Source organism: Paenalcaligenes hominis (assembly GCF_041359055.1).
Taxonomy (GTDB): domain Bacteria; phylum Pseudomonadota; class Gammaproteobacteria; order Burkholderiales; family Burkholderiaceae_B; genus Paenalcaligenes; species Paenalcaligenes hominis_A.
In genome coordinates, this window is the sequence record NZ_JBGJKZ010000003.1 from 56282 (window position 1) to 113952 (window position 57671).

At 46.4% G+C, this 57671-nt stretch carries 51 protein-coding genes and 1 tRNA gene (2 of these 52 running past the window's edge); 25 read left to right on the forward strand and 27 right to left on the reverse strand.

Features of this window, described 5'->3' with window-relative positions:
* The 3 genes in view from ggt to ACBP46_RS07480 are tightly spaced (each overlapping or abutting the next) and all read right to left on the reverse strand, a layout consistent with a single transcriptional unit that may run on beyond the window.
* A protein-coding gene (gene ggt, locus ACBP46_RS07470) for a gamma-glutamyltransferase (protein WP_371016117.1) crosses the window boundary here: on the reverse strand, positions 1 to 1678 show its 5' portion. Its footprint begins 98 nt before the window's first position; the window shows 1678 of its 1776 coding nt (coding positions 1-1678); its start codon is at positions 1676 to 1678; the stop codon falls past the left edge of the window.
* Positions 1668 to 3302, reverse strand: coding sequence for an acyl-CoA synthetase (locus tag ACBP46_RS07475; RefSeq protein WP_371016118.1), 1635 nt, complete (start codon positions 3300 to 3302; stop codon positions 1668 to 1670). The genes ggt and ACBP46_RS07475 overlap by 11 nt, the downstream gene beginning before the upstream one ends.
* On the reverse strand, positions 3303 to 4109 hold the full coding sequence (locus ACBP46_RS07480; RefSeq protein ID WP_371016119.1) for an enoyl-CoA hydratase: 807 nt from the start codon (positions 4107 to 4109) through the stop codon (positions 3303 to 3305). It lies immediately after the preceding gene.
* Positions 4110 to 4233: 124 nt separating this feature from the next.
* Here ACBP46_RS07480 and acuI point away from each other — a divergent pair, with 124 nt between their 5' ends.
* Together acuI and ACBP46_RS07490 are read left to right on the forward strand one after the other, a co-directional pair.
* A complete protein-coding gene (acuI, locus tag ACBP46_RS07485; protein ID WP_371016120.1) occupies positions 4234 to 5217 on the forward strand; it encodes an acrylyl-CoA reductase (NADPH) in 984 nt (327 codons plus the stop codon).
* 21 nt (positions 5218 to 5238) lie between these two features.
* On the forward strand, positions 5239 to 5811 hold the full coding sequence (locus ACBP46_RS07490; RefSeq protein WP_371016121.1) for a peroxidase-related enzyme: 573 nt from the start codon (positions 5239 to 5241) through the stop codon (positions 5809 to 5811).
* On the opposite strand, the gene ACBP46_RS07495 is transcribed toward ACBP46_RS07490, so the two are convergent.
* From ACBP46_RS07495 to ACBP46_RS07515, 5 genes are all read right to left on the reverse strand, one after another.
* On the reverse strand, positions 5808 to 5930 hold the full coding sequence (locus tag ACBP46_RS07495) for a hypothetical protein (RefSeq protein ID WP_371016122.1): 123 nt from the start codon (positions 5928 to 5930) through the stop codon (positions 5808 to 5810). The genes ACBP46_RS07490 and ACBP46_RS07495 overlap by 4 nt on opposite strands.
* A 2-nt stretch (positions 5931 to 5932) precedes the next feature.
* On the reverse strand, positions 5933 to 7132 hold the full coding sequence (locus ACBP46_RS07500) for an MFS transporter (protein WP_371016123.1): 1200 nt from the start codon (positions 7130 to 7132) through the stop codon (positions 5933 to 5935).
* A 74-nt stretch (positions 7133 to 7206) separates the two neighbouring features.
* Positions 7207 to 7827, reverse strand: a complete 621-nt coding sequence (locus ACBP46_RS07505; protein WP_371016124.1) for a transglycosylase SLT domain-containing protein — start codon at positions 7825 to 7827, stop codon at positions 7207 to 7209.
* Between the two features lie 33 nt (positions 7828 to 7860).
* A complete protein-coding gene (locus ACBP46_RS07510; protein ID WP_371016125.1) occupies positions 7861 to 8469 on the reverse strand; it encodes a hypothetical protein in 609 nt (202 codons plus the stop codon).
* Between the two features lie 144 nt (positions 8470 to 8613).
* Positions 8614 to 8689: transfer RNA gene (locus ACBP46_RS07515), tRNA-Gly, on the reverse strand.
* Positions 8690 to 9002: 313 nt separating this feature from the next.
* Between ACBP46_RS07515 and murB the strand changes: the two genes are divergently transcribed.
* Positions 9003 to 10016 carry a UDP-N-acetylmuramate dehydrogenase gene (gene murB, locus ACBP46_RS07520; RefSeq protein WP_371016126.1) on the forward strand — a complete coding sequence of 338 codons (1014 nt, stop codon included), beginning with the start codon at positions 9003 to 9005 and terminating at the stop codon, positions 10014 to 10016.
* A gap of 38 nt (positions 10017 to 10054) precedes the next feature.
* Here the strand turns inward: murB and dapB are convergent, their stop codons facing one another.
* Both dapB and ACBP46_RS07530 read right to left on the reverse strand, forming a co-directional pair.
* A complete protein-coding gene (gene dapB / locus ACBP46_RS07525; protein ID WP_371016127.1) occupies positions 10055 to 10846 on the reverse strand; it encodes a 4-hydroxy-tetrahydrodipicolinate reductase in 792 nt (263 codons plus the stop codon).
* Positions 10847 to 10898: 52 nt separating this feature from the next.
* Positions 10899 to 11390, reverse strand: coding sequence for an outer membrane protein assembly factor BamE (locus tag ACBP46_RS07530; RefSeq protein ID WP_371016128.1), 492 nt, complete (start codon positions 11388 to 11390; stop codon positions 10899 to 10901).
* A gap of 153 nt (positions 11391 to 11543) precedes the next feature.
* Between ACBP46_RS07530 and fur the strand changes: the two genes are divergently transcribed.
* A complete protein-coding gene (gene fur, locus ACBP46_RS07535; RefSeq protein ID WP_371016129.1) occupies positions 11544 to 11996 on the forward strand; it encodes a ferric iron uptake transcriptional regulator in 453 nt (150 codons plus the stop codon).
* A 47-nt stretch (positions 11997 to 12043) separates the two neighbouring features.
* Here the strand turns inward: fur and recN are convergent, their stop codons facing one another.
* The gene (recN, locus tag ACBP46_RS07540; protein WP_371016130.1) at positions 12044 to 13690 is read right to left on the reverse strand and encodes a DNA repair protein RecN; all 1647 of its coding nucleotides are present in this window, start codon (positions 13688 to 13690) and stop codon (positions 12044 to 12046) included.
* Positions 13691 to 13696: 6 nt separating this feature from the next.
* Positions 13697 to 14590 (reverse strand): NAD kinase, encoded by an 894-nt coding sequence (locus ACBP46_RS07545; RefSeq protein WP_371016131.1) that lies wholly within the window; start codon positions 14588 to 14590, stop codon positions 13697 to 13699.
* A 114-nt stretch (positions 14591 to 14704) separates the two neighbouring features.
* Here ACBP46_RS07545 and hrcA point away from each other — a divergent pair, with 114 nt between their 5' ends.
* The 14 genes from hrcA (at position 14705) to ACBP46_RS07615 (ending at position 30447) form a co-directional block, all read left to right on the forward strand.
* A complete protein-coding gene (hrcA, locus tag ACBP46_RS07550) occupies positions 14705 to 15712 on the forward strand; it encodes a heat-inducible transcriptional repressor HrcA (RefSeq protein WP_371016132.1) in 1008 nt (335 codons plus the stop codon).
* 12 nt (positions 15713 to 15724) lie between these two features.
* Positions 15725 to 16798 (forward strand): ferrochelatase, encoded by a 1074-nt coding sequence (gene hemH / locus ACBP46_RS07555; protein ID WP_371016133.1) that lies wholly within the window; start codon positions 15725 to 15727, stop codon positions 16796 to 16798.
* A gap of 226 nt (positions 16799 to 17024) precedes the next feature.
* The gene (gene grpE, locus ACBP46_RS07560) at positions 17025 to 17612 is read left to right on the forward strand and encodes a nucleotide exchange factor GrpE (RefSeq protein ID WP_371016134.1); all 588 of its coding nucleotides are present in this window, start codon (positions 17025 to 17027) and stop codon (positions 17610 to 17612) included.
* Positions 17613 to 17719: 107 nt separating this feature from the next.
* Positions 17720 to 19630 carry a molecular chaperone DnaK gene (dnaK, locus tag ACBP46_RS07565; protein WP_371016135.1) on the forward strand — a complete coding sequence of 637 codons (1911 nt, stop codon included), beginning with the start codon at positions 17720 to 17722 and terminating at the stop codon, positions 19628 to 19630.
* Between the two features lie 98 nt (positions 19631 to 19728).
* Entirely contained in the window at positions 19729 to 20862 is a 1134-nt protein-coding gene (gene dnaJ / locus ACBP46_RS07570; protein ID WP_371016136.1) for a molecular chaperone DnaJ, read from the forward strand.
* Positions 20863 to 21097: 235 nt separating this feature from the next.
* The gene (locus ACBP46_RS07575) at positions 21098 to 22546 is read left to right on the forward strand and encodes an NAD(P)-binding domain-containing protein (RefSeq protein ID WP_371016137.1); all 1449 of its coding nucleotides are present in this window, start codon (positions 21098 to 21100) and stop codon (positions 22544 to 22546) included.
* On the forward strand, positions 22543 to 23517 hold the full coding sequence (locus ACBP46_RS07580) for an ABC transporter permease (protein ID WP_371016138.1): 975 nt from the start codon (positions 22543 to 22545) through the stop codon (positions 23515 to 23517). The genes ACBP46_RS07575 and ACBP46_RS07580 overlap by 4 nt, the downstream gene beginning before the upstream one ends.
* Positions 23514 to 24434: an ABC transporter permease gene (locus ACBP46_RS07585; protein ID WP_371016139.1), complete on the forward strand. Its 921-nt coding sequence runs from the start codon at positions 23514 to 23516 to the stop codon at positions 24432 to 24434. Before ACBP46_RS07580 ends, ACBP46_RS07585 begins: the two co-directional genes overlap by 4 nt.
* The gene (locus ACBP46_RS07590; RefSeq protein ID WP_371016140.1) at positions 24434 to 25432 is read left to right on the forward strand and encodes an ABC transporter ATP-binding protein; all 999 of its coding nucleotides are present in this window, start codon (positions 24434 to 24436) and stop codon (positions 25430 to 25432) included. Before ACBP46_RS07585 ends, ACBP46_RS07590 begins: the two co-directional genes overlap by 1 nt.
* On the forward strand, positions 25429 to 26433 hold the full coding sequence (locus tag ACBP46_RS07595; protein ID WP_371016141.1) for an ABC transporter ATP-binding protein: 1005 nt from the start codon (positions 25429 to 25431) through the stop codon (positions 26431 to 26433). Before ACBP46_RS07590 ends, ACBP46_RS07595 begins: the two co-directional genes overlap by 4 nt.
* 52 nt (positions 26434 to 26485) lie before the next feature.
* Positions 26486 to 28048, forward strand: a complete 1563-nt coding sequence (locus tag ACBP46_RS07600; RefSeq protein ID WP_371016142.1) for an ABC transporter substrate-binding protein — start codon at positions 26486 to 26488, stop codon at positions 28046 to 28048.
* Between the two features lie 11 nt (positions 28049 to 28059).
* The gene (locus tag ACBP46_RS07605) at positions 28060 to 29358 is read left to right on the forward strand and encodes an acyl-CoA thioesterase/bile acid-CoA:amino acid N-acyltransferase family protein (RefSeq protein WP_371016143.1); all 1299 of its coding nucleotides are present in this window, start codon (positions 28060 to 28062) and stop codon (positions 29356 to 29358) included.
* Positions 29355 to 29870 carry a CMD domain-containing protein gene (locus tag ACBP46_RS07610; RefSeq protein WP_371016144.1) on the forward strand — a complete coding sequence of 172 codons (516 nt, stop codon included), beginning with the start codon at positions 29355 to 29357 and terminating at the stop codon, positions 29868 to 29870. The genes ACBP46_RS07605 and ACBP46_RS07610 overlap by 4 nt, the downstream gene beginning before the upstream one ends.
* The gene (locus tag ACBP46_RS07615; RefSeq protein ID WP_371016145.1) at positions 29863 to 30447 is read left to right on the forward strand and encodes a peroxidase-related enzyme; all 585 of its coding nucleotides are present in this window, start codon (positions 29863 to 29865) and stop codon (positions 30445 to 30447) included. Before ACBP46_RS07610 ends, ACBP46_RS07615 begins: the two co-directional genes overlap by 8 nt.
* Positions 30448 to 30517: 70 nt before the next feature.
* Here the strand turns inward: ACBP46_RS07615 and ACBP46_RS07620 are convergent, their stop codons facing one another.
* Genes ACBP46_RS07620 through ACBP46_RS07640 form a run of 5 tightly spaced genes read right to left on the reverse strand, consistent with a single transcriptional unit; the run spans position 30518 to position 35504 of the window.
* Positions 30518 to 31804, reverse strand: a complete 1287-nt coding sequence (locus tag ACBP46_RS07620; RefSeq protein ID WP_371016146.1) for a TRAP transporter large permease — start codon at positions 31802 to 31804, stop codon at positions 30518 to 30520.
* A gap of 3 nt (positions 31805 to 31807) precedes the next feature.
* Positions 31808 to 32359, reverse strand: coding sequence for a TRAP transporter small permease (locus ACBP46_RS07625; protein WP_371016147.1), 552 nt, complete (start codon positions 32357 to 32359; stop codon positions 31808 to 31810).
* Between the two features lie 5 nt (positions 32360 to 32364).
* Positions 32365 to 33357, reverse strand: a complete 993-nt coding sequence (gene dctP / locus ACBP46_RS07630; protein WP_371016148.1) for a TRAP transporter substrate-binding protein DctP — start codon at positions 33355 to 33357, stop codon at positions 32365 to 32367.
* Between the two features lie 39 nt (positions 33358 to 33396).
* Positions 33397 to 34323, reverse strand: a complete 927-nt coding sequence (locus ACBP46_RS07635) for a hydroxymethylglutaryl-CoA lyase (RefSeq protein ID WP_371016149.1) — start codon at positions 34321 to 34323, stop codon at positions 33397 to 33399.
* Positions 34320 to 35504, reverse strand: coding sequence for a CaiB/BaiF CoA transferase family protein (locus ACBP46_RS07640; protein ID WP_371016150.1), 1185 nt, complete (start codon positions 35502 to 35504; stop codon positions 34320 to 34322). Before ACBP46_RS07640 ends, ACBP46_RS07635 begins: the two co-directional genes overlap by 4 nt.
* Positions 35505 to 35595: 91 nt before the next feature.
* Here ACBP46_RS07640 and ACBP46_RS07645 point away from each other — a divergent pair, with 91 nt between their 5' ends.
* Positions 35596 to 36525, forward strand: coding sequence for a LysR family transcriptional regulator (locus tag ACBP46_RS07645; protein ID WP_371016151.1), 930 nt, complete (start codon positions 35596 to 35598; stop codon positions 36523 to 36525).
* A gap of 33 nt (positions 36526 to 36558) precedes the next feature.
* On the opposite strand, the gene ACBP46_RS07650 is transcribed toward ACBP46_RS07645, so the two are convergent.
* From ACBP46_RS07650 to ACBP46_RS07665, 4 genes are read right to left on the reverse strand one after another with little or no spacing between them, the layout of a single operon-like run.
* Positions 36559 to 39309, reverse strand: coding sequence for a M16 family metallopeptidase (locus ACBP46_RS07650; protein WP_442512688.1), 2751 nt, complete (start codon positions 39307 to 39309; stop codon positions 36559 to 36561).
* 21 nt (positions 39310 to 39330) lie between these two features.
* Positions 39331 to 40503 (reverse strand): vWA domain-containing protein, encoded by a 1173-nt coding sequence (locus tag ACBP46_RS07655; protein ID WP_371016153.1) that lies wholly within the window; start codon positions 40501 to 40503, stop codon positions 39331 to 39333.
* Between the two features lie 9 nt (positions 40504 to 40512).
* Complete coding sequence (locus tag ACBP46_RS07660; RefSeq protein ID WP_371016154.1) at positions 40513 to 41352, reverse strand: AAA family ATPase; 840 nt, start codon at positions 41350 to 41352, stop codon at positions 40513 to 40515.
* Between the two features lie 14 nt (positions 41353 to 41366).
* A complete protein-coding gene (locus tag ACBP46_RS07665; protein ID WP_371016155.1) occupies positions 41367 to 41792 on the reverse strand; it encodes a DUF1841 family protein in 426 nt (141 codons plus the stop codon).
* Between the two features lie 240 nt (positions 41793 to 42032).
* On the opposite strand from ACBP46_RS07665, the gene icd reads away from it, so the two are divergent.
* Complete coding sequence (gene icd, locus ACBP46_RS07670; protein WP_371016156.1) at positions 42033 to 43289, forward strand: NADP-dependent isocitrate dehydrogenase; 1257 nt, start codon at positions 42033 to 42035, stop codon at positions 43287 to 43289.
* Between the two features lie 11 nt (positions 43290 to 43300).
* On the opposite strand, the gene ACBP46_RS07675 is transcribed toward icd, so the two are convergent.
* On the reverse strand, positions 43301 to 44296 hold the full coding sequence (locus ACBP46_RS07675) for a glycosyltransferase family 9 protein (protein WP_371016157.1): 996 nt from the start codon (positions 44294 to 44296) through the stop codon (positions 43301 to 43303).
* A gap of 169 nt (positions 44297 to 44465) precedes the next feature.
* Positions 44466 to 45980, reverse strand: a complete 1515-nt coding sequence (locus tag ACBP46_RS07680) for an acetyl-CoA hydrolase/transferase family protein (protein ID WP_371016158.1) — start codon at positions 45978 to 45980, stop codon at positions 44466 to 44468.
* Positions 45981 to 46075: 95 nt separating this feature from the next.
* Between ACBP46_RS07680 and ACBP46_RS07685 the strand changes: the two genes are divergently transcribed.
* A complete protein-coding gene (locus ACBP46_RS07685) occupies positions 46076 to 47005 on the forward strand; it encodes a LysR substrate-binding domain-containing protein (RefSeq protein ID WP_371016159.1) in 930 nt (309 codons plus the stop codon).
* A gap of 122 nt (positions 47006 to 47127) precedes the next feature.
* Positions 47128 to 47478 (forward strand): RidA family protein, encoded by a 351-nt coding sequence (locus tag ACBP46_RS07690; protein WP_371016160.1) that lies wholly within the window; start codon positions 47128 to 47130, stop codon positions 47476 to 47478.
* A 29-nt stretch (positions 47479 to 47507) separates the two neighbouring features.
* Here the strand turns inward: ACBP46_RS07690 and ACBP46_RS07695 are convergent, their stop codons facing one another.
* Entirely contained in the window at positions 47508 to 48449 is a 942-nt protein-coding gene (locus tag ACBP46_RS07695; RefSeq protein ID WP_371016161.1) for a LysR family transcriptional regulator, read from the reverse strand.
* 135 nt (positions 48450 to 48584) lie between these two features.
* Between ACBP46_RS07695 and ACBP46_RS07700 the strand changes: the two genes are divergently transcribed.
* Together ACBP46_RS07700 and ACBP46_RS07705 are read left to right on the forward strand one after the other, a co-directional pair.
* Positions 48585 to 49202 (forward strand): isochorismatase family protein, encoded by a 618-nt coding sequence (locus ACBP46_RS07700; protein ID WP_371016162.1) that lies wholly within the window; start codon positions 48585 to 48587, stop codon positions 49200 to 49202.
* Positions 49203 to 49222: 20 nt separating this feature from the next.
* Positions 49223 to 50482, forward strand: coding sequence for an MFS transporter (locus tag ACBP46_RS07705; protein WP_371016163.1), 1260 nt, complete (start codon positions 49223 to 49225; stop codon positions 50480 to 50482).
* 101 nt (positions 50483 to 50583) lie between these two features.
* On the opposite strand, the gene ACBP46_RS07710 is transcribed toward ACBP46_RS07705, so the two are convergent.
* Positions 50584 to 52293: a sulfate adenylyltransferase gene (locus ACBP46_RS07710; RefSeq protein ID WP_371016164.1), complete on the reverse strand. Its 1710-nt coding sequence runs from the start codon at positions 52291 to 52293 to the stop codon at positions 50584 to 50586.
* Between the two features lie 136 nt (positions 52294 to 52429).
* Between ACBP46_RS07710 and ACBP46_RS07715 the strand changes: the two genes are divergently transcribed.
* Positions 52430 to 55870: a hybrid sensor histidine kinase/response regulator gene (locus ACBP46_RS07715; protein WP_371016165.1), complete on the forward strand. Its 3441-nt coding sequence runs from the start codon at positions 52430 to 52432 to the stop codon at positions 55868 to 55870.
* Between the two features lie 39 nt (positions 55871 to 55909).
* Here the strand turns inward: ACBP46_RS07715 and ACBP46_RS07720 are convergent, their stop codons facing one another.
* Entirely contained in the window at positions 55910 to 56572 is a 663-nt protein-coding gene (locus ACBP46_RS07720) for a response regulator (protein WP_371016166.1), read from the reverse strand.
* Between the two features lie 71 nt (positions 56573 to 56643).
* On the reverse strand, positions 56644 to 57671 hold the 3' portion of the coding sequence (gene actP, locus ACBP46_RS07725) for a cation/acetate symporter ActP (protein ID WP_371016167.1). The gene runs 634 nt beyond the window's last position; only the last 1028 of its 1662 coding nucleotides appear in the window; its start codon lies off the right edge, out of view; the stop codon is at positions 56644 to 56646.

Here is a 57671-nt window from a genome sequence, read left to right on the forward strand (position 1 = left end):
CTTTAACACTAACTTTGTGACCACGCTCTTCAAGTAAGCGTGTGGTGTCTAGATTTAAACCTTGCTCAACGCGTAGCTCGTCGGGGGTCCATTGGTGATGAACACGTAATGCCGAGGCAGACTCAGCGGGATTCATATCGTAATCCACTAGGTTCGTGACGGTTTGTAAAACGGTCGTGATAATGCGAGCACCGCCTGGGCTGCCTGTAACAAGCACAGGTTGTCCATCTTTAAGAAGTAAGGTGGGCGTCATTGAGGAAAGAGGACGCTTGCCAGCGGCTACAGCATTGGCTTCACCACCTACTAAACCATAAGCATTTGCCACGCCAGGTTTAGCTGAAAAGTCATCCATTTCGTTGTTAAGCAAAATGCCTGTACCGGCTGCTACGATGCCTGTGCCAAAGTTGGTATTTAGGGTGTAGGTGACAGCGACCGCATTGCCTTGCTTATCCATAATGGAGTAATGAGTGGTTTGATCACTTTCATAGGGGTGCGGTTTGCCTGGTTTAATTGCTTGGGCGGGGGTGGCGGTGTTGCTAATGCGCTGCGCTAACTCATCGGCGTAGCGCTTAGATATCAATCCATTCAAAGGAACTTCAACAAAATCAGGGTCACCGAGGTATTCTGCGCGATCGGCATAGGCTAGTTTCATGCTTTCTGCCATGTGGTGAATGGATTGAGCGCTATTATGCCCCCATTCTTTTAAGGGCCAACGTTCAAGCATATTTAGGATTTGAATAAGGTGAGCACCACCCGAAGAGGGCGGAGGCATAGTCACAATCTCATAACCTCGGTAGTTGCCACGCACAGGTTGACGCTCAATGGATTGGTAGCTGGCGAGATCATTAAGAGTGATCGCACCGGGATAGGGCTGCATTTCTTGGGCTATGCGCCGTGCGATATCCCCTTTATAGAAAGCGTAGCTGCCTTGCTGAGCAATTTGACGCAGGGATTTAGCCAGGTCTTTTTGGACTAGCTTGTCGCCGGCGTTAAGTGGGGCACCGTTGCGCCAAAAAATAGCCGTTGTAGTAGGCCACTGCCCCATATTGTCTGCAGAGGCGGCGAGTACTTTGGCCAAGGTTTCGCTAACGGTAAAGCCTTGTTCGGCTAAGTCGATAGCAGGTTGCATGACACGATGTAATGGCATAGAGCCCCATTTTTTTAAGGCATGCTCTAGGCCAGAAACTGTACCAGGAACCCCTACGGCATAATGGGTAAATAACGATTTGCCATCGATGACATTGCCCTCAGGGTCTAGGTATAAGTCGCGGTGTGCGCCAGCTGGGGCGCTTTCCCTGAAGTCCAGCGCTATATCTTGGCCGCTGGCCGCGTCATGATACATCATAAAACCACCGCCCCCGATGTTGCCGGCGTTGGGCAGCACCACAGCCAAAGCAAAACCAACCGCTACTGCAGCATCAACGGCATTGCCTCCTTGTTGCAAAATACTAAGGCCAATTTCAGAGGCGAGATGGTGCTCGGATGAGACCATGCCATTTTTAGCCACCACGGGGTGAAACACAGAAAGGGTGTGATCGTAGGCAGCTGCTACGGCTTGAGTCGCTGCCGTTTGAGTGGGGAGTTGGCTAGTTGGCTGGTGAGCGCAGGCACCAAGTAGAGCAATAAGCGCGGCACCTACTGTTAGGCGCATATGTAGAGAGGTGTTTTTATTGGACATTAACTTGTTCTCGCAAAAGGAATTTTTGTACTTTACCGGTAGAGGTACGGGTCAATTCGCCAAAAACATATTTTTTAGGCAATTTATAGCGTGCTAGATGGAGTTCACAATGGTGATGGAGCTGGGCTTCAGTAGGAGGGGTGATATCCGGTCTGAATTCCACAAAAGCAGCAGGCACTTCCCCCCATTTTTCATCTTGCATTGCGACCACCGCCACCGCTGCTACGGCAGGGTGTAACAGCAAAACCTCTTCAATTTCTAGAGATGCTATGTTTTCTCCTCCTGAAATAATGACGTCTTTAGCGCGGTCCCGTATTCGAATGTAGCCATCCGACTCGACCACCGCTAAGTCGCCCGTGTGGAACCAACCACCAGCAAAGGCTTCTGCGGTGGCTTGGGGGTTTTTTAAATAGCCTTTCATGACTAAATTGCCTCGTACCATGATTTCACCCAATGTTTTGCCGTCGTGAGGCACCGCAAGCAAAGTAGTAGGGTCAAGCACTTGGGCGTCTTCTAGCAGCGTATACGGCACCCCTTGGCGACTTTTTTTCGCAACGCGCTCATCCACAGAGAGCCGGGCCCAATCGGGTTGGTTAACACAGCCTAACGACGGGCCATAGGTTTCTGTTAAGCCGTAGACATGAATAACATTAAAACCAATTTCCTCCATACGTTTAAAAACAGAAGCCGGCGGTGGGGCCCCAGCAACCAAGCCGTGAACGGTGTGATCAATGCCTACGCGTAGCTCGGCTGGAGCATCGGCAATCATGGAGTGCACAATGGGAGCACCGCAAAAATAACCGACCTGATGGGTACGAATTTGCTCTAGTATTACGGTGATATCGACGCGTCGTAAACACACATTGGTGCCGCCCACCAAGGCTAATACCCAAGGAAAACACCAGCCATTGCAGTGAAATAAAGGGAGAGTCCATAGATATACGGCGTTTTGCGGCATTTGTGCTGCAAAGACATTGCTGATAGCCGCTAAATACGCGCCACGGTGGTGCGTGACCACCCCTTTAGGGTTGCCTGTGGTACCAGAGGTATAGCTTAGAGCGATGGCATCCCATTCGTCTTGAGGGAGTTGCCAATTAAAATTTGGGTCGCCTTTTGAAATAAACGCTTCGTACTCGTATTTTCCAATACGGCGTGCAGAGCCAAAATACGGGTCATCTACATCAATAACAATAGGTTTTGGCTCTGTCATGAGTTTGAGGGCTTGGTCAATAACAGAGATGAACTCAGGGTCTACAAAAAGTACCTTGCATTGGCAGTGGTCGAGCATAAAGGCTAGAGCTGCAGCATTGAGACGAATATTAAGCGTATTGAGAACAGCGCCGCTCATGGGGACACCAAAATGCAGCTCATACATGGCTGGAATATTGGGAAGCATGGCGCTTACCGTATCACCCGCTTTGATGCCTAATGAAGCAAGAGCGCTAGCAAGTTGTTTGCTACGTGTATAGGTTTGGGACCAGGTATAGCGTTTTTTGTTATATACCACGGAGGTGATAGTAGGAAAGGTGTGGGCGGCACGCTCCAGAAAACTGAGGGGGGACAGAGGGGTGTAATTTGCCGTGTTTTTTTCTAAGCCATCGTTATACGGGTTGGGGCTAAGCATTTACGACTCCTCTAAGTGTGCAGGGGGGTGCCAATGGGCCGGACGTTTTTCAATAAAGGCGCTTAGGCCTTCGAGGGCGTCTTCTTCCATCATGTTTTGAGCCATTACCTGTGCAGCATGCGTATAGGCTTGGGTAAGAGGCATCTCTAGCTGCTCGTAGAATAAACGTTTGCCATAGCGTATAGCCGTGGCGTTTTTGGAGAGAATTTGGTTGGCTTTGTCTTGAATGGTTTGATCGAGTTGCTCGGGGGAAACCACTTGATTGATAAGACCCCATTGCAGGGCTGTTTGGGCATCAATAAAACGCCCTGTTACCAGTAAATCAAATGCATGCTTAGGGCTAAGATTGCGTGATAACGCAACGGCAGGGCTAGAGCAAAATAGACCCACATTAATACCTGATACGGCAAATTGAGCTTGAGTGGAAGCAATCACCAGATCACAACTGGCTACTAGCTGGCAGCCTGCAGCTGTTGCTAGCCCATGAACCTTGGCGATTACAGGTATACGTAATCGTTGTAGCCCTTGCATAACATGAGCGCATTGCGTAAATAGCTGTTGGTAATACGTAAGTTGAGGCGAGGCGCGCATTTGTTTTAAGTCATGACCAGCACAAAATGCTTTGCCTTTGGCTTGGAGAATGACCAGACGGGCCTGGGGATTTTGATCTATGGCTTCGATGTGGCGCTGTAACGCTTGTAGTAACTCGTGAGAGAGCGCGTTGAATTGATGGGGACGATTTAGCTCTAGGGTGACGACACCACCGTGTTCAGTGCATAAAACTAAGGGCGATTCTTGGTCAAGCATTGTCTACTCCAACCATGAAAGGGTTCGTTTTTGTATTAGTACTGTGATAACTTTACACAAAGCCCCTCAAGAGTGCGATACCTCCTAGGGTTAATATCGGTTTACTATGTCGACGGAGAAACAGATGTTTAATGCTTTAGTCATAGATAAGAAAAATGATGTGCAGCAGGCTCAGTTACAGGCAGTTGATCTGGATCAGTTACCCCAAGAAGACGTATTGGTGCGTGTGGCTTACAGCACTCTTAATTACAAAGACGCCCTCGCTATTACGGGGGCGTCGCCTATTGCGCGGCAGTTTCCGATGGTGCCTGGTATTGATTTTTCTGGTGTGGTCGAGCGCTCTTCTCATCCCGATTACCAAAAAGGGGATCAGGTGCTCGTCAATGGTTGGGGGTTGGGTGAAACTCACTGGGGAGGCTTAGCTGAATACGCAGCCGTGCCAGCAAAGTATTTAATTCGAGTACCCGAAACATTTACGTTGCGAGATACCATGCTGATAGGTACGGCGGGCTACACCGCTATGTTGTGTGTGCTTGCTCTGGAGCAGCAAGGGGTCACACCAGACAAGGGGCCTGTGTTGGTCACAGGGGCCGCTGGTGGGGTAGGCAGTGTGGCGATAGCGGTATTGGCAAAACTAGGTTATGAAGTGGCGGCCTTAACAGGGCGTGAACATGAGGCCGATTATTTAACCCATCTTGGGGCTAAGCATGTTTTGTCGCGTAGTGACTATAACAAACCTGCACGCCCTTTAAATAAAGAGCAGTGGGCCGCTGCCATTGATGTGGCGGGTGGTCATACCTTGGCTAATGTATGTGCATCTATGAAATACAACGGTGTGGTTGCCGCTTGCGGCTTAGCGGAAAGCATGGACTTTCCCAGCACTGTAGCACCTTTTATTTTACGTGGCATTAAATTAATCGGCATTGAAAGTGTGTATGCTGCGACGGAATTACGCTTACGTGCTTGGCGACGCTTAGCCACCGATTTGGATCCTGCGCTATTACACACTTTGCTAGCCAAAGAAATTCCCCTAGAGCACACTATAGAAACGGCCCAGCAACTTTTAGATGGCAAGATACGAGGTCGTGTGGTGGTCAAATTAAATTAACGATAAACACTGGAGACATTGATGACCCAAACCCAATCAATTACACGGTTTAGCTTGCCGGATTTAAACGAGCTACCCAGCGATATTGCAGAGCGTATTCAGCAGGTCCATGACAAAGCCGGCTTTATTCCTAATGTGTTTTTGGTGTTGGCGCGTCGGCCAGACGAGTTTAGGGCTTTTTTTGCTTATCACGATGCTTTAATGGAAAAACAAGGTAATTTGACCCTGGCCGAGCGAGAGATGATTGTGGTGGCGACGAGTAGCGTGAACCAATGCCATTATTGTGTTATTGCTCATGGGGCTATATTGCGTATTCGTGCTAAAGACACTCATATCGCGGATCAGGTTGCCATTAATTTTCGTAAAGCGCCTATCTCAGCGCGCCAGCAGGCCATGCTGAACTTTGCTGTAAAGGTGGCTCAAAGCTCATATGCTATCGATGAGCAGGATTACGTCGCATTAACCGAACAGGGTTTTGATGAAGAGGACGCCTGGGATATTATGGCGATTGCGGCGTTTTTTGGGATGTCGAATCGTTTAGCTAATGCGGCCCACATGCAGCCTAATCCTGAGTTTTATGATCTAGGCCGCTAGCACATGGGCAAGCCAATCGGCAATAGCTCAAATGCAGCAACGCGCCACCCATAAAATGCATAAAAGCTAAGGGCGGCTAAACCCATAACAGCCAAACTGAGTCCGACTTTTTTTATCATGGCTAGGCTCCTTGGGGGCGAAGTATGGCCTGTTCACGAATAGGCCAATTGAGTGCAGCAGCAACAAAACTAAGCGCTATCGATAGATACCATACACTATCATAACTACCGGTTTTGTCGAATAAATACCCCCCAAGCCAGCCACCTAAAAAAGAGCCTATTTGGTGAAATAAAAACACAATGCCACCTAACATGGACAGGTTTCTAACACCAAAAATGGTGGCAATGGTGCCATTTGTTAAAGGCACTGTCGATAGCCAAAGCAGTCCCATCGCAATACCAAAAGCGTAAGCACTCCAAATGCTGATAGGGAATGATATAAACAATACAATAACGATGGCACGTGCTAGGTATAAGGCACTTAGCAGCCGAGGCTTAGAGTAACGTTCCCCTAACCAGCCGCCTATGTATGTGCCTGCCACGTTAAATAACCCCACTAGAGCCAATACGGTGGCACCAGCCATAACGGGTAATTGGTGGTCCACTAAATACGCAGGCAAGTGCACTCCAATAAAAACCACTTGGAATCCACATACAAAAAAACCAAAAGCAAGTAGTCTAAACCCAGAGTGATGCCATGCTTCGTGTAATGCAGCATATATGCTTTGGTTGATTTCAGTTTGAGGTGTTGTGTGGGTGTCTTTGACCATGGTGGCTAAGGGCAAAATAAATGCAGAGAGTAAGCCCAGCGCAATCAATGCTGCCGACCAACCTAGCCATTCTATAAGGTGAATAGAACCAGGCAGCATAATAAACTGCCCAAATGATCCGGCTGCGGCAGCAACTCCCATAGCCATGCTACGTTTTTCGGGTGGGGCGGCTCGTCCCACTACACCAAGTAAAACGGAAAATGAGGTACCGGATAAGCCAATCCCAATGAGCAGCCCTGTACTAAGCGATAAAGATAGAGCGCTTTGCGCGTATCCCATCAAAATCAAGCCTGTAGTATAAAATAGCCCGCCTATAGCAATGGTACGGCGTGGGCCATAACGATCTGCCAAAGCGCCTGCAAAAGGTTGTGCCACGCCCCAAGCTAAGTTTTGTAATGCCATAGCAAAAGCAAAAACCTCACGATTCCAGCCAAAATCTAGACTCATGGGACTTAGAAATAAGCCAAAGCTGTGACGAATACCTAGCGATAAGAAAAGAATTAACGAAGCACCCAGCATGAGCCAGAGATTTGTACGCTGTGGGGCGGGCATGTGTTGTCCTTTTGATCTGCAGTGATGAGTTAAGGATTATGGGGGCGTAGGCTCAAAAAAAACAAGTAACCACGTCATTTTGAGCAACTGCGATATTGCGCACCAAATCGCTCTGCGCGTGCTTGAACCGTACTGGCTGTGCGTTTAAGCCAAGCTTTACGGTCATAACTGCGATTTCTGTATCCAGTCCAACCTTCGTGGTAGTTTAAATAAAGACCGTAGGCATCCCATTTCGAGGTACCGTTGATTTGCTGAGATTTATGGCTATACCAGCCCATGAAGTCGATGGCGTCAGCAAAATTGTCGCGTCTAGCAAGCATGCTACCGGCCTCGCGTTTATAGTCGGCCCATGTTTCGTCCTTGGCTTGGGCGTACCCATAAGCAGTACTGACCCGGCCCCAGGGGATAAAACCCAGTAAATAACGTCGTGGGGGAATGGCATTATGTTTGAAACTGGATTCTTGATACATCATAGCCATCGTGATTTGTGGTGGCACACCCCACTTTTTTTGTGTTTTTTGAGCAGCGCGGTGCCAACTAGGTTTTTCTTGAAAAATACCACACAGGTTTTCAGGGGTGGTTGGTGGGCTTGTGGCGCAGCCTGAAACAAAAGCTAAGACCAACAGGCTTAAACTGAATTTACGCCACGAGGAGAAAATGACGTGATGACTAATAAAGCGTAAACAGGCGGTCATGGGTAGGCTCAACGATCGTTAAAAAGGAGGCAATTAAGCCCGCTCTAGCCATTTTTGGTAGGCAGTTCGTGTGAGGTCGGACACGGATTCTAGCGTTTTTTCGAAACTGACTTTATGTTGTAGTTGTAAGCGAGCATTTGCTACATTGCGAGACTTACAAAACCAGTGACAACTGTTTTGGAATAAATAGAGCTCGGCCGATAAATGAAAAGCACGCTCTTTAGGGCTCCAGTTCATTTCATTATTCACTACGTGCTGTATGCCTTCAGCATGAATGCGAAGTAGCTCACGAAAATCTCTTGTTAAGCTAGGCATAACATGCTCTATATATGGCAAGCAAAAGGGCAGAGTTCCTACACGCGTCTGCATAGAGTCCTCGGCTTGCATTTTAGTAGCTAAGCTTTGAGTTTGGCTAGCTACAGCTAGTTCGGACTGCGCCAGAGCCTCAAAAATTTGATGTTGTCTAGGTTCAGTATCTGAATTAATTGCTCGTAAATAGCCTTGGGTTAAGGTCTCAATATGTTTTTCTAATTGTAAAGAGGCAAGGTGATGGCTCAACAGGCGGATATGAGCTTTTTGATAACGCAGACACAGCACGCGCCACACAATAAATAACGTTAATAGTACAAAGAGTAAATCCATAGGAATGGCTCCATTTGCTGGAAATCAGTCACTGGGAAGAGGTTAGGCATTGTACCTGTAGCGTAGCGGATTAGGGGGGCAGATAGCTAACGAATGCATAAGACGTAAAAAAGCCCAAACCTAAGTTTGGGCTTTTTAAGAATTTGGAGCGGGAAACGAGACTCGAACTCGCGACTTCAACCTTGGCAAGGTTGCGCTCTACCAACTGAGCTATTCCCGCATTGTTATTTTTATTGCTGGGTTTGTTTCCCAGTGTTTGTAACTATAACTTAGTTTTTTTATTTTTGCAAGCTTTCTTGCAACTAAGTGTTAGACAAACTGTTTTCGCTAAAAAGATAACTATACTGTGATTGCTGTCTTTTTGTCAAGCTTTTCGAGTTAGCTATAAAAACTAGGCGTCTGCTGTGTTTTTAGTGCTTTGCTGCGAAAAGATAAATATAGCGCGTTTATTTGGCCCCTGTCAACTTTTTTTGAAAAAAAAATAAAAATCCTGCATTATGATGACTTCATTGACTCGTTAAGAGAGCTTCGCTGTGCACGTGCAATCTAATTATCGATTGGATTCAAATAATACTCTTGCTTTAGCATCAACGGCGCAATCGTTGGTGTGCATAGATCATTTAGATCTAATCCCTGAATTACAAACTCTGGTTAATAGATATGAGTCGTATCGGATTTTGGGTGGGGGGAGTAATGTTGTGTTAGCGCCTGTGTTGCCGGGTTTGCTTATTAAAATGCAGAATCGTGGCATACGCTTGTTAAAACAGACCGAATCAGAGTGTATTGTAGAGGCCGAAGCCGGTGAAAATTGGCACCAGTTTGTGCAGCACTGCGTGCGCAATAACTGGTTGGGGTTAGAGAATCTAGCATTAATACCAGGCACAGTGGGCGCGGCTCCGGTACAAAATATAGGTGCTTATGGCGTAGAGCTACAGCAGTTTGTGCATCAGGTCCAAGTGTGGGATTTCCATCAGGCGTGTTGGTGTTACTTTACAGCGCAGCAGTGTGAGTTTGCATACCGCGATAGCCTGTTTAAACGTGCACCAACGGGGCGTTATTTAATTGCTGCGGTGCAGTTTAAACTGTGTACACCTAAAGCATGGCAACCGATACTGCGTTATCCCGATTTGCTCAATCATCCTATGTTACAAAAAGAAGTGGATGCCAGCGCTATTTTTGATGCAGTGATAGCTGTGCGTCAGCATAAATTGCCAGATCCAAATCAACTAGCCAATGCCGGCAGCTTTTTTAAAAACCCCGTAGTGCCTAAAACGCTTTATGAGCAAATTTACGCGCGTTACCCTGCGGTAGTGGCCTATGAGCAGGCCGACCAAATGAAGTTAGCAGCAGGGTGGCTAATTGAGCAGGCGGGTTGGAAAGGAAAGCGTCTTGGGCCAGTAGGTATGCATAGTCGCCAGGCGCTTGTATTGGTTAACTACGGAGGCGCAAGCGCGACGGATGTGCATAGGCTAGTGCAACAGGTTCAATCGGATGTCTATGCTATGTTTGGGGTGCACCTAGAGCAGGAGCCTATTCTTATGGGGTAATAAAAAAGCTTGGTATAAACCAAGCTTTTTTAGTTTTATTAGGCATCCAGTACATCTTGCATTGAGTACAGACCAGTTGCTCTGTTTGCTAAAAAACGCACTGCACGTAGGCTGCCTTGAGCATAGGTGCTACGGTTGCTGGAGCGATGAGTGATTTCGATGCGCTCGCCTTCGCCGCAGAAAAAGACAGTGTGATCACCAATAATATCGCCGCCACGTACTACAGAAAATCCAATACGGCCGTCTTCTCGTGCCCCAGTTTCCCCGTGCCGTGCCCAGTCAGCAACATCATCAAGCTCAACATCCCACGCTTTGGCTACTGCTTCGCCCATTGCAAGAGCGGTCCCTGAGGGCGCATCCACTTTATGACGATGGTGGGCTTCGAATACTTCGGCATCAAAGCCTTGATTCATTAACTTGGCTGCCATTTCAATTAGACGCAGTGCTACATTCACACCCACGCTCATATTGGGGGCAAACACAATGGCCGTGTGTTCGGCTGCAGCAGCGATTTGCTGTTTTTCCGTTTCGCTAAAGCCGGTAGTACCAATGACCAGTTTGCAATGATGAGTCAGACAAGCCTGAAGATGGTTTAAGGTTCCAGCAGGACGCGTGAAATCAATTAGACAATCGGCTTGACTGAGCTGAGAGAGGTCATCGGTGATAATAACCCCTGTGTTTTGACCTAAAAAAGCACCTGCATCAAGGCCAATTGAGTCGGCACCAACGTGGTCTAGGGCTACCGTGAGCTGCAAGTCTGCACTGTTCAGTACAGCTTCAATCAGCATACGTCCCATACGACCGTTAGCGCCTGCAACAGCTATACGCATAACGTTTCCTTTAAGAAAAAATCAAGAAAAGCGGAACAAAATGATAGGTAGTTTAACGTAAAGGCTCTTCTTGAAGGACTGAGTCGGCAGGGGGAAGTACAGGATTGGTTATTGGGTTAGCTTGAGGCTCGTCTGCGAGATCAGAGGGAGTAATCGCGTTTGCGCCAGAGTCAGCTTGTTCATACGGCTGACGGTTAGGCTGAGGATCACCGTCCCAACGTACAAGCTCATCGCCTTCAAACCAAACAGTAAAGGTGCGTAGTTCGGGATTGCCTGTACCTGGTTTATGATAGTAAGGGTAGTCCCAGCGATTACTGTGGAAAATGTCTTGCAAAGTAGGGGTGCCCAGTAAAAAGTGTACTTGCTCACGGCTCATGCCTACAGAAAGTCGGTTGACCTGGGCCTCTGTGAGCCAGTTTCCTTGTTGTACAGGGGCTTTATAAGGAAACCCCCATTTGGTGCCACTGCATGCACTAAGGGTTAGCGCGGATAGCCCAGCTATTAGGCCTACGCGCAAAAAAGTAGAGTATTTTTTTGCAATCATTGCTTTACCGTGCCCCTGTTAGGATAAAATCGTTATCATATAAGGGTTTATTGAAATGTGCATCGTGCTCATTGTAAATTTCACCTCGAAATCCGGCTGCACTACGCAGCGCGGGCAACGAGCCTTACCCCAATCAGATATATAATCTCGCTTATGAAAGACCAAAATGAACTGAAAAACATGGGGCTTAAAGCGACATTTCCGCGCCTAAAGATTCTAGATGTATTCCGTCGACATGACGGCACCGAAGAGCTGCGTCATCTCAGCGCCGAAGATGTCTACCGCATTTTAATTGCCGAAGATGTCGATATTGGCTTAGCAACAGTGTACCGCGTCCTGACGCAATTTGAGCAGGCTGGTATTTTGATGCGCAGCCAGTTTGATGGCGGCAAAGCGGTGTTCGAGCTTAATGATGGCGATCATCACGATCATTTTATTTGTACGAACTGCGCCAAGGTGGTTGAGTTTTCTGATCCTGAAATCGAAAAGCGTCAGTATGTGATTGCTGATAATCTTGGGTTTGAATTAGAAAGTCACACTTTGGTGCTTTATGGCTTGTGTGATGACTGCCTAACAGCATCTAAAGGCGGGCGTGGTAAACGTTAAACTTTAAGCTAAACCAAGGGGCGCTATGCCCCTTATTTGTTTAGGCTTCAACCAGTTAGCCCAAGCATTTCTTTAGCATGTTCGCGGGTAGTAGAGGTAATTTCAATGCCCCCTAGCATCCGAGAAATTTCTTCTACTCGTTCTGTTTTATTAAGCTGTTGTATTTTAGAAACGGTTTCGTGCTTTTGGGTTTGCTTACTGACTAAGTAATGCGTGTCTCCATACGCAGCGACCTGAGGTAAATGCGTCACACAAAGCACTTGATGGCGCTGTCCCAGTTCGTATAAAAGACGCCCTACCACTTCGGCCACAGCGCCCCCAATACCGCTATCTACCTCATCAAAAATTAAGGTAGGTACCCGAGCTGCTTGACTGGCTATTACAGATAAAGCGAGTGAAATGCGCGATAGTTCACCGCCTGAAGCCACTTTGGTTAAAGGGGCTGGTTTAGCTCCTGTATGGCCTGCTACTAGGAATTCCACTTTTTCGTTGCCATGGGCGCTAGCCTCTGTGGGCGTGAGCTGTACCACAAACTGGCCCCCTTGCATGGAGAGCTGCTGCATGGCAGCAGTAACCTGCTGACTTAAACTTTGGCTAGTCGTGGCACGAGCCTCGCTAAGTTGCTGGGCTAATGTGTGATAGTTTTTTTGAGCATGGGCGACTTGGTCTTGCAAGCTATCTATATCCACAGACAGTTGTAGCTGGCGCTGCCGCTCTACGAGTTGCTCAAGCAGTTGGGGTAAAGCATCGGGTTCGCATTTATGCTTACGAGCCAATGAAAAAGCAGCGGACATTTGCTGATCAATGTGTTCTAGACGCTCGGGGTCTAGTTCTACATCACTGACATAGCTATTAAGATCTGAAATGGTTTCAGCGCATGCAATTTGGGCAGACTCTAGGATTTGGCAAATATTTTGCAAGCTGGGGTCGTGGCTAAGCACGCTGTGTAACTGATGCAGTGAATTGTTTAATTGAGCTAAAGCCCCATCGTCCGCCTCGAGCAAATGCAAAGCCTGACCTGCATGATCGAGCAACGATTGAGCATGCGCTAATCGTTGGTGTTCTTGGCTAAGGTGCTCCCAGTCGCCCTCATTTAAGCCCAAATCGCTGAGCTGTTGGATTTGCCATTCGAGTAATTCAAGCTCTTGCTGGTGCAGTTGGCTGCTGGTTAGAGCATTGTTATAAGCAGAAAGAGCCTGTTGCCATTGTTGCCATGCTTTGGCGACTTGTTGACTAAGAGCAAGGTGTTGACCTTGGGTATCTAGAATGGTGTATTGGCTTTGAGCATTTAATAAGCTTTGATGGGCATGCTGACCATGAATATCAATAAGCTGAGCACCTAATTCGCGTAGCTGAGCCACCGTACAGGGTGTGCCATTGATATAGGTGCGACTGCGTCCTTGTTGATCAATAAGACGACGTAAAATCAGCTCATCATTTTGCTCGAGGTCGTTTGATTCTAACCAAGCTCTGGTAGTGGGCGTGGTAGTGAAAGTGGCAATGATTTCCGTGCGCTCTGCGCCTTCACGGATCACGGTGCTATCACCTCGACCCCCTAGAACCAGTGACAGCGCATCAATTAAAATGGATTTGCCCGCGCCTGTTTCACCAGAAAATACGGTAAAGCCAGCACCAAAATCAATATGGTTTTGGTCCACAATTACAAAGTCACGGAGGTGTAGGGAACATAGCATAGTCAGTTACTCGTTCTCGTCAGCAGGGAAACGATTCCAGCCTAATTTTTGCCTCAGGGTAGAAAAAAAGCTATAGCCCTCGGGGTGAATAAAGCGCACTGTGTTTTGAGCGCGACGAATATCGATCCGGTCACCAGGTTGGCAGTCAGATAAAGTTTGCATATCGAAGTGTACACTGGCCCCTGATTGCACTCGACCTAGAGTGGTAATGGTAAGACTTAATGTGCTGGTGCCAGGTACAACCACAGGGCGATTAGATAAAGTCTGGGGTGCTACAGGTACTAAGAGTAAGGCGTCTAAGGTTGGGTATAATATAGGCCCATTGGCTGCAAGAGCATAGGCGGTAGAACCCGTGGGGGTTGAGATAACCACCCCGTCTGCGCGCTGACGATGCATGAAGTTGCCGTCTAGCTCTACACTTAGTTCAATCAAGCCACCACGCCCAGCGCGATTAATGACAATATCATTAAGAGCTATACCTGAGTAAAGGGTTTGGTCACCGCGTACAATACGACCTTCAAGTAAACTGCGCTCTTCGAGCGTATAGTGTCCTTGAATAACACTAGCCACGGCTTCATGGGCATTTTTTAATGGTATATCAGTAATAAAACCCAGACGGCCATGGTTAATACCGATTAACGGCACACTGTAGTTAGCCAGTTTGCGTGCGGCTCCAATCATGGTGCCATCACCGCCCATAATAACGGCCAAATCTGCACTGGCACCGATTTCATCATAACTGCGGGTGGCCATATCGCTAATGCCTGCATAGCGCGCTGTATCGGCCTCAATAATGACCTGACAGCCAGCCTGTTGTAAGGTTTGGGCTAAGGCACGCACAGGTGCATCTAAGCCACTATCTTGATAGCGACCAATAATAGCTACCGATTTAAAGTGCATGGGGTGTGACCTTGTGATGTGTTAGATAATAATTAGTTAGAATTATAAAGGCGCAACGGTTTTTTTGTTGCCTTAGAAAGCGTATCTGAACGCCAACCCTATATATTTAATACTATGGATGATAGAGCGAGTGCATTACTGAATGTCCTGATTGAACGTTATATTGTGGACGGTCAGCCGGTAGGGTCTAAGACTCTATCCCAAGTGGTGGATTTGTCTCCGGCCACGATTCGCAATGTAATGGCTGATCTTGAGGACTTGGGCTTAATTCAAAGTCCCCATACGTCGGCAGGACGTATTCCTACCCCGCAAGGGTATCGTATTTTTGTTGATCAGTTGTTAGCCGTGCCGCGTCACGAGCTCTGCATAGCTAGCTCATTAAGCCAGCAGTTGCCTGTGCACGAGCCTGCTAAAGCGGTCAGCTCGGCGGCAGATTTACTTTCTAATCTATCGCAATTTGTGGGTGTGGTGTTAGCGCCCAAACGGGCTCAAACGTTTAAGCAAATTGATTTTATTCGGTTATCGAATAAACGTGTTTTGCTTATTATTGTGACACCTAGTGGTGATGTACAAAACCGCATCTTGTTTGTATCACGCGACTACAAAGAGCACGAACTGATTGAAGCCAGTAATTTTTTTAATCAACACTTTTCTGGTTTGTCTTTTGCTCAAGTGCGAGAAGCCTTGTCGCTAGAGTTGTCTTCGTTACGACATGATATTTCACGGCTTATGCAAGCAGCCGTAGAGGCGGGTGAGTCCGAGGAAAGTAGTGCCGAGGCAGTGGTTTTGTCCGGTGAAAGTAAGTTTTTAAACGTCAGTGAAATGGTGGCTAATATGGACCGCTTGCGCCATTTGTTTGATTTGTTTGAAAAGAAAACCGATTGGCTGCACTTGCTTGATAGCTCGCGTCAAGGTCAAGGGGTGCAAATTTATATTGGTGGCGATTCGCAAATGGTGCCTCTTGAAGATGTGTCTGTGGTGACTGCGCCGTATGGTGCTGATGGGCAGGTCTTAGGTACTTTGGGCGTAATAGGGCCTTCGCGTATGGCTTACGATAAAGTGATACCGATTGTAGACATTACCGCTCGCATGTTATCCAATGCCCTCAGCCATAACTCTTAAATATAGTGAACTATGAGTCCCAAGAAATATTACGGGGAACAGCCCGATGAGACGTTGTTAGACGCTCAAATCCGCAGTCAAGATAGCCCTAAAGTAGGCGTGCTTCTAGTTAACTTGGGAACACCCAACACTCCAACCGCTAAAGACATACGACGTTATTTGGCAGAGTTTTTGTCTGACCAGCGTGTGGTGGAAATGCCGCCTATTTTTTGGCAGATAATCTTACGGGGTTTTGTCTTGCCTTTCAGGCCTAAAAAGTTGGTGTCTAAATATGAGTCCATTTGGCTCGAACAGGGCTCGCCGCTAGCAGTCTATAGTCAGGCTCAAGCTAATTTGCTTGAGACCCAGCTGCAAACACGGGGTGTAGCCATACCAGTGCGCCTTGCTATGCGTTATGGCGATCCGGCAATGCACTCTGTATTAAATGAATTAAGTGCTATGGGGTGCGAGCGCATCTTAATGGTGCCTTTGTATCCACAGTACGCGGCTAGCACTACTGCGACGGCAGTGGATGAGCTGAATCGTTATGTGGCCATGCGCCGTAATCAGCCAGAAACCCGATATATTAAAAGTTACTGCCAAGACCCTGGATATATTCAGCCTTTGGTGCAAAGCATCGAGCGTTACTGGACCCATAACCAAAAACCACAACGGCTATTACTAAGCTTTCATGGGGTGCCGCGTCGAACAGTAGTAGCTGGCGATCCGTACTACCGTGAATGTATGTTAACCACAGCCGCAGTGCGAGATGCGCTCAAAGCGCATGACGTACCCGTGTATGCTAGCTTCCAAAGTCGTTTTGGGGCCGAGCGCTGGTTAGAACCCTACACCGAGCCTACCTTACGCCAGTGGGCCAAAGAAGGGGTCGAGTCGGTTCATGTAGTCTGCCCCGGATTCTTGGCGGACTGCTTAGAAACGCTAGAGGAAATTCAAATGGAATGCCACGATGCCTTTCTTGAGGATGGGGGAAAGCATTTTTCCTATATCCCTTGCTTAAATGATGATGCAGCGTGGATTAGTGGGTTGTGTGATATTGTGCTGCATCAGTTAAGTGGTTGGGATTTACCCCCGCATGCGACGGCTTAACCCAATCCAAAACAGGTTGACGCCATTGGGTACCGTACCGCCGTTTATAACAGGGTTTTCTGAGTCGGTTATGCCTACCCATGCCGCATTTGCTCAAGCATATCGTCGCATTCAAAATCAGTTTTAATAAGCGGATTTAAAAAGTGTAGATCAACACTTGAAGTGGGGGCGTTGGCCCCCATCTTATTTCTTATTGCATTTCATTTAATTTATCGTGGAGAAAGTTATGTCCGCACCGAAGCAGCCACAGGATCCTACTCAAGACACTTCCCCAGAGACCGAGCAGTCCGAAACTCAGTCTCAGACAGAGGAGTTATTGACAGATGCTAACGACGAGACCCTCCAATTTCCTCAAGAAACAAATCTAGAGGCCGAGCTTTCAGAGACTCAGGCCAAAGTGGCAGAGTATTACGATCAACTGTTACGAGCCAAGGCCGAGATGGAAAATATTCGTCGTCGTGCTACAGAGGATGTGGCTAAAGCGCGTAAATTTGCGGTAGAAAGCTTTGCAGAAAGCTTGATTCCTGTACGTGATAGTCTAGAGGCCGCATTGGCTCAAGAAACACAGACTATCGAGGTGCTATCTGAAGGGGTGGAAACCACACTGCGCCAGCTAAACAGTGCTTTTGAGCGTCATAAGCTGGTAGAGATCGCTCCTGAGGTCGGAGACAAATTCGATCCACACAATCATCAAGCCATTTCAGCAATCCCCTCCGAGCACCCTAAAGACACCGTAGCGCAAGTTTTACAAAAAGGGTATGCCTTATCCGACCGTGTTTTGCGTCCCGCCTTAGTAATGGTGTCGGCAGGTTAATTTTTGTTTTTTAAAGACTTGAAATAATAAAACTCTACCCCATATGGGTATTAACTAATTAAATTTCTGCGGTTTGCCTTAAACCGCATTCAGGCTAGGAATAAAAAATGAGCAAAATTATTGGTATCGACTTAGGAACCACGAACAGCTGTGTGTCTGTTCAAGAGGGTGACCAAATTCGTATTATTGAAAATGCTGAAGGTGGTCGCACCACGCCTTCCATCGTGGCATACATGGACGATGGCGAAGTATTAGCTGGTGCGCCTGCTAAACGTCAAGCTGTAACCAACCCTACAAATACTATTTTTGCGGTAAAACGCTTGATCGGTCGTCGTTTTGACGAGAAAGCAGTACAAGACGACATCAGCAAAATGCCTTATAAAATTATCAAGGCTGACAATGGTGACGCATGGGTAGAAGCCCAAGGTAAAGCCTTAGCTCCCCAACAAGTTTCTGCCGATATTCTTCGCAAAATGAAGAAAACAGCAGAAGATTATCTTGGTGAAGAAGTCACTGAAGCGGTTATTACCGTTCCTGCTTATTTCAACGACAGTCAGCGTCAGGCAACCAAAGACGCCGGTCGTATTGCTGGTCTTGATGTTAAACGTATTATTAACGAGCCGACTGCAGCAGCATTGGCTTTTGGTCTAGATAAAGCGGCCAAGGGCGATAGCAAAATTGCTGTGTATGACTTGGGTGGCGGTACGTTTGACGTTTCCATTATTGAAATCGCCGATATCGATGGTGAAAAGCAGTTTGAAGTGCTTTCTACTAACGGCGACACTTTCTTAGGTGGCGAAGACTTTGACCAGCGCATCATTGACTACATTATTGATGAGTTCAAAAAAGAAAGCGGTGCAGACCTATCCAAAGATGTTTTAGCTCTACAGCGCCTAAAAGAAGCCGCTGAAAAAGCAAAAATCGAATTATCTTCTACTACGCAGACAGAGATCAACTTGCCTTATATCACGGCAGATGCCTCTGGTCCTAAGCACCTAAACTTGAAAATCACACGTGCGAAACTAGAAGCATTGGTGGATGATCTTATCGAGCGCTCTCTCGAGCCTTGCCGCACAGCCATTAAAGATGCGGGCGTGAAAGTATCTGATATTCACGATGTGATCTTGGTTGGTGGTATGACCCGCATGCCAAAGGTTCAGGAAAAAGTTAAAGAGTTCTTTGGGCGTGAGCCTCGTCGTGATGTGAACCCAGACGAAGCGGTTGCTACAGGTGCTGCGATCCAAGGTTCTGTGTTATCTGGTGACCGTTCTGACGTATTGCTATTAGACGTAACACCCCTTTCCTTAGGTATTGAAACCTTAGGTGGTGTGATGACTAAAATGATTCAGAAAAACACCACAATTCCTACTCGTCACTCACAAGTGTTCTCTACTGCAGACGATAACCAGCCTGCGGTGACCATTAAAGTGTTCCAAGGCGAGCGTGAAATTGCAGCAGGTAACAAAGCGCTAGGCGAGTTCAACCTAGAGGGTATTCCACCTTCACGTCGTGGTGAGCCTCAGATTGAAGTAACCTTTGATATTGATGCAAACGGTATCTTGAATGTATCGGCTAAAGATAAAGGTACAGGTAAAGAAAACAAAATCACTATTAAAGCCAGCTCTGGTTTGTCCGAGGAAGAAGTACAACGCATGGTGGCTGATGCCGAGGCGCACGCTGAGGACGACCGTCGCATTGCCGAGTTAGCTACAGCTCGTAATCAGGCTGAAGCCTTAGTTCACTCTACTCGTAAATCGCTTGAAGAGCATGGCGATAAAGTTGATGCAGAGACCAAAGCCAATATCGAAACCGCTGTGACCGAACTAGAAACAGCCAGCAAAGGTGACGACAAAGCTGAGATCGATGCCAAGACCGAAGCCCTAGCGACAGCAGCACAAAAGCTGGGTGAAGCAATCTACGCTGATATGCAAGCACAACAAGGCGGCCAAGCTGAGGCTCAGCCTTCTGCAGACGATAACGTGGTTGATGCCGACTTCAAAGAAGTTAAACGTGACTAATTCTCTGCAGTAGCGATGTGGGATGGGCCCGGTTTCTGAGCAAAATCAGAGATCGGGCTGTCTTGTTACTGTCCTAGCCAATTACGCTGGAAGTCATTATGGCAAAACGCGATTTTTATGAAGTTTTGGGCTTAGCAAAAAATGCCTCTAAAGAGGACATTCGTAAAGCCTATCGCAAATTAGCGATGAAATACCATCCGGATCGTAATCCGGATAGTAAAGAAGCCGAAGATAAATTTAAAGAAGTCAAAGAAGCCTACGAGGTTCTCTACGATGATGAGAAACGTAGTGCCTATGACCGTTTTGGTCATGCCGGAGTCGATCCCAATGGTATGGGTGGCATGGGTGGAATGGGCGGCATGGGTGGTGCTGATTTTGCTGACGCCTTTGGGGATATTTTCGGTGATTTGTTTGGCGGTGGTCGCCGAGGTGGCGGCGGTCCGCGTGTACAACGTGGTGCTGATTTACGCTACTCACTAGAGATTAGTCTTGAGCAAGCGGCTACCGGCTTTGATACGGAAATTCGAGTCCCTAGCTGGGAAAACTGTGATGTCTGCGATGGTTCTGGTGCCAAACCAGGCACGTCGCCTCGTACATGTACTACATGTAATGGGGCAGGTGCGGTTCGTATGCAGCAGGGCTTTTTCAGTGTGCAGCAAACATGTCCTACTTGTCACGGTACAGGTCAAGAAATTACCGATCCTTGTACTGCATGTGATGGGGTAGGTCGAGTACGCAAAACCAAAACACTGCAGGTTAATATTCCTGCTGGTATTGATGATGGTATGCGAATTCGCTCCGCTGGTAACGGCGAGCCCGGGGCAAATGGTGGCCCTCCCGGAGACCTCTATGTGGAAATTCATCTTAAAGCGCATGGTATTTTCGAGCGTGAAGGGGATGATCTACATTGCAGTCTGCCTATTCCCTTTACAACCGCAGCGCTAGGTGGTGAGGTCGAGGTTCCTACTTTAACAGGCCGTGGCGCAATTACCATTCCTGAAGGCACCCAAGCTGGCAAGGTATTTCGTTTACGTGGGAAAGGGATCAAAGGCTTACGCTCAAGTTATCCAGGCGACTTGTACTGCCATGTTCAGGTAGAAACGCCCGTGCGATTGACTGATGAGCAAAAACAATTGCTGCGTCAGTTCGAAGAATCATTGTCGTCAGGTGGGGAAAAGCATTCCCCCAAGACTGAATCTTGGACCGACAAGGTGAAAGGTTTTTTTTCTTAGGTCCTCAAAAGCGCCCACGTTGGCGTGAACCTAAGGACTAAGTCAATGCCTAAAGCCCCCACTCGTTTTTTTACGGTCGGGGGCTTTATACTTTATAAAGATTGGTTCTATATGCTTTTTACCAATCGATATAAAGAACCGTTTCTATATTCTATAAAATGAAGATAAAACCAAATCAATATACCGCCACGCTATGTAGCAAAGTAGGTGGCGGTTTTTTATTCGAAGCACACCTATGTCAATTCAAAAAGCTGGTTTAGAACATTTAGAGGCACGACTCCAAGAGGACCTCTCCCGTTTGGAGTTACCTGCTAAAACTTGGGTGCATGCGCATACCGTAGATGATAAAAAAGTCGAAGAGGTAGTTATCATCGGTGGCGGTATGGCTGGGCTAACTGCGGCGGCTGCATTGCGTTTTGTGGGCATAGAGCCTTTGGTGCTAGATGCCTCTCCAGCAGGCTTCGAGGGGCCATGGGCGACCACAGCGCGTATGGAAACCTTGCGTTCCCCTAAACAGCTCACGGGGCCAGCCTTAGGTATTCCTTCGTTGACGTTCAGAGCGTGGTACGAAGCACAGTTTGGTGCAGAGCAATGGGACAAACTCGATAAAATTCCGCGGTTGCAATGGATGGACTACTTGCGTTGGTACCGCGAGGTCTTACAGCTGCCAGTAAAAAATGAGCACAAAGTTGTGCGTGTCGAGTTGTATTCTGACCAATATTTAAGCCTAACGGTACAAGCTAAAGGTCAAACTCAGCATCTATTGGCACGACGTATTATTTTGGCTACAGGTCGTGATGGCTTAGGTGGGCCTACTGTGCCTGCGTTCCTTAGCGATATACCACGTCAGTATTGGGCTCATTCTTCCGATCCTTATGACTATGCGCAATTGCGTGGGAAAAAGGTGGCAGTGATTGGTGCAGGTGCTTCGGCTATGGATAGTGCTGCTACAGCCTTAGAAAGCGGTGCTGATCGAGTTGATTTATTGATTCGTCGGACTACTATCCCTACGGTGAATAAGGGTAAAGGCGCGGGTAACCCAGGCATTGTAAATGGTTTTTATGGGTTGTCTGACGAGTGGAAGTGGCGGATACGTCATTATATTAACGTGCAACAGGTGCCCCCGCCTCGCAATAGTACTTTGCGGGTCTCTACACATGACAACGCCTATTTCAATGTGGGCTGTCAGATCAAACAGGTGCATGTTAAAAACCAAGAACTACATATAGAAACATCCACTGGCACGTTTGTGGTTGATTTTCTAATTGCGGCTACAGGCTTCAAGATTGATTGGCAGTTACGACCAGAATACGCAAGCTTTGCCCCTTTAGTGCGTACATGGGCCGATCGCTATACGCCACCCGCCGGCGAAGAGGACGCAGAGCTCAGCGCTTGTCCAGATTTGGATGCGCAGTTTGCCTTCCAAGCCAAAGACGGGGTCGATGCAAAAAGCCTTAGTCATATTTACTGTTTTAACTACCCCGCTGTGGCAACACATGGTACGGTTTCAGGCGATATTCCTGCTATTTCTGATGGTGCCCAAGCCATTGCTCGCAATATTGCTGGTTCGCTGTACCAAGAAGACATCGAGCATTACTATCAACGCTTAGTAGCTTTTTCTGAGCCCGAACTAGAAGGGGACGAGTGGCAACCCGCTTCCCCTAACTCAACGGAGTCTGCATGATAGTTTGGGTGTTGAAACGGTTTGCACAAGCCATTGTCGTTATCTTGCTAATGACCTTGATCGTGTTTATTGGGTTGCATTTAATTGGCAACCCAGCGGACATTTTAATCGGGCCCGAAGCCGATCAACGAGATAGAGCGGCCATTATGCAGCAGCTAGGCTTAGATTTGCCTTTATGGCAGCAATACGGCCGCTTTTTAATCAATGCTTTACATGGCGACTTAGGCTATAGCTTTATTTATAACCAACCCGCATTAGAGCTCGTGTTACAGCGTTTACCTGCCACGATGGAGCTAGCGCTTGCCGCTTTAGTTATCGCATTGGTGGTTGGGGTCCCGCTTGGGCTTATTTCTGGTTTATACCCTAAAAGCACTTGGTCACATGTGATTATGACTGGCAGTATTCTTGGCTTTTCCCTGCCTACCTTTTGGGTGGGCTTAATGCTAATTATGGCCTTTAGTGTGTCTTTAGGGTGGCTGCCTGCTAGCGGCCGTGGCACGACCGTCACCATTTGGGGCTTGCAATGGTCTTTTCTGACCGCAAACGGCCTCTACCATATGATTTTGCCAGCATTTAATTTAGCGCTTTTCAAGATGTCATTGGTTATACGCTTAACTCATGCCGGCGTTCGTGAGGTTTTGCCTTTGGATTATATTAAATTTGCTAAAGCTAAAGGGCTAGCGCCAAGTCGAATTATCGGCGTGCATGTGCTGCGCAACTTAATGATTCCATTGGTGACAGTTATTGGTCTAGAGCTGGGCGTGACCATTGCGGGTGCTGTGGTTACGGAAAGTATTTTTTCTTGGCCTGGTGCCGGTAAGTTGATCTTGGACAGTATCAATAATTTAGATCGTCCGGTTATTTTGGCCTACCTGATCTTAATCGTTTGTGTATTCGTGACCATTAACTTTCTTGTGGATGTGGCGTATCGGCTTATTGATCCACGTGTTCGCAAGGAGCCCAGTGCATGAGTAAATCCGTTTCTCCACTTCCTCAGCCGGCACGCCCCGTGCATAAAAGCTCATTGTTTAAAGAAAGTTGGCGGCGTTTTTTACAATCCAAGCGTGCTGTATTTGGCTTGGTGTGTGGAACCTTATTGGTGTTTGCCGCGATATTTGCCCCTTGGATCACACCACAAAATCCGTATGACCTCATGCAGCTCGACATTTTGGACTCGCGCTTAGCGCCAGGTTCAGAAAACGGCATGGGCACTTTTACTTATTGGTTAGGTACCGATGGTCAAGGTCGCGACTTGTACTCCGCTATTGTGTACGGGCTGCGTATTAGTTTGTTTGTAGGTCTAGGTTCTGCATTAATTGCTAGCGTATTGGGTACTACCTTGGGTATTGTATCGGCGTATTTTGGGGGACGAGTCGATGCATTATTGATGCGTACTGTAGACCTCATGCTTTCTTTTCCTTCTATCTTGGTCGCTATGATGATTTTGGCGTACCTAGGTAAAGGGGTAGGAAATGTTATTTTGACTTTGGTCATCCTTGAGTGGGCCTATTATGCCCGTACAGCACGGGGTCAAGCTCTAGCCGAACGAGAAAAAGAGTATGTCGCGGCAGCGCATAACTTAGTTATTCCTAAATGGCGTATTATGTTGCGCCACATTTTAGTGAATTGCTTACCGGCGTTGATTGTGATTGCTGCGTTGCAGGTTGCACGCGCGATTACACTTGAGGCCACCATGAGCTTTTTAGGTTTGGGGGTACCAGTGACCGAGCCTTCTTTAGGCTTGTTAATCTCAAATGGGTATCAGTACATGCTGTCTGGTCAATATTGGATTAGTTTTTTCCCCGGCATTGCGCTATTACTTACTATTGTGTCGTTAAATCTGATTGCTGATCGCTTGCGTGATGTCTATAACCCGAGGGCGCTGTAATGCATACCGATTATTTGCTTGAGGTTCATGATTTAAAAACAGGGTTTACTACGGACGAGGGTCAGGCCTTGGCTGTGAATGGGGTTAGCCTAACTGTTAAGCCCGGTGAAATAGTGGGCTTAGTCGGGGAGTCTGGTTCAGGTAAATCCGTCACTGGTTTTTCTATTATGCGCTTAATAGAGGAGCCAGGGCGTATTGTAGGCGGTCAGATTGTCTACAAAGGGCAGAATCTATTGGATTTAACTGAAAAACAAATGCGTCAATTGCGTGGTAATCGCATTGCGATGATTTTTCAGGATCCCATGATGACTTTGAATCCCGTATTACGCATTGATACCCAAATGATTGAAACCTTACAGGCTCATGAAAAGATCAGTCGTAAAGAGGCGCGCTTGCGCGCTGCGCAAGCTTTGGCGTTGATGGGTGTGCCTAGTCCAGAGGAACGTTTAACTGCTTATCCCCATCAGTTGTCGGGGGGAATGAGACAACGTGTGGCAATCGCGATTGCGTTGTTGTTAAAGCCCGATTTAATTATTGCTGATGAACCAACTACCGCTTTAGATGTGACGATTCAAGCGCAAATTTTGGCAGAAATCCAAAAGCTCGCCCAAGAATCCGGTACGGCATTGATTTGGATTACCCATGATTTGTCGGTGGTAGCAGGACTAGCCGACCGTCTAGCGGTGATGTATGCCGGAAAAATTGTAGAAACGGGCACCATTGATCAGGTATTAGCACACCCGCAGCATCCTTATACCGAAGGATTAATTAATAGTTTGCCCAGTAATAACCCCCGAGGCCAACGTTTGCGCCAAATTAAAGGAATGACCCCCAGTTTATTTGATTTACCTAGTGGCTGTGCTTTTGCCGCCCGTTGCGAGCGAGCTCAGCCTAAATGTGCTCAAGAGCCTGCCTTAGCCGAGCTAGTGCCTGAGCATGCGGTACGTTGCTTTTACCCTAGTGCAAGCTTACAGCCAGCCGTGAAGGAAATGTTATGACAGAACCCGTGGTACGCGTAGAGCAGCTTTCAAAACAGTTTGGTTTAAAAAAGAGCAATTGGGTTGGTCAATCATTGCAACAGCTTGGCCTGCAGGCCAAGCCCGTGGTGACATCGGCAGTGAATCAGGTCGATTTAGCTATTTGGCCGGGCGAAGTCGTTGGTTTGGTGGGGGAATCGGGCTGTGGAAAGTCCACGCTAGGACGCATGGTAGCAGGTATTTTGTCTCCGACTTCGGGCAAAATGTGGGTAGATGGTGTAGATACTGCGCAAATGAGTTCCGCTCAGTGGCATCAAAGCCAACTACGTATTCAAATGATTTTCCAAGATCCGTATGCCAGCTTAAATCCGCGCTTGCGTATTAGTCAAAGTGTTGGGGAAGCGCCATTAATTCATGGGCTTGTTAGTCCAAAAAAGGTGGATGAGTATGTAAGTGCTCAATTAGAGCGTGCAGGGTTAAGTTCAGCCTTGCGGCAACGGTTTCCCCATCAGTTCAGTGGGGGTCAGCGGCAGCGTATTGGTATAGCTCGGGCCTTAGCGGTTCAGCCAGAGGTGTTGGTCTGTGATGAGGCCGTAGCGGCACTTGATGTCTCAATTCAAGCCCAAATTGTGAATCTATTTATGGATTTACGAGATGAGCTAGGGTTGACCTATTTATTTATTAGTCATGATTTAGGGGTGGTCGAACATATTTCAGACCGTGTGGCTATTATGTATTTAGGACGCATCGTAGAAACAGCGCCTACTACAGAGATTTATACCCATCCCAATCATCCCTATACCCAAGCCTTGCTTGCTGAAATACCTCGTATCAGTGATAGAAAGAAAAAATTTGTGGCCATTAAAGGGGAGATACCTAGCCCATTAAACCCACCTAGTGGCTGTCATTTTCATCCTCGCTGCCCCTACGCTATGCCCATATGTAGAGAGCAAGCTCCGGTTCTAAAAGAGGTAGGGGCCCAGCACTTGAGTGCCTGCCATTTGAATGATGTGTCAGCCTAGTCTAGGTTTTTGATTATGTTGTGAGTTATCGATTAATTTTAAGGGAATCACCATGAAAAAACTGCTTGTTGCCTCGTTAGTGGCTGGTCTGCTTTCCAGTGCAGCCTTTGCCCAAGAAAACAATTTGAAAATTGCTTTTGCAGATAATCTTTCATCTTTAGACCCCCAGCTAAATAACTATGCGGGAGACCGTTCTGCGGGCTTGTTCTTCTTTGATATGTTAGTAGGTAACTATCACAACCAGCTTTTGCCTTCACTGGCAACGGAATGGAAAAATATTGATCCCACCACATGGCAGTTTAGTTTGCGTGAAGGGGTGAAGTGGAGCGATGGTGAGCCTTTTGTAGCCGAAGACGTAGTGTATTCCATCGAGCGAATTCGCAATGTACCTGGCTCAGTCGCGCCTTTCACAGGCTATGTGCGTACGATTGAGAGTGTGACCATTATTGATCCCACGACCTTAGAAATAAAGACGAATGTGCCTAACCCAGATTTACCGTTGAATCTGGCCTCTGTGCATATTGTAAGTAAACATGCTACAGAAAACGCTAGCAGTGAAGACTTTAATTCAGGCAAAGCCTTGGTGGGAACCGGGCCCTACACCCTGGTTAGCTATACACCTGGCGAGCGTATTGTGGCCCAGAAAAACCCTAACTACTGGGGCGAAACCCCCATTTGGGATAAGGTCGATTACACCTATACGGCAAACGCGGCTTCACGCACTGCGGCATTATTAGCCGGTGACGTCGATGTGATTGACAAGGTCTCTGTATCAGACCTGCCTAAATTAGAAAAAGACGACAAGGTTGATGTGTTTGCCTATAACGGTTTGCGCGTATTTTTGTTGCAGCCGAGCTTCAACCCAAAGCCTAATGAGTTTATTAAAGACAACGCAGGCAAACCTTTAGATAAAAACCCATTGCTTGATGAGCGAGTGCGAGAAGCGCTTTCTTTAGCTGTTAATCGTGACGCTATCGCCGATCGTATTTTGCAAGGTGGTGTCACCGTAGCCAACCAGTGGATGCCAGAAGGTTCGATTGGTTACAACCCGGATATTCCTGCTATTGCTTTCGATCCAGAGCGAGCCAAAACCTTATTAGCCGAGGCGGGTTATCCAGAGGGCTTTCAGATTAGTGTGCATGTGCCTTCCGACCGTTACCCGCTAGCCCCAGAAACCGTTCAAGCGGTGGCTCAGTTTTGGACACGGATTGGTGTAAAAACAAATGTCGAGGTGGTGCCATGGGCGGTGTACTCCAGCTCTGCCCGCAAAAACGACTACGCTATGTCAGTTATTGCTTGGGGTAATGGTACGGGCGAAGCCTCTTACGCTATGGTTAATATTTTAGCTACCCCTGATGCTGATGCAGGACTGGGCGCATCAAACTGGGGTCACTACAGTAGTGAAAAATTAGATAGCACGCTAAAAGCCGTAACAGCTGAGTTTGATCCAGCTAAGCGCGAAGTGCTAATGCAAGAAGCGGCACAAACCGTAGCGGAAGAGGTAGGGATTATTCCTTTGTTCCACTATAAAAATATTTGGGCAGCGAAAAAAGGCTTAGTTGTTAAACCATTAAGCTCAGATCGTACCGTCCCAGTAATGGTTACCAAACAGTAAAAGGAACCAGTATGACTCACGCTCAACTGTCTATAGAGCCTATTGATGATTTGATTGATGTACCTAGACACATACGCGTTAACGGTTTGACTCCAGGGCAGCAGGTGCAATTGCGTACCCGCACCCTACGTGGTCATCGTGTCGTATGGCAAAGCCAGGCCATTTATCAAGCCGATGCCAAAGGGGTTGTTGATCTCACTACCCAAGCCCCAATTTCGGGTAGTTATGAGGGGGTAGACCCGATGGGCTTAATCTGGTCGCAAACGCCAGAGCAAGAAGGTGAGCGTGAGGTCTTTGGGGCGCAGGTAACAGACCCCATTTATACTCAGATTGAAGTACAAAGTGATGCCGTCCAACTAGAAGGGCAGTTAGTTCAGCGTCTGGCTGCGCCTGGTGTGCAACGTATAGAGGTACGTGAAGATGGCTTGGTGGGTACCGTATTTATTCCCGCTACCCCTGGGCCGCATCCTGCTGTGATGATACTGAATGGCTCGGGCGGTGGTATTAACGAGCCACGCGCTGCTTTATACGCATCACACGGTTATGTGGCATTTGCTTTGGCTTATTTTAAAGCGCCAGGTCTGTCGGATTACATATCTAATACCCCTTTAGAGTATTTTAAAAAAGGTTTAGATTGGCTGCGTCAGACTTACACACCATTAAATGACTTTGTTGCCATCAATGGTCAATCACGTGGTGGCGAGCTGGTGTTGCTTTTGGCCAGTATTTACCCCGAGGATGTGTCGGCGGTGGTGGCTTATGTGCCTGGAGCGGTGGTGCACAGTGGACAAAATGCAGCGGATCCGGCCATTGGGCGCGAAGGCCCTGCCTGGTTGTTAAATGGTGAGCCACTCACGCATGTATGGGCGAATAATAAAACAGCAACGTGGGCACCCTACGATGACGGGCCAGCCCCGCATCGCCATGAAAAAGCGATTTTAACAGCCTTGCAAGACCCCGACGCCATCGAGCGGGCACGCATACCCGTAGAACGTATTCAAGCACCCATTATTTTATTATCGGGTACCGACGACGGCGCATGGCCATCAAGCTTATACAGTCAAATGGTGGTAGAGCGATTAAAGCAACATGGTTACACCCATGAGGTACAGTGGGTCGATACGCCTGATGCAGGACACAGTATTGTGTTTCCTTATATTCCTACTACCCAATTAATTTACACCCACCCTGTATCAAAACGGGTCAGTACCAGTGGCGGTCGTCCCGATGCCAATGCGGCCTCTGACGCGGCAAGCTGGTCAGCCATCAAAGCATTTTTATCTAGAGCACAACGAGGCAAAAAACAATGAATTCTTCCAGTAGCACAGATCTTATCGACAGCGTGCTGGGTTTAACGCCCCAGAGCAGCACCTATGCAGCGCGCGTATTTAGAGACAAAGTTCGTCATGGTACTCAAGCTAGCTACGAGGCCTTGTTTAGCCCCGAGCTGCATTTGGATTTAGCTGTGCGCTGGTTAGTAGCGGTCTATACAACTCAGCTAACTCAGGCGCAAGAACTTCATCAGCACTACTTAACACAAGCACAACAGGCTAAGGTGCCAACCCAGTGGTTAGAGGCCGTAGCAGCAGACCAGCCCACTACCGTTTCTGATCCCATTGTGCAGGCTATTTTAATTTTTACGCGCACCTTAACGTTAAAGCCCATTGAAGGGGATAAAAACGCTATCCAACAGCTAGAGCAAGCAGGTGTGCCTACCCCTGACTGCATCACTTTGAGTCAATTGATTGCTTTTTTGGCTTACCAAGTGCGCTTGGTAACAGGGTTAAAAGCCATGCAACGTTTGGAGAAACACGATGTCTGAAGTAATTAAAGTAAATGGCTTTACTAATGAGAGCTTAGATTGGAAAGCATGGTTGGATGTGGTGAATGTGGATCAAGCCACTCCCGAGCAAGTGGCTGTACTAGAGGCCAGTCACCCTCAAGCTAAAACCTCTGATTATTATTTGTTATTAGTGCATCAGCCAGAAATTTTAAACCATCGTTCTCATACTTATAATGCAATTATGTATGCACCTCGTGGTTTAAATCGTGCCGATCGCGAGTTAGGCGCATTAACCGTATCGCAAATTAATGGGTGTGTGTATTGTGCGTCAGTGCATGCACAGCGTTTTGAGCAGCTTTCAAAGCGTCCAGACGTGGTGGCGGCTGTATTTGCTGACCCTGCTACGGCTGCCCAAACCTCACGCGATAAAGCCATTATAGAGTTAGCTACCGCTTTAACCCTAAAACCTGATCATTTGGATGAGGCTCTTATTCAGGCTCTAAAAGAAGAAGGTATGGATGAGGTAGAAATACTAGACTTAATCCATTCAGTGTCGATTTTTGGCTGGGCTAATCGCCTCATGTTGAATTTAGGCGAACCTGTTTATACAGAATAACGCTATCTTTTAAATAAAAAAAACTGCCGTTTATACGGCAGTTTTAAATGCAACAGTGTGGGTTGTTTTTTTATTTACTCATCATGAGTTCGGGCAACCATAATGCTAATTGTGGAAATAAAAATACTAGCAATAAGGCAAAGAGCATTAAAAGTACATATGGAGCAGAACCTTTAACGATTTGTAAGAAATCTGCATTGGTAATGGCTTTAATAGTAAATAGATTCATGCCAACAGGGGGGGTAATCATGGCAATCTCTAGGTTAATAACTAATAAAATTCCGTACCAAATAGGATTTATGCCCAAATGAGCCATAGCAGGTAATATTACAGGCATAGTAATCAAGATAATGGCAATGGACTCTAAGAACATGCCTAACACCATGATTAGTGCCATCATAATAATAATAAAACCGACCGGCCCTACATCAAGTGCTACTAAAGAATTCACGATTTCCTGAGGAATTCGCATTTTAGTAAGCACATGACCAAAGACAGTGGCACCGGCTAAAATCATAAACAACATCGCCGATAATGAGCACGCTTCTTTGGCTGATTCCCAAATCTCTTTCCAACCAATACTACGATAAATAAATACGGTTATAAGCAGAGCTAACCATACCCCAGCCGCTGCGGCTTCTGTAGCAGTGAAAATACCTAAGTACATTCCACCTAGTACAAAAACAGGTAATGATAAAGCCCAAATGGATTTTTTAAATGCAGACCAAAGTTCTGTGCTGGTGGCACGTTGGTCGCGTCGAATATTTAATGCAGGGTTAGCGCAGCGAAACATTGCCCATAACGCAAAAATAAGTGCCATTAATAAACCAGGAATAACCCCGGCAATAAACAAAGCACCAATTGAAGCATCGGTAGTGACACCATATAAAATTAATGGGCTAGAAGGAGGAATAAGAATACCTAATGTCCCGCCGGCAGCAACTACCCCATAGGCCATTTTAGGTTCGTACCCATAACGGATCATTTGGGGAATAGCCACTGAGCCGATGGTTAAGGCTGTAGCAATACTTGAGCCAGAAATAGCCGCAAAAATAGTACAAGCTAAAATGGTAGCAATGGCTAAGCCACCAGGTAGATGTCGAGTAAAGGTGTAGGCTGTATCGTACAAATCGTCGACCACCCGACCTTTAATCATAATGTGGGCCATAAACGCAAACAAAGGAATGGCCACAAGGAGGTAGCGATTAAGCTCACCAAAAATAATATCCGAAACAGAACCAAAGTCGCCTTGCACGACTAAAAGCAACGCACCACCATACAGCGTCAAGCCAGCAAAAATAGGAACGCCAGTAAATAGGAGTGCGAGTAAGGTAATAAGAATAATAAGAACTAACATGCTTTATGCCTTGGCCGTGCCTTTGATGATGTGACGCACGCTACGCCACAAATGTTCAATCGTAACGAGCAAAAGCAATACACCCCCTACGGGCAGTAAAAGCTGAAGCTGCCAAACGGGGAGTTCTAGGTGTCCCTCGGTAAGACTACCAATCATTTTGGAAAACATGGCGGTATGCCAACCATTGAAAATTAGTATGCCCGTCATTGACAAGACAGAAAGACTGGCCCAGAGCTGGGCCCAAGGTAAAAGTTTTGCCGATAAGTGAGTAATAAGAATATCTACACCAATATGCCCGTTGCGGCGTAAGACCTCTGGTGCGCCTAGCATCACAATGCTTGTTAAGGATAGGGCAATGACTTCATCAGCCCAAATAATGGGCTTAGAGAACACATAGCGCATGGGAATGGCTAAACCCACAAGCACCAAATCAAACAAAAGCAGCACACAAGCAATAGCCATGGCAAATTGACAAATGCGCAGAATGAACCGCCCGTAGTAATACAAAAGCGGTCCATCTTGTTGAATAGTAGAAGTATCAAGCGTGTGTTGCATAATGATTAAAGCGCTTCAATCATATCAATAAGTGTCTGTCCATCTTTACCGGTGCCTTTTAAGTACTCGGCAATAATTGCGGGCTGCATAATCGCTTTAATTGGTTCGATTTGTTCGGGCGTTAGGGTAACGACTTCCATGCCGTTATCAGTAAGGTGCTGCATGTCTTTTTCATTTACGCCCTCGTAACGAATGAGGGAGTTATCTACGGCTGTATCTACTGCACCTTGAATAGCCTGTTGAATGTCTTCGGGCAGGCCATTCCACCATTTAGGGTTGACGACTAGGTTATCAAAAATAAGCGCAATCGCAGAGGCGGCACCGTATTTTTGAACTTCGTAGTATTTACGTGAATAGGCGGCTTGAATAGCGGTAATACCTGCATCGACAATGCCGGTTTGTAAGGCTTGATAGGCTTCGGAGCCAGGCATAGTAACGGGTACTGCGCCTAATGCAATTAAACCCTGGTCAAATTGCTTGTTTAGACCACGGATTTTTACGTCTTTATAGCTTTCGGGTGTATCTAATAAATGATTGGAAGACGTCACAATTAAGTCGTTAGTATCAACTAACCAACCAATATTTTTGACCCCTTTTTGTTCCATTTTTTTGTCTAAGATCTTGGATGCTTCAGAGCCAATAAATGCTTCTTGTTTGGCAGGAGAAGACATAAGGTATGGGATCATAGAAATGGACATTTCTGGGATGGTGCTGCCCCACTGCATGGAGAGAATAATTGCAGATTCAATTTGACCACCCGCCACAGCGCTATGGTGTTGGTTGGGTTTGAATAGTTGAGCTGCCCCAAATACCTGAACCTCTACCTTGCCATCTGTAGCAGTATCTACATCTTTAGCAAACTGCTCCATAGCTTGTGCTGTGGGGTGAGCAGGAGGAAATTGGTGGCTAAGGCGCATGGTGTAATCGGCAGCCCAAGCCATAGAGGAAGTCATGCCTAATACCAAGGCAGCGGTAGTTAGTTTCACGCTTTTTAACATGATCGGTCTCCGAGAGAATGAGTTGTAGTTAGTTTTAAGTTAAAGGCGCGGCAGCCCGGCTTGGGCTAATGCACCTTGGAGAAGTTCGTTAGGCATACTTGCTGCAACAACCTGTCGGGCTTTAAGCAGTTCTGTAAGGTCTATCGTGGTGGGTAGCCCCATACTGTCACAAAGATACACTAGGTCTTCAAAAACAATATTACCCGTGGCACCGGGAGCAAATGGACACCCCCCTAGACCCGCAAGCGACCCGTCGAGAATCCGTACGCCTTCTTCGAGAGCTACCGTAGCGTTAGCAATAGCTAAGCCCCGAGTATCATGTAAATGTAAACCAATAGCTCGGTTAGGGAATGCGTCCAGAGCAGTGCGCATGAGATCGCGAACTTGACGTGGGTTGGCGTAGCCTACGGTATCAGCCAGTGCCACCATATCGGCTCCTGCATTAAAGCATTGCGCAATTAGCGTTAAGACTTCATCGGGATTTACCCGACCTTCTAGCGAACACCCAAACGCCATAGAGATGCCTGTGCTAATAATAGTGGGGTGCGCTTGTTGATCACGTAACTCCACTGCTCGTTGCAGTAGCTCAATGGCTTGGGCTCGAGTCTTGCCACTGTTGGCAAGACTATGTTGCTCGGTGGCCGACACCACATACATTATTTCATCCACGGCCGTGCCCAATGCATCCACAACCCCACGCTCGTTCAGCACTAAGGCCGACACCACAGTCTGGTCCAATGTTTTAGCGAACTCAATTAGCTCTCGTACATCGGCGAATTGCGGAAAGCGGTGTGCGGGTAAAAAAGAACCCACCTCAAAATAACGGACACCCGCTTTGTGCTCTTGGTGGAGCCACGCTTTTTTATCAGCAGTGGTTGGAAATTGCTTCACTAGCTGTAAACCATCACGCAAGCCGACCTCGCGTAAACACAGCTGATGAGGGGGATAAATGGCACTTAGACTCATTGGGTTATGTCCTTGTTACCCCTTGCGGCTTGGATTTGTTCAGAGCTTAAACCTAAGGCCTCTAAAACTTCGATGGTGTCTTGCCCTTGTGCAGGCACATTGCCGCCCCCAGTAATAAGCACGCCATCTACCTCAAAGGGTAAAGAAGGGGCTTTAAACGATGAGCCATCTTCACAAAAAGACTCAGCCATAGCACCCTCTCGCATTGCATGGGGGTCGTTGTACATATCAGATGGCTTGGCAATAGGAGAAAAGGGGATGCTGTGGGCTTCAAATAGAGCTGAAAGCTCTGCAACGGTACGTTGAGCGACTTGGGTACCGATTAAAGGTAATGTCCATGAACGTGCTTTAATTTGATCTGGACGAGTTTGTAAACGGGCATCACTGAGAAAAACCTCTAGATGCAAGATCTCGCAAACTGTTTTCCACTGTCCTTCGGTTACAGCAGAAATAAAAATCTGCTCACCGTTTTTATCTTCAAAAATATCGTAAATAGGCCAAGAGAATTCACGTTCGGGCATAGGGGGAGGGTTACGGCCCTCAAGTGCAAACTGCACCATATGCTGTGCGACCAACAGCAAGCAGTTTTCAAATAACCCGACTCGAATGGCACTGCCTTCACCCGTTTCTTGACGTTTTAGTAGTGCAGCTAACACAGAGAAGGCGGCAAAAAGACCACCCATAATATCGTTAACAGAGGAACCGGCACGTAGCGGACGACCCGTTGGCCCAGTCATATAAGCTAAGCCGGTCATCATTTGTACTACTTCATCTAGGGCGGTGCGGTCTTGATAGGGACCAGACAGAAAGCCTTTACAAGAGGAAATAATAAGCTTGGGGTGTTTGATACGCATCTGCTCTAAATCTGCCCCCATCTTTGTTAGAGAGTTATCTTTAAAATTCTCTACAAACACGTCTGCGGTAGCTAAGAGTTTATCTAGCGTTTGACGACCTGCCTCTGTGGTTAAATCCAACTGAATGGATTTCTTGCCCCGATTAAATAGAGGGAACATAGGGCGTCCCATCCCAGTGAGATAACGTGTTTTATCGCCACTAGGGGGTTCAATTTTAATTACCTCGGCCCCAAGAAAATTTAAAAACATGCCACACGATGGGCCCATAATCATATGGCTCATTTCAATGACACGAATTCCTTGTAAGGGCAAAAACTCTTGACTCATCAGACCTCCTCCAAACGCAAATGAGGTTATCATTGATTTTTCTTTACGAAAATTATAAATATTCAATGACATCTTTCGAAAAAATAGAACGATGAACTTAAAACAACTGCAATCGTTCGTGGCGATCTATGAAGCCGGGGGCATTTCTCGTGCGGCAGAGCAAGAGCGTTCAGCGCCTTCTGTGCTTAGCCATCATTTGTCTAATCTCGAGGCGCGAGTCCAATGTGCACTGTTTACACGAAGCCGTCATGGCTTAAAACCCACCCCTCAGGGCGATCGTTTGTATGAGCATGCTAAACAGGTGCTTACGATTTTATCTACAGCCAAAACAGAATTGCTGCAGTGGCAGCAAAGTTATGAGGGGACGGTTGCTATTGGTATGGCTTACACCTCGGTTGAGATGATTGGTAAAGATCTCATGGAGATGGTGATCAAAGAATACCCTGGTATTGATTTAACCATTTCAGAAACGGTATCAGGCAGCACTCTACAACAACTGTTTGATGCCAAAATCGACTTAGCTTTAGCCTATAACCCAACACAAGATGCTGTAATACGTTCTATGCCTTTAATTGAAGAACGGATGGTATTTGTAGGTAAAGCAGAAATAGTAGGCGATCCCACATTACCCTTGCCCGTTGAAGAGCTATTGCGCTTGCCATTTATTCTTTTGCGTAAAGGGGTGACGGGGCGTTCGATTATGGATAATCCCAGTCTGCAAAAGTCTCTAGAGCAGCACGCTACCATAGCTACCGATAATGTTAGCGCTGTGCATATTTTTTTACGAGAAGGTTTTGGTGGGGCTATTGCTACCTTACCCTATGCGTTAAAACGAGTTCACGACTCAGGCTTGGTATACAGAGAAATTATCGAACCCCAAGTGCGACGTACCCTTTACTTATGTGAACATGTGGGCACGGCATCTAATCAAGCCATAGAGCTGATTAAAGAGCGGCTGCTTTTCTTGGTACGACAAGCCGTATTAAATGGCAAATGGGAATGTGAGCGATTACTCTTTTAAAAAAGCCCCTAAGGCATCTTAGGGGCTAATTGCTTATTGTTGTTTGGACTTGTCAGCAGCTAGGGCCGAACTAAACTGATCCGGTTTAAGGTATTTTTTTACTGCCGCATTTACTTGTTTGGCATTTAATTGGGCTAATGCCTCATCGACTTGCTCTGACCATAAAAAGTCCCGATCCAAGTCAATGTATTTCAACCATGTAGCGGTTAAAACGCTGTCATTGCTGCGAGCTAGTGTACGGTAGCGCAATAAGGCGTTGATGCCCTCTTGAACCTCTTGTTCGCTAAAACCATCTGTTAACACGGCCTTGAGCTCCTCAGCTATAACTTTTTGTAGTTTTTCGGAGTTTTCGGGGGCGTGAATAGCATAAATGGTCCAGTTGGCGCTGGGTTCATAAGACGAAACGTTAAGACGACTACGTACATCATAGGATAACCCTTCGGCCACACGTACTCGGTTCCAAAGACGAGAGGTTTCAGATTGACCTAACAGGTAGTTAGCCAAGTATAACGGTACAAAATCCTCACTTGTGTCTTGTAAATCCACAGGTAGATTTTCTATATAAAACGCATTGGCCTTATCTGGGGTATCAATGGTCAGGTGTGCGGGCTCAATGGCTTGGTAAGGATCTGCAGCCCGTTCAAACGCAGGAGCTTTGCGCCAACCTTTAAAGCCGTCCACTAAAGCTTTTTTCACTGCCTCAGGCTCAAAGCTACCTGTAGCACTAAAGCGTATATCGCCGGTACCGTAGAACCGTTCATGAAAGGCTAATAAATCGGCTTGGGTTAATGAGTTAACGCTTGCCTCGGATTCATCAAACGAGGGGGTATAGCGAATATCACCTTTGGGCCAGGTATTCAAATGACGTCCCAGTTCTTGGGTGGCTACCGCAGAAGGTTCTGTACGCGCATTGCTAATGCGGGTTAAACGTTGGGCTTTGTATTTGTTTAGCTCGGTGGCGGGGAAATTGGCCTCACGCAATACCTCTATAACAACGGCCAAGGCTTCTGCTAGATTGTCTTTAGTGGTTTCAATACTAATTTCGACACCGTTTGCTCCACCGTTAAAACCCACCGAGGCTTGCAGTTCCGTTAAGCGATCTTCAATTTGTTGGCGATTGAGCTTTTGAGTGCCATGTGCCAGCAAACTAGCTGTGGCGCTACCAATAAAAGAGCTACCTGTTAGGCTTTGAGGGTCGCCAAAGCGTACTGATAAGATCGCATTCACTCGATCGCCACGGGTGGGCTTGGGCAGTAGTGCGACTTTAATTACCCCTAGGTCATCATTTAGCTCTAACTGTTCTCGTTGCGTTGAGTTGTTAATGTGCTCTGGAGTAGGATCAAAGTCTTCGGCGGAACTTGTGCTGTCTTTGCCCTGATAGTCTTGTAACAATGCCTGCGTATCAGGGGTGGTGGCTCGGGGTGCTCGTTCAGGGGTATCGGTAGGGATATAAAGCCCGTTGGTTCTATTGTCTGGAACCAACCAGGTTTTAAGCTCAGCTTTTACATCCTCAAGTTGGGTTTGTTCAACTTGATCCCGTTGCCAGAAAAATAACCGCCAATCACCAGAGGCCGCGCTTTCAGATAAAGCGGCAGCCAGATTCGCTGGGTCTGCGTAGGTTTGTGCCCACATGTTGAGCCATTGATTTCTTACGCGCTCTAAGTCCTCAGATGAAATGTCGTTATTTTGTTTTTCTAACGTGTCATTTAATACATTTAGGGCTTGTTGTTGATCCATTCCCTCTTGAAGCTCAGCCATAAAAAGAGCATAGCCTGGTTGTTTTAACCCTGCTGCATAGCCAAAAGCACTGGTGCTGAGGTTTTGTTCGACCAGGTTTTTGTAAAGTAGACCAGAAGGCGTGCTGCTAAGAATAGAAACACCTAGGCTAAGAGGCGTAAACTGAGGGTCCGCTTCAGCAGGAATATGGTATTGAGCCCCAATCAATGGCGAGCCACCATGGCGTCGTACCGTGACTGAGCGCGCACCGTCTTGGACGGGCTCTTCGGTGTACTCAGGAGGCAAATTACGGCTGGGTTTTTGGATGCTATTAAATTGCTTAGCAATGTGTTTTAGGGTGGCGTCTTCGTCAAAGCGACCACTGACAATGAGCACTGCATTATCGGGTTGGTAATACAGCTTATAAAATGCACGCAGTTGCTCAATATCGACTAGCTCTACATCAGACCGTGCGCCAATAGTACTTTTGCCATAGCTATGCCATTGAAAAGCAGCGGCTTGCATCTTTTGCATTAAGACACGAAATGGACTGTTTTCGCCGCGCTCCATTTCATTACGCACTACGGTCATCTCAGCATCTAAATCTGCTTTGGAAATGGTGGCGTTCACCATTACGTCGGCTTGCCAGTCTAAGTACCAGTTTAAGATGTCCGGATTGGCAGCAAAAGTAGCGTAGTAGTTGGTTCTATCTAAAGAGGTGGTGCCATTGGCCGCTAAGCCGCGTTTAGAAAACTCACCTAATGCATTAGGCATGGTGGGCGTGCCCCGAAATAGCATGTGTTCGAGTAAATGTGCCATTCCGGTTTGGCCGTAATTTTCATGGCGAGACCCAACCAAGTAGGTCATGTTCACTGTGGTGTTAGAGCGAGAGGAATCGGGTGCAAATAGCACTTTTAAGCCGTTCTCAAGCACATACTCTGTTACACCCTCGACGCTAGTGACCTCCTTAACACCGGATGGCAACGCATACAGTAAGCTTGGAGTTAAAGCGCTGAGCAAAATAAAGTATTTAGACGATTTTTTTAAATGGTGTAGGGCAGAGAACATACGCATTCTTATAAGCCTCAATTATTTTGTTAGGAATTGCATAGCTGCTTCCAATCCACGTATGTTAACGGGGTACATACGGTCATGGGTTAATTGACGAATCATGAAAACAGATTGGTGATACACCCAACGCTGGGGTTGAGTGGGATTTAACCAGACGAGTTTGGGCCAGCGGTCTATAAAACGTTGTAACCAGACAGCACCCGCTTCTGCATTGTTGTGTTCTACAGAACCTCCTACATGGCTAATCTCTATGGGGCTCATGGTAGCATCTCCTACAAAGAGTACGCGCCAATCTTCGTTATATTTGGTTAATACCTCGGTGGTAGGAATACGTTCCTCAAAACGACGCTGGTTATGACGCCACAGCCATTCATAGGGGCAGTTATGGAAGTAGTACACTTCTAAATGTTTATACTCGCTGCGTGCTGCAGAAAATAATTCTTCTACTTGACGTATATGCGTATCCATACTGCCACCTACATCCAAAAGCATTAACACTTTGACGGCATTGCGGCGCTCTGCACGTAGTTGGATATCTAACAAACCAGCATGCTGCGCTGTGCTGTGTATGGTAGCGGGTAGATCAAGCTCGGAGGGGGTTCCTTGGCGAGCAAAACGCCGTAAGCGGCGTAATGCCAATTTACTATTACGGGTACCCAGCTCTAGTTGGTCGTCATAGTCTTGATACTGACGTTGCTCCCACACTTTAACAGCAGTACGATTGCCAGCAGAGGGCCCGCCTAGACGAATCCCTTGGGGATGATAACCGCTATGCCCAAAGGCAGAGCTACCACCAGTGCCCACCCATTTATTGCCGCCGGAGTGACGTTCAGTTTGTTCGGCCAAGGTTTTCTTAAAAAGTTCAAGCAGCTCATCTAAGTCGTGTTTTTTTAACTTGGCTTTGTCAGCCTCACTGAGTTGTTTTTGTAGTGTTTTTATTAACCAATCTGCAGGAACGGTAGTGCCGGCTTCTATTTCTTGAGCTAACTCTTGATAAAATTGGTTAAAAGCGCGGTCATAACGGTCGAATAAGCTTTCGTCTTTGATGAGTACTAACCGCCCTAAATAATAAAACTCATCAATAGACTGCACTGCGGCTGAACTACACAAGGCTTGTATCAACATCAAGTATTCTTGCACCGAGATGGGCAACTGATATTGACGTAAGAAATAAAAAAAACGAATGAGCATAATGGCTGATTAGCGCCCGTAACGAGCAAGACGATCTAATAAGGTTAAGTCCTGTTCATTTTTGATTAAAGCCCCTAGAAATGGCGTATGAGTGGGATCCAACTCACTTAATGAGGCCGCCGTCGCTGAGTGACTTAAAAGAAGCTCAAGCCAGTCTAGAAACTCTGAGGTAGAGGGTTTTTTCTTTAGGCCTGTGGCATTTCGCAGCGTGTAAAAACGAGCGAGTGCTGCCTCAAGCAACTGTTGGTCCAGTTGCGGGAAATGGACTTGAACAATATCGCTAAGTGTTTGAGGCTCAGGAAAACGGATGTAGTGAAAAAAACAGCGACGTAGGAAAGCGTCTGGTAACTCTTTTTCATTATTTGAGGTAATGATGATTAATGGACGGTGTTTAGCGCGAATAGTTTGCTGGGTTTCATAGACATGAAATTCCATTTTGTCGATTTCTCGTAATAAATCGTTTGGAAACTCAATATCGGCTTTGTCTATTTCATCAATTAAAAGCACAGCAGGCGTGTCAGAATCGAAGGCGTGCCACACGGCTCCTTTGACAATGTAGTTCGCAATCTGATGCACGCGTGCATCCCCTAATTGTGAGTCACGTAGGCGTGAGACGGCATCGTATTCATACAGACCCTGCTGGGCCTTGGTGGATGATTTGATATGCCATTGCATAAGGGGGCGGTTTAGTGCGGAAGCCACTTCTTCGGCTAATAAGGTCTTTCCTGTACCGGGCTCACCTTTAAGTAAAAGAGGGCGCTCTAAGGTCAGTGCAGCGTTAACCGCTAGACGTAAGTCCTCAGTCGCAATATAGCGTTCAGTTCCTGCAAAATGCGTTGTATTGGTCATGGTAGGTAAATAGATTAAGTGTTGGCATAACGATGAATTAATTCAATATAGCGCTCATTGTCTAAAGGCTTATTTAATCGTTGTGCTTCCCAAATAATTTCTCCTAATGCATCCATAATGCGATGCGTGGCCTCGTGGGGGTCTAAAGTGGCCACTAGGCGGTCATAGGCCTGTTTAATGCCAGGAGGCTGGTCAATAGAGAGCTGTTCTTGTATAGCTAAATGCATGGAAAGATGTAAGAAAGGATTGGTCTGTCCTTTTTCTACACTGAAATCATGTTGAACGGCTTCGGGTGACTCCAATAAATCATGGTATTCGGGGTGTTGTTGGACTAAGTCAACCGCCATGCTCTCTAATGGGCTCAAGAGCTGCTTTTGACGGTATTTAGCCCAGGCCTCAATAAAGAATTGACGCACTTGATCTCGGGAAGGATTAAACATACAGTATTCGCAACATAAAAGAGTTCATAGTGTAATGCTAGAGCCTTAAATGCGTTTTGTCTTGTTTGGCTGAACCTTAGGGTGGTTTTTAGGTAGAGTCGCTAATTTTGACTAAGGAGTGAAAAAAACAGCGCTATTTTTCGTCATTTGAGGCGTTTTAGGCTAAACTCTTATATAAGACTAACGACTCAGATAAAGCAGCCTTGTTTTATCTTCCCTGTTCAAACTACTGGAGCATCCATGTCTTATCAGCATATTAAAGTCCCTGCTCAGGGCGAAAAAATCACGGTCAATGCCGATTTCTCATTGAATGTACCCAACCAACCCGTCATTCCTTACATCGAGGGTGATGGTATTGGTGTAGATATTTCTCCTGTCATGATCAACGTCGTAGACGCAGCAGTTGAAAAAGCGTATGGCGGCGAGAAGAAAATTCACTGGATGGAAGTTTATGCAGGCGAAAAATCCACTCAGGTATATGGCCCTGACGTGTGGTTGCCCGAAGAAACGCTAGACGCTGTTAAAGATTACGTTGTATCGATTAAAGGTCCTTTAACTACGCCTGTTGGCGGCGGCATTCGTTCATTAAACGTAGCGTTGCGTCAACAGTTAGACCTCTACGTTTGTTTACGCCCAGTTCGCTACTTCTCCGGTGTGCCTTCCCCTGTGAAAGAGCCCGAGAAAACTGACATGGCTATTTTCCGTGAAAACTCCGAAGACATTTACGCTGGCATCGAGTTCGAAGCCGAGTCAGCCAATGCCAAAAAACTTATTGAGTTTTTGCAAAACGAATTAGGCGTTACCCAAATTCGCTTCCCTAATACTTCCGGTATTGGTGTAAAGCCCGTATCCAAAGAGGGTACACAGCGTTTGGTGCGCAAAGCTATCCAGTACGCCATTGATAACGACAAGCCTTCTGTGACTATCGTACACAAAGGCAACATCATGAAATTTACCGAAGGTGGTTTCCGCGATTGGAGCTACGAGCTTGCCATGAATGAGTTCGGAGCCGAGCTTATTGACGGTGGCCCATGGTGCAAAATCAAAAACCCAAAAAACGGCAAAGACATCATCATTAAAGACTCCATCGCCGATGCGTTCTTGCAGCAAATTTTGTTACGTCCAGCCGAGTACAGTGTGATTGCTACATTGAACCTTAACGGTGACTACGTATCCGATGCGCTAGCCGCTCAGGTAGGTGGTATTGGTATTGCTCCTGGTGCCAATATTTCTGATTCCGTTGCTGTATTTGAGGCTACCCACGGTACTGCACCTAAATACGCAGGCAAAGACTATGTGAACCCTGGTTCTTTAATTCTTTCTGCTGAAATGATGCTACGTCACATGGGTTGGACCGAAGCCGCTGACCTCATCATCAGCAGCATGGAAAAAGCCATTCAGTCCAAAAAAGTAACCTATGACTTTGCTCGTCTCATGGAAGGGGCAACTCAGGTGTCTTGTTCAGACTTTGGTAAAGTGATGATCGAAAACATGTAATTAATCACATGTTAAGCTGATCTAAGCCCGCTTGGATTTCCAAGCGGGTTTTTTATTTCCTGCAATAGATGCAGGCTAGCGTGGAGCACATCTTGCTGAGCAATAGTTTGAATAACACCGTTAGTTGGACAAATGTGCCGACTTTGGGAGTGGGCATGAAACCATTCGGGGTTTGGTTCTTTGTAAAGGCCAATAAAAGGCTTGCTTAAACATTGACTGATATGAGAGGGGCCACAGTCGTTTGCGATGGTGAGCAAACTGTTTTCAATCAGTGTGATAAGCGCGGACAAACTCATATTTTCTTGAATGCTAAAGCGTAGTGCAGACACAGATTGCTGCATTAAAAAAGCTTTTTCCTTTGCTTCGCTTTGCCCTAAGATAAAATGAACATGGAGACTAGGATACTTTTTTTGGAGTAATTGCGCGCATTCAAAAAAGCGTTGAATTCCCCACTTTTTGTGTTCACCGCCCCCAGCACCCGGCATTAAACATACCGTGTTTTCTGGGGTGGGTGACGAAGCAAGAGTAAGCAGTGCCTCTCGTAAATAGTGTTGTGCTGGCAAGGGGGCTTGTGTGTAAGCCAATAAAGGGGCTAGGTGCGCAATAGCACGGTATTGGGTTGGATCACACGGCAAGTGCAAATCAAATAAATGGTTTAAAAACGAAGATTTCAAATCTAAGCCGATCACCGTTGGAATACGATTTAACCATTTAAATAAAGGTGCACTGTCCATACTGGGTCGCATGGAATAGAGCAAAGTACTGCCTTTAGGTATATGTTGCCATGTTTTCCCAAAGCTTTGGATTTCATAGTGGCAATCCACCCAAGGAATTTGTGTGTAAAAAGCGCGTAAGTTAATATCAGAAAAAAGTGTGATGTGCTCTGAAGCTAAGTATTTTTTAACAAAATAAATAGCTGGCAAATTCACAATATTTGCCCCAAAAAAGCTTCTGGCGCGTAATAAAATGACTGACTTATTTTTAGTAAAAGTAGCGTCAAATTTCATTTTCTTTTTTCGCAGTTAAGACGCTTGAAATTGTAAGGGCGTTTTAGCGTAGTCGCAATCATTAATAGCTCAGTTTCTGTGCTAAAACTAAACCATTAAAAAACCGGCTCATCCTATGAGGGATAGAGCCGGAAAACAAACGACAGGTACTACAGGTGCTTCAAAAAAACTACAACGAATAGGCGCTTTGAGTAAGACGCATATCGCCTGTTTCTTCAAACCGTTGATGCCAACTTAATGCCTCTTCTAATAAATGAGGAGTATGACCGCCACGTTGGCAAGCACGCTCAAAATAATCGAGTAGAGCGGGCTGATAATCTGGGTGTACACAGTGCTGAATAATTTGTAGTGCACGTTCGCGGGGAGCTAGGCCACGTAAATCGGCTAAACCTTGTTCTGTTACTAAGATATCCACGTCGTGCTCACAATGGTCTACATGCGATACCATTGGCACAACACGACTGATAGCCCCACCTTTGGCTAAGGATTTCGTCACAAAAATGGAAAGATGGGCATTGCGAGCAAAATCTCCTGAACCGCCAATACCATTCATCATTTTGGTGCCACTAACATGCGTGGAGTTTACGTTGCCATACAGATCAAACTCTAAAGCTGTGTTAATGGCAATAATACCGAGCCTGCGTACCACTTCAGGGTGATTGCTGATTTCTTGGGGGCGCAACACAATACGATCGCGATAGCGCTCTAAGTTATCAAAAAAGTGTGTCATCATTGGTGCTGTTAGAGTGATGGACGAGGCTGAAGCAAAGCGCAGTTGCCCTGACTCTAACAAGTGAAATGCACTGTCTTGCAACACCTCTGAGTACATTTCTAAGTCTTTAAAATCTGACTCGACCAAACCTTGTGTTACAGCGTTCGCAATACTGCCTATACCTACTTGTAAGGGCAACAAGGATTCGCCTAAGCGTCCAGTAGCGACTTCTTGCTCTAAGAAGCGCACGATGTGGCTTGCAATACTCTGCGTCTCTGTATCGGGAGGCGTTGCCGTTGATGGGCTATCGAGTTGATGCGTTAATACAATCGCTGCAATACGGTCGGGGTCTATAGCAATAGCAGCTTGCCCTAAACGTTGGTCTACCTTAGTTAGAGCAATAGGGTCCCGATGAGGACGTTTTGCTGGTACGTAAATGTCGTGGTAGTTTTCTAGGGCTGCGGGTAAGGCAGTATTAAGCTCCACGATGATTTTTTTAGCTTGTTGAGCAAAGCTTGCCGAGTTTCCTACCGAAGTACTGGGGACAATATGGCCTTCTTCAGTAATAGCCACGGCTTCAATCACAGCCACGTCTATAGGTGTGCCTGGCTCAGAACGCAGCTGCTCAGCCATTTCTGATAAGTGCATGTCATAAAACTGCACTTTACCGCTATTAATATGTTGACGCATCACCCCATCTACTTGGAAAGGGGAGCGACGTGCCACCACATGGGTTTGACTCATTAACCCATCGCTATCGTTGCCTAACGAGGCACCTGTTAACACAGTAAGATGTAATGGTCCCTGTGTTGCGGCTTTGGCTGCTAGTGCTACAGGAATTGCTTTGCTGTCACCAGCCCGAGTAAATCCACTTAGACCTAATGTCATGCCTGCACGGATAAAACCGACGGCTTCTTCTGCTGACATGACCTTGTCATGTAGCTCCTTACGACGAATACGTTCTTGCCACATAGTTGCTCCTGATCTGTTGTTTTTGTATGCAGGACTGAGCATAGCATTGAGATTATGAATAAAATCTATAAAATAAATTCATATTAGGAATGGGTATGCTTAATGTGGTGGCGTTACGTTATTTTGTAGAAACAGTGCGTTTGGGCGGCTTTACAGCGGCGGCTCAATCCCTAGGAGTAGGGCAGTCTACGGTAAGTAAAATGGTGCGTAGTTTAGAGGACCAGGTTGGCGAATTATTAATTGTGCGTAATAGCAAACCGTTATTATTAAGTGATGTGGGTCAGCTACTGTTTGAGAAAGGAGGGCTGTTACTGCAAGATTTAAAGCAACTACAACAAGAGGTGCACCAAGTCCAAGCCCTAACCAAAGGCTACTTAAAGGTAGGGCTACCGCCAATGATTAACTTGCTCTTTACGGCTGCTTTAAAAGAGTTCAGAGAGCGTTATCCTGATATTCAATTACAGATTATTGAGCAGCCTGGGCCAGCAATTGAGCAGCTTGTGGCCTCGGATCAGTTAGATTTTGGTTTTAGCATCGCCCCTATTGCTCCAGATTTGGCCTTACAAACAAATCGCGTCATTAGTTATCCTATTTATGCTTTAGGGCTTGCAGAGCATCTGCCTCGAAGTCAGTCCCCTATTAGCCTTCAGCAATTAGTAAAAAAACCTTTGCTCTTTTTAAATGATGAGTTTGGATTAACACGACTATTAAGGCACCATTTACTTCAAGAGCAAATACAGCCTCGTATTTATGCACAAAGTAGTCAGGGCGACTGGTTGATTTCTATGGCGCAGGCTGGTTTAGGTGTGGCGGTTTTACCTCAGCCGTTTTGTCAGCGTTTACCAGAGAATTTGAACTATCGTGTGATAGAGCAAACCCATCCTTTGCAGTGGGAGGTGGTGTTGCTTTGGAATGGGCGGTATTTATCTCAAGCGGCCAAAGCATGGTTAGAGTGCTGTGCTTTAGTACAACCCGAGCAAGATTGGGACGAGCTGCTGCAACAGGTGGGGCAAATTGGTCTTTAAGTGCTTAAAGTCACCGCATAAGTACCCCAAGCACGTAGGTCCATGGTACACCTATAAAATGTAGTCGCACTGCACGCGAGCTACTGATACTGATCAACAAAAAATAATTGAAGGAGAATCTGATGACGATCACACGTCACGAAGGCTTACCCGTATTTAGCTCCGTGGTAGAGCATGGTGGGTTGGTGTATGTGTCTGGCTTGGTGCCTAAAGACCGCACGCTAGACATAAGCGGACAGGCCAAGGATATTTTCAACCAAATTGATGCGAATTTGGCTAAAGCAGGTATTGATAAAACTCGCTTACTTAAAGCAGAAATTTGGTTAAAACACATAGAGCGTGATTTTGCTGCTATGAATACGGCTTGGCTTGAGTGGGTGGACCCTAAGCATTTGCCCGTTCGTGTGACTAGCGAAGCCAACTTAGCTAGTGCCGATGTTTTGATTGAAATCATGGTGACAGCGGCCAAGTAATGGTCGTCTTAGCTCTAAGCTAGCCAGCATTAATTGCTGGCTTTTTTGTTTTTTCTCATGGCAAGAGCAATGGTCTCAAAGTGAGGATCTTTTTCAAATTGCGCCGAACCAGCCATATTAATATGTGCCAGAGGTAAATAATCATCAAGAGCTTTCACGGCAATAGTAGAAAAAATAGAATGATTATTTAAATGAAGCGCACAGGTATCAGTCAGAATAGTAAAAGCCAAATTATGGCTAATTAAGCTAAAAGCTGTGTAAAGATCATCTACTACGTGAAAATGTTGAATACTGAATAAGTCTGTGATGCGTTTAGTGATTTGGCTGTGGTGCGATAAGGTAGGATTATCAAATAAAATAAAAGGCAAACCATTAATTGCATTAGACAAGTGCTCAATAGGGCAATGCAGTAAAGGATGATCCTGATGACAAAGCAAAATCATTCTGTCTTGATACAAAGGCAAGGCGCGTATGGCTTTGTCCTCACTGGGGTCCACAGAGTAAAAAAACGCCAAATCCAAACAAGAGTGACTGACTAAAGTTTTTAAAACCAATGAGGGCTGTGTCACGATTTTGAGCCCATATTTATTAGGGCTAAGCACTTCATACAGCCTAGGCAACACATAAGGCAGTAACCAACCATCAATACCTATACGTAAACGTTGCGTGTCGTTAATGACTTCAGTAAAGGTTTGCATTGTGTTGGCTTCGTCTTGGTTTAGAACAGTAGTAGCGTCTTCCATTGATTGCAACAGCTGCACAGCATAAGGCAAAAAATACCCGCCCTTAGTTGTGAGTTGTACTCCCTCCCAATTCCGTTCCAGCAAAGTAAATCCAAGAGTTTGCTCAAGTTTTTTAATTTTAGTGCTTAGGGCAGGCTGGGTTATGTGCAGTGATTCTGCTGCTTTAGATATACTTTTTAACGCCACGACCTCTAGAAAAAAACGTAACTCTCTAAGTCCAATAATCATAATTAACTTTTCTATAAGTTATTGAAAGATATAGGTAAAAACACGGGGATATAAAAAAATACTATGCCTTTAATCGCTCATCCTTATGCTAGGATTTTCTCTAAAAATTCACTCAAATCAATTTAGGAGATAAGAATGAGCACACCTCAAATGCCTTGGGAATTGAACCTTGCCAAAACGGCTTTATTAGTCATTGATATGCAAAACGACTTTGTTCGTGAAGGGGCCCCAATGGAGGTCCCCATGGCCCGAGAGTATTTGCCTAATATGCAGTCGATTGTGGCGCAGTGCCGTACTGCAGGGATTCCAGTTATTTATAGCCAACATGTACTGCATGAGTCATGGGATATATCCCCATTAGAAACTGCTTACAACCCAGCTTTAAAACAAAGCGGTTTGCGTCTGGGCACGCCCGGTGCAGAAGTAGTGGATGAGCTAAAACCTTTAGCTCATGATTATATTATTCTTAAACACCGTTATGATGCTTTTCACAATACGCAGCTTGATAATGTTCTGGCTACCGTACGAGGATTAAGACAAATCGATACCGTAATTGTAATTGGTACAGTCACTAATATTTGTTGTGAGTCGACTGCGCGTAGCGCTTTTATGCGTGATTACAAAGTAGTAATGGTCAGCGATGCCAATGGTGGCCTAGATCAGACTTCTCAAGAAGCAACCTTAGCCATTATCGAACGTGTTTTTGGTCGTGTAATGAGTACTGACCAACTACTCCAAGAGCTAGCTCAATAAGCGTCATCGGAGGGGACATTATGTTAAACAAGCACGCACAGTGGGATAGCCAATACGAGTGGAAAGCAGTTCTTCTTTTGGCTTTGGGTTTTGGGTTAGTAGGGTTAGACAGATGGATGATAGGGCCACTTTATCCATTAATGATGCAAGATCTAAATCTAGATTACCAAGATTTAGGCAATATTATGGGAATTTTGGGTTTAGCGTGGGGAGCGTCATCATTATTTGCAGGGCGCTTAGCCGATCGAATTGGTCGACGTAAAGTATTAATACCTGCCACCATTCTTTTTTCTTTAATGACGGGTTTAACTGGGGTAGCCACAGGTTTAACTAGTTTATTAATTATTCGTTTTATGATGGGGGTCTCTGAGGGGGCGTTTGGCCCAACCAGCGTTGCCTTAACTGCAGAAGCCTCTAAACCCAGTCGTCGTGGCTTAAACATGGGCATACAGCAAAGCACCTTTGCATTGTTAGGTATAGGCTTAGGTCCCATTATTGTGACGCAGCTGGTGCAGTATCTGCCGTCTTGGCACTGGGTTTTTGTCATTATGACGCTACCTGGCCTGATATTGGCTTATTTCATGCATAAGCTCATTCGCGAACCCAAGCATCTACAAGACAATCCATCTAGTTCGGTGGTGGTTGAGGCTGAGGCCAGTCAGCCTACGTATACCTATAAAGATTTATTTAAATATCGGAATATTTTAGTGGGTATCGTTTGCATGTGCAGTGTTATGACGTGCGTTTTTATTCTAAGCGCAATGAGCCCTGTATATTTTACAAATTACTTACAGCTTAGCGTATCTCAGATGGGCTTTGTGACATCGGGTATCGGCTTTGGTGCTTTTGCTGGGCAAGTCATTATTCCTGCCTTATCTGATCGTTTTGGGCGTAAGAGTGTCACTATTGTTGCACTATTAATTGCCGCGCTCTTGTTGTATCAGTTTATACATACACCAGCACAACCGTTGTCATTGTTTTTTCTGCTGTTCTTTATTGCTTTTGGTGCAAATAGTTGTTTATGCATGATTGGCGGTACTATTGCGGTTGAGTCAGTGCCTTTAGCTTTAGGTTCCACAGCGGTTGGGTTAATTATAGGTATTGGTGAGATTTTTGGCGGTGGTGTAGCGCCTATGTTGGCAGGTTGGATTGCACAAAGCTATGGCATCCAATACACCATGTATTTAGCCTTGGCTGGCTTAATAGCTTGCTGTTTCTTTGCGTTATTTTTTAAAGAAACAGCACCAATCAAAGTGGCTAAGTCTATTGTTGTCGCTTAGTTTAATCAGATAAATAAAAAAGCCCCAAAAGGCTGGACAGCAGTCCAACTTTTTGGGGCAGTTTATGTATGGGCAGGGGTTTTTATAGTAAATATAAAGCGTTATTCTTCGTCGGCACCACGATAACGTTTATAGGGTAAAACGTTCCAAGTGCGCTCGGCTAAACCATCTATGCACAAAGAAGAGGGCACTTCTTCCAGTAACTTTTTAGCAACCTGTAATTCGCGTTCGGCTTCTGTTTTGTCTTGATACATGAACTCATCAGAAGCGGTTTCAGGAGCTTGTTTGAGCTTTTCCTCTAGATCACTAATGAGACGAGCTTGTTGGGTTTTGAGATTAGCACGAGCGTCTTCAAGCCAGGTCGGTTGTAGGTTGCGATTATGATCTAAGAGGTTGGTGTACTCGTGGTAAACGCCGTCATAAATGGTGGTAGCATGATTGCGTGCGTCAGCGGTAGCCGCCTCGAGGTCTCTGACATTTAATGTAGCTGGATCTAAAGGCTGTGCACGTAAAGCACCGCCTAAGCGATTGTATTTGGTATAGAAGGGGTACATGCTTTGAATGACCTTGGCAACGGGCAGGGTTCCCATTGCGTTTTCGTCAATCCCTTTAGGTTGCACGCCTTGGATGGCTGGCAGCGCAGACTCGGGACGAACCACCTCTTTAGGTGGCAAAATACCATGGCGCAGCATCTCACGAATACCTGTACCAGAAATATTTAAACGGAAGCGTTCATCGTGTGAGCAGGTTTGCGTAGAAGCATGGGCCGCACAGCGTGTGCAATAGAACACCTCGTGAAAGAGGCGAATATCAATGTCTAGCTCTTCGGGCGTAAACTGATCAAAAATACTGTGACTAGCGTATTTATCGTAGAAATCCCCAATACCAGCGTGGTCACGACCAATTAATGCATGAGTACAACCATAGTTTTTCATGATGAGTGCATGCAATACGGTTTCGCGTGGACCGGCAAAGATATAGGTAACGCGCAATGGAGACAGGATGGAGCGATCTTTGGGGTAGTAGGTGTCTAATACATTGCGATAGGCCATCATGCGGTATTCGTGACGCACGTATTCGCGTTTTGCCATTTCCACCAAGGGCTGTAAGAATAAACCATCAACTTCTTCGAGGGCGTTGCGATGAATGTATTCATGACCACGGTGTAAAGGATTGGCACCTGTAATAAACCCAGCGACTGAGCCAAACTTACGCTCTTCATAGAAAAGACGCCATGTGTCTTTGGGCTCTTGACGTAGTTTTTCGAACGGACCCCAATCGACTCGGTTTAATAAATGTAGCGTTCCGCCTAATGAGGTGTCGCCCATGCGACGATAAATGGAATCCACACCAGGATGGTTTCGATCAGAGGTACCAAATAGGTTTTGAGCGCGATGGGCTTTATCGTAGGCAAAAATGTCTTCGATATCTAAAATAGCGACTGGCTCGTTGTCTGAGTCAGTTAAGGTGACTTGATCGCCCACCTTTAGTTTGCTGATAATTTCGGCGTTACGATCGCCGATGGGTGCAAAGCTGAGAGGTACCGGCCAAATCACACCATTGCTAAGGCGACCGTCTTGTAAGACTGAAAGATAGTCGTCCTGTTTCATAAAGCCTTTATTGGGCGATAAAACCCCTGTAGCAATCATTTCGATAGTAATGATCGCCTCTAAGTCAACACGAATAGAAGGTAAGGTTCGCGCTCGCTCGATTTCAGCAGCACGTAAATGCTCGGGCACGACCTGATTGACTAGGGTTCCACCGTGTGGTTTTTGGGGGTACTGATCAAAATTTAATTGGGTTGACTCCATATATCCTCCGAAAATTTGGTCTTGAGCGTGAAGCCTATAGGCGTTTCTAGTTATGGTGACCTGTAGTTATTAGTCTTAATATACCTATAAAATACACCCAAAGTCAGCGGGCAATACCAAAGTAGGAGATATTAAAATGTTACCCGTGTGGGTGGTATTAGCGTCTTTATTATATGCAGCTATTTTGTTTGCAATTGCGTATGTGGGTGATCGCAATCCGCTTTATACTCAACGGCCTTGGTTACGGCCTACGGTTTATAGTTTAGCCCTAGCGGTGTACTGCTCCTCATGGACGTTTTATGGGGCGGTGGGTTCGGCGGTACGTTATGGTATTGGCTACTTGCCTATTTATCTAGGCCCCATGTTGATGCTGCTGTTTGGCTGGCGCATTATCGAACGTTTGGCTTTGGTGGCACAGTCGCAAAACACCGTATCTATTGCTGACTTTATGGCTAGTCGCTATGGGCGTTCTCAGCGCTTAGCGGGTATGGTGGCCTTGGTTGCCGTGATCGCAGCCATTCCTTATCTGGCTTTACAGTACAAAGCCGTCACTCTCAGTTTAGGCATCTTAACTGGGCGCGATATACAAAATACAATTTTGGGTGATCCCGCTTTGTATGTGGCTATATTAATGGCCTTGTTTTCTATCTTGTTTGGTACACGTCAGGTCGATGCAACAGAGCACAGACCAGGGCTGATGCTAGCCGTTGCTTTTGAATCCTTAGTGAAACTGATCGCCTTAACTGCAGTAGGTGTTTTTGCTTTAGTGTGGTCTAAGCGCAATCAATTGGATGTTTATGGTGCCATGCAGCAGCTGGTCGAGCAGGCTCCATCAGTGGGTTTTGTAGGCCAAACGTTGTTGGCTTTTACTGCAATTATTTGTTTACCGCGTCAGTTTCATGTGGCTATTGTAGAGTGTGGCAAAGTGGTTGATATCCGGCGCGCGCGCTGGATGTTTGGTGCGTATTTGGCCATTGTGAGCTTGATGGTATTGCCTATTGCTGCGGTAGGGGTGCAATTATTCGGTGGCAGCGGTGCGGTGGCACCGGATACTTTTGTGTTGGCCTTGCCCCTGTCGCAAAATCAGCTAACTTTGGCATTAGCGGTTTATATTGGCGGCTTTTCTGCGGCAACAGGTATGGTCATTGTGACCAGTGTGGCCTTATCAACATTAGTCAGTAATGACTTGGTCATGCCCATTTTATTGCGTCGTGGTTGGGCTCAGCAGGCTCAGGGCGATATGTCACGCACCGTATTATGGATCCGTCGGATGGCGATCCTATTTATTTCAGCGTGGGCCTATGGGTATTATTTAAGCAGCGGCAGCGACACGGCATTATCGGCGTATGGCTTAATGGCATTTGCTGCTGTGGCTCAATTTGCACCTGGATTAATTGGCGGTTTGTATTGGCAAGGTGCAAGCCGTCGTGGTGTCGAGTCAGGGCTGGCGCTTGGTTTTGGGCTGTGGCTTTATACCTTGTTGCTGCCAACACTAACGGAATCAGGAGGTTTTGATTCAACGTGGCTGTATAACGGGCCCTGGAACATCAGCTGGCTTAGTCCTTATCAACTGTTTGGCTTAACAGGCTTAGACCCTCTATCGCATGGCACTTTTTGGTCTCTATTGTTTAATATTAGTGCCTTTTTATTTGTGTCTTTTCGCAAACGCCCTGGCTTGCGAGATAGATTGCGCGCTGAACCCTTTTTAGATCCCTATGCTGAACGCCGTGCTCTACCCTCCAAGCAGTCGTATGGGGATTTATATGTGCTTGATTTGCTTGCTTTAGCGGGGCGTATAGTGGGTGAAAAAAAAGCCACATGGGCTTTTGAAAAACAAGCGGCAAGGCTAGATCAACAGTTGGATGTGGATTTGCTGGCAGATAGTGGCTGGATCCAATTCACCGAGCTATTGCTGGCGGCAGCGGTAGGGGCCGCCTCTGCCCGTTTAGTGTTGACTAGTGCACTGCGTGGCTCTGGCATGGAGGTAACCACCATCGTAGCGATTCTAGACGAGGCTGGCCAAGAGCTACGCTTTAATCGTGATATCTTACTTGCGACCTTAGAGAATCTGGATCAGGGGGTCAGTGTAGTGGATGCCGAAATGTGCTTGGTTGCCTGGAATCAACGTTATCAACAGTTATTAGATTACCCGCCAGGCATGCTTTATGTAGGGCGTCCTGTAGCGGACTTAATTCGTTTCAATGCCCAGCGGGGTAAAATCCAACACCGTCATCCACGCGATATTGAGGAAGCAGTACGCCGCCGTATTGCATTTATGCGTGCGGGCACCTCACATGTATTTCAGCGCACTCTAAATAATAAACAGGTGATTGAGTTGCGCGGTCGCCCTTTGCCTGGTGGGGGCTATGTGACCAGTTATTCAGACGTGACAGAGTATAAACGAGTCGAGCGTGAGCTATTGGAGATTAATGAAAACCTTGAGCAACGTGTTGCTGAACGCACTCAAGAGGCCGAACGCGCCCAACAATCTCGCACCCATTTTTTGACTGCGGTCAGTCACGATGTGTTGCAACCGATTAATGCTGCACGGCTGTTTGCTTCGGCTTTACACGATAGTGTCGATACTAATGAAATGCGACGCTTGTCTGAGCGGGTAGATGCCTCTTTACGTGCAGCGGAAGAGCTTTTAGACGGTCTTTTGGATATTTCTCAGTTGGATGCGGGGGCGTTACAGCCCGAGATTACCGTTTTCAAAGCACAAGAGCTGGTCAATGACCTACTTCAACAATATGCGCCCTTAGCTAAACGCAGAAATTTAGCTTTACGCACTTATGTGCGCCCGTTTTATGTACGTAGTGATCAACGCTTATTGCGTCGTATTCTACAAAATTTTATTGCTAATGCATTACGTTATACCCGTGAGGGACGCATTATTGTTGCAGGTCGGGTCCGTAATGGCGCTATGGAGTTTCAGGTTTGGGATAGCGGTCAAGGTATTCCACCTCATCACCTACAAAATATCTACAACGAATTCCATCGGTACGACCAAAGCTACGATTGGGGAGAGCGTGGTATGGGGCTAGGCTTATCCATTTGTCAGCGTATCTCTAGTTTGTTAAATCACCCTTTGCAGGCTATATCCGAGGTGAATAAAGGCAGTATGTTTAGTATTCGGGTTCCGCTGGCTCCTACGCCATTACCCAATGCTCCCACTGCTCCAGTTATCCCAACAGTGCAAGCGGGCTTAGTATTGGATGGTTTACGGGTACTTTGTTTAGATAACGATGTAGAAATACTGATGGGCATGGAAGCATTGCTTTCACAGTGGGGGGTTGAGGTGATTACTGCTACCACCATAGACGATGCGCTGCTAAAGATGAGTTTAGAGCCACATGTTTTGCTGGTGGATTATCACTTGCATGATCGACTTGATGGCATTGAGAGCTTAGATGCATTGCGAGAACAAGCTAAACACCTTCAAGGTGCTTTGCTAACAGCAGATGGCAGTGATGAGCTTAAACAGTTAGCGCGTCAAAAAGGGTATTTGGTATTAACCAAACCGGTTAAGCCTGCTTCGTTACGAGCTTTTTTAGCGGCACAGCGCCGTGATTATTAATTACCTCTACACAGGCTTGGGTATGTGCAGCATAGATAACTAAAGATGGATTTCCTCTTGGGTTTTGTCGTGTAAGAGTAACTGATTAGCGATCAGTACAGCTTGGGTGCGATTGGTGGCCCCGAGTTTGCGCAAAATAGCGGTCATATGGGTTTTGATGGTGGCCTCGGAGACATTGAGCTCGTGGGCTATTTGTTTATTTAATTGTCCGGTACTAACCATCTGGAGCACACGAAACTGCTGTGGGGTAAGCTCGCGTAATAAATTCGCCGCTGCTTTTTCTTCGGAGCTAATAGACGGTGCGGTCAGGGCAATGGTCTCGGGTAGCCATGTATTGCCCATTAAGACATGATTCAATGCTGCGCTAAGTGTTTTAGACTCGACGGATTTGGGAATAAAACCCATTGCCCCGTGATCTAATGCACGTCGGATTAACACAGGGTCCTCGTGCGCAGAAATAACCACAATAGGAAGTTGCGGGTGCTGAGCACGTAAATGCACTAAGGCGCTGTAACCAGCAGCGCCTGGCATATTGAGGTCAAGTAACAACAAATCGGCATTGGGCCGATCTTCAACCAAAGAGTATAACGAACTAATATTTTCTGCCTCGTAAATAGCAGTAGTAGGATAGAGTTTCGCCACTAAGCCATGCAGTGCTTCTCTGAACAGAGGGTGATCATCGGCAATGAGTAATTCGTTCATAAAGTAGTAATTAGACTAAATCCACAAAGGGAGCCTTGGCTCCCTTTGTATGATGTAGTTAATACAAGAAGTTAGTGTGCGCTGGCTTGCGAAGCACCAATTCCTGTTTGACTACGTACGGTAAGAGCATCAAAGGCTGCTTTTTCACGCACTGAATCTGGTGATTTGTCTAGTTTAGAAAATAACCAAATAGCGACAAAAGCGAGTGGGATGGAAAGAATACCAGGATTCGGGAAAGGAGTGATGGGTTCGGCAAACCCAAAAACATCAACCCAAACGGTAGAACTTAACATAACCCAAACAGTAGCAGTCGTTAACCCGAGGAAACCACCAATTGTCGCACCACGAGTGGTACATCCGCGCCAAGAGATAGATAGTACCAAGACAGGGAAGTTAGAGCTGGCCGCGATGGCAAAGGCTAAACCTACCATAAAGGCAACGTTTTGGTTTTCAAACACAATACCTAATATGATAGAAAGGATCCCTAAAGCAACGGTTGAGATACGGGAAATACGCATTTGATTGTGTTCGGTGGCTTGGCCTTTTGCAATAACGTTGGCGTACAAGTCATGCGAAATGGCAGCAGCACCGGCTAGCGCTAAACCTGCTACAACTGCAACAATAGTAGCAAAAGTCACAGCAGCAAGGAAGCCAAGTAAAAGATCACCACCAACGGCATTGGCTAAATGCACAGCAACCATGTTCGTACCACCGATTAAGCTTTGAAGCATATCAAAGTTGCCCTCGGCGTCGGTGATGTAGTATTCAGGATGCTGCACCAGTAAAGCAATAGCGCCAAAACCAATAATAAAGGTTAGTAAGTAGAAATACCCAATGAAGCTACTGGCCCAAATAACCGATTTACGAGCTTCTTTGGCGTCAGCTACGGTAAAGAAGCGCATTAAAATATGAGGTAAACCAGCTGTACCAAAAGCTAGAGCAATACCTAGGGACAAGGCATTTAATGGGTTACCACTAACAGAGGAGCCGGGGGCGAGAATGCTACGGCCATCGGGATGCACGGCTACAGCCTCGGTAAGCAAGCTGTCTACATTGAAACGGAACGCAGCTAAAACGAGGAAGGTCATTAAGCTAGCGC

Coding starts and splice junctions, on each gene's coding strand:
- ACBP46_RS07475 (WP_371016118.1), bottom strand. CDS start 3,302: ATGCTTAGCCCCAACCCGTATAACGATGGCTTAGAAAAAAACACGGCA.
- ACBP46_RS07480 (WP_371016119.1), bottom strand. CDS start 4,109: ATGCTTGACCAAGAATCGCCCTTAGTTTTATGCACTGAACACGGTGGT.
- acuI (WP_371016120.1), top strand. CDS start 4,234: ATGTTTAATGCTTTAGTCATAGATAAGAAAAATGATGTGCAGCAGGCT.
- ACBP46_RS07490 (WP_371016121.1), top strand. CDS start 5,239: ATGACCCAAACCCAATCAATTACACGGTTTAGCTTGCCGGATTTAAAC.
- ACBP46_RS07495 (WP_371016122.1), bottom strand. CDS start 5,930: ATGATAAAAAAAGTCGGACTCAGTTTGGCTGTTATGGGTTTAGCCGCC.
- ACBP46_RS07500 (WP_371016123.1), bottom strand. CDS start 7,132: ATGCCCGCCCCACAGCGTACAAATCTCTGGCTCATGCTGGGTGCTTCG.
- ACBP46_RS07505 (WP_371016124.1), bottom strand. CDS start 7,827: ATGACCGCCTGTTTACGCTTTATTAGTCATCACGTCATTTTCTCCTCG.
- ACBP46_RS07510 (WP_371016125.1), bottom strand. CDS start 8,469: ATGGATTTACTCTTTGTACTATTAACGTTATTTATTGTGTGGCGCGTG.
- dapB (WP_371016127.1), bottom strand. CDS start 10,846: ATGCGTATAGCTGTTGCAGGCGCTAACGGTCGTATGGGACGTATGCTG.
- ACBP46_RS07530 (WP_371016128.1), bottom strand. CDS start 11,390: ATGATTGCAAAAAAATACTCTACTTTTTTGCGCGTAGGCCTAATAGCT.
- fur (WP_371016129.1), top strand. CDS start 11,544: ATGAAAGACCAAAATGAACTGAAAAACATGGGGCTTAAAGCGACATTT.
- recN (WP_371016130.1), bottom strand. CDS start 13,690: ATGCTATGTTCCCTACACCTCCGTGACTTTGTAATTGTGGACCAAAAC.
- ACBP46_RS07545 (WP_371016131.1), bottom strand. CDS start 14,590: ATGCACTTTAAATCGGTAGCTATTATTGGTCGCTATCAAGATAGTGGC.
- hrcA (WP_371016132.1), top strand. CDS start 14,705: ATGGATGATAGAGCGAGTGCATTACTGAATGTCCTGATTGAACGTTAT.
- hemH (WP_371016133.1), top strand. CDS start 15,725: ATGAGTCCCAAGAAATATTACGGGGAACAGCCCGATGAGACGTTGTTA.
- grpE (WP_371016134.1), top strand. CDS start 17,025: ATGTCCGCACCGAAGCAGCCACAGGATCCTACTCAAGACACTTCCCCA.
- dnaK (WP_371016135.1), top strand. CDS start 17,720: ATGAGCAAAATTATTGGTATCGACTTAGGAACCACGAACAGCTGTGTG.
- dnaJ (WP_371016136.1), top strand. CDS start 19,729: ATGGCAAAACGCGATTTTTATGAAGTTTTGGGCTTAGCAAAAAATGCC.
- ACBP46_RS07575 (WP_371016137.1), top strand. CDS start 21,098: ATGTCAATTCAAAAAGCTGGTTTAGAACATTTAGAGGCACGACTCCAA.
- ACBP46_RS07580 (WP_371016138.1), top strand. CDS start 22,543: ATGATAGTTTGGGTGTTGAAACGGTTTGCACAAGCCATTGTCGTTATC.
- ACBP46_RS07585 (WP_371016139.1), top strand. CDS start 23,514: ATGAGTAAATCCGTTTCTCCACTTCCTCAGCCGGCACGCCCCGTGCAT.
- ACBP46_RS07590 (WP_371016140.1), top strand. CDS start 24,434: ATGCATACCGATTATTTGCTTGAGGTTCATGATTTAAAAACAGGGTTT.
- ACBP46_RS07595 (WP_371016141.1), top strand. CDS start 25,429: ATGACAGAACCCGTGGTACGCGTAGAGCAGCTTTCAAAACAGTTTGGT.
- ACBP46_RS07600 (WP_371016142.1), top strand. CDS start 26,486: ATGAAAAAACTGCTTGTTGCCTCGTTAGTGGCTGGTCTGCTTTCCAGT.
- ACBP46_RS07605 (WP_371016143.1), top strand. CDS start 28,060: ATGACTCACGCTCAACTGTCTATAGAGCCTATTGATGATTTGATTGAT.
- ACBP46_RS07610 (WP_371016144.1), top strand. CDS start 29,355: ATGAATTCTTCCAGTAGCACAGATCTTATCGACAGCGTGCTGGGTTTA.
- ACBP46_RS07615 (WP_371016145.1), top strand. CDS start 29,863: ATGTCTGAAGTAATTAAAGTAAATGGCTTTACTAATGAGAGCTTAGAT.
- ACBP46_RS07620 (WP_371016146.1), bottom strand. CDS start 31,804: ATGTTAGTTCTTATTATTCTTATTACCTTACTCGCACTCCTATTTACT.
- ACBP46_RS07625 (WP_371016147.1), bottom strand. CDS start 32,359: ATGCAACACACGCTTGATACTTCTACTATTCAACAAGATGGACCGCTT.
- dctP (WP_371016148.1), bottom strand. CDS start 33,357: ATGTTAAAAAGCGTGAAACTAACTACCGCTGCCTTGGTATTAGGCATG.
- ACBP46_RS07635 (WP_371016149.1), bottom strand. CDS start 34,323: ATGAGTCTAAGTGCCATTTATCCCCCTCATCAGCTGTGTTTACGCGAG.
- ACBP46_RS07640 (WP_371016150.1), bottom strand. CDS start 35,504: ATGAGTCAAGAGTTTTTGCCCTTACAAGGAATTCGTGTCATTGAAATG.
- ACBP46_RS07645 (WP_371016151.1), top strand. CDS start 35,596: ATGAACTTAAAACAACTGCAATCGTTCGTGGCGATCTATGAAGCCGGG.
- ACBP46_RS07650 (WP_442512688.1), bottom strand. CDS start 39,309: ATGTTCTCTGCCCTACACCATTTAAAAAAATCGTCTAAATACTTTATT.
- ACBP46_RS07655 (WP_371016153.1), bottom strand. CDS start 40,503: ATGCTCATTCGTTTTTTTTATTTCTTACGTCAATATCAGTTGCCCATC.
- ACBP46_RS07660 (WP_371016154.1), bottom strand. CDS start 41,352: ATGACCAATACAACGCATTTTGCAGGAACTGAACGCTATATTGCGACT.
- ACBP46_RS07665 (WP_371016155.1), bottom strand. CDS start 41,792: ATGTTTAATCCTTCCCGAGATCAAGTGCGTCAATTCTTTATTGAGGCC.
- icd (WP_371016156.1), top strand. CDS start 42,033: ATGTCTTATCAGCATATTAAAGTCCCTGCTCAGGGCGAAAAAATCACG.
- ACBP46_RS07675 (WP_371016157.1), bottom strand. CDS start 44,296: ATGAAATTTGACGCTACTTTTACTAAAAATAAGTCAGTCATTTTATTA.
- ACBP46_RS07680 (WP_371016158.1), bottom strand. CDS start 45,980: ATGTGGCAAGAACGTATTCGTCGTAAGGAGCTACATGACAAGGTCATG.
- ACBP46_RS07685 (WP_371016159.1), top strand. CDS start 46,076: ATGCTTAATGTGGTGGCGTTACGTTATTTTGTAGAAACAGTGCGTTTG.
- ACBP46_RS07690 (WP_371016160.1), top strand. CDS start 47,128: ATGACGATCACACGTCACGAAGGCTTACCCGTATTTAGCTCCGTGGTA.
- ACBP46_RS07695 (WP_371016161.1), bottom strand. CDS start 48,449: ATGATTATTGGACTTAGAGAGTTACGTTTTTTTCTAGAGGTCGTGGCG.
- ACBP46_RS07700 (WP_371016162.1), top strand. CDS start 48,585: ATGAGCACACCTCAAATGCCTTGGGAATTGAACCTTGCCAAAACGGCT.
- ACBP46_RS07705 (WP_371016163.1), top strand. CDS start 49,223: ATGTTAAACAAGCACGCACAGTGGGATAGCCAATACGAGTGGAAAGCA.
- ACBP46_RS07710 (WP_371016164.1), bottom strand. CDS start 52,293: ATGGAGTCAACCCAATTAAATTTTGATCAGTACCCCCAAAAACCACAC.
- ACBP46_RS07715 (WP_371016165.1), top strand. CDS start 52,430: ATGTTACCCGTGTGGGTGGTATTAGCGTCTTTATTATATGCAGCTATT.
- ACBP46_RS07720 (WP_371016166.1), bottom strand. CDS start 56,572: ATGAACGAATTACTCATTGCCGATGATCACCCTCTGTTCAGAGAAGCA.